Annotated in this window: 51 protein-coding genes, 1 tRNA gene and 1 pseudogene (1 of these 53 running past the window's edge); 18 read left to right on the plus strand and 35 right to left on the minus strand. The window is 63.7% G+C overall.

The genetic code is table 11. The features are described from left to right. The 13 genes and pseudogenes from B9N72_RS21370 to B9N72_RS03665 form a co-directional block, all read right to left on the minus strand. A pseudogene (locus B9N72_RS21370) lies at positions 1–3,380 on the minus strand (hypothetical protein); the annotation flags it as partial. A 62-nt stretch (positions 3,381–3,442) separates the two neighbouring features. Then, positions 3,443–5,503 (minus strand): calcium-binding protein, encoded by a 2,061-nt coding sequence (locus B9N72_RS03615; RefSeq protein WP_085275075.1) that lies wholly within the window; start codon positions 5,501–5,503, stop codon positions 3,443–3,445. Beyond that, positions 5,448–7,106: a hypothetical protein gene (locus tag B9N72_RS21375; protein WP_085275076.1), complete on the minus strand. Its 1,659-nt coding sequence runs from the start codon at positions 7,104–7,106 to the stop codon at positions 5,448–5,450. The genes B9N72_RS03615 and B9N72_RS21375 overlap by 56 nt, the downstream gene beginning before the upstream one ends. Continuing rightward, complete coding sequence (locus tag B9N72_RS03625) at positions 7,107–7,733, minus strand: hypothetical protein (protein ID WP_085275077.1); 627 nt, start codon at positions 7,731–7,733, stop codon at positions 7,107–7,109. Next, the gene (locus B9N72_RS03630; protein WP_085275078.1) at positions 7,730–8,146 is read right to left on the minus strand and encodes a hypothetical protein; all 417 of its coding nucleotides are present in this window, start codon (positions 8,144–8,146) and stop codon (positions 7,730–7,732) included. The genes B9N72_RS03625 and B9N72_RS03630 overlap by 4 nt, the downstream gene beginning before the upstream one ends. Further along, a complete protein-coding gene (locus B9N72_RS20595) occupies positions 8,143–8,796 on the minus strand; it encodes a hypothetical protein (protein ID WP_143477739.1) in 654 nt (217 codons plus the stop codon). Before B9N72_RS20595 ends, B9N72_RS03630 begins: the two co-directional genes overlap by 4 nt. Further along, a complete protein-coding gene (locus B9N72_RS03635) occupies positions 8,793–10,061 on the minus strand; it encodes a glycosyltransferase family 4 protein (protein ID WP_085275079.1) in 1,269 nt (422 codons plus the stop codon). The genes B9N72_RS20595 and B9N72_RS03635 overlap by 4 nt, the downstream gene beginning before the upstream one ends. An 8-nt stretch (positions 10,062–10,069) precedes the next feature. Beyond that, positions 10,070–11,491, minus strand: coding sequence for an HlyD family type I secretion periplasmic adaptor subunit (locus B9N72_RS03640; RefSeq protein WP_085275080.1), 1,422 nt, complete (start codon positions 11,489–11,491; stop codon positions 10,070–10,072). Between the two features lie 9 nt (positions 11,492–11,500). Next, on the minus strand, positions 11,501–13,648 hold the full coding sequence (locus B9N72_RS03645) for a type I secretion system permease/ATPase (RefSeq protein WP_085275081.1): 2,148 nt from the start codon (positions 13,646–13,648) through the stop codon (positions 11,501–11,503). Between the two features lie 408 nt (positions 13,649–14,056). Continuing rightward, positions 14,057–15,367 (minus strand): ATP-binding protein, encoded by a 1,311-nt coding sequence (locus B9N72_RS03650; protein ID WP_234985872.1) that lies wholly within the window; start codon positions 15,365–15,367, stop codon positions 14,057–14,059. Then, positions 15,367–16,026, minus strand: a complete 660-nt coding sequence (locus tag B9N72_RS03655) for a response regulator (RefSeq protein WP_085275082.1) — start codon at positions 16,024–16,026, stop codon at positions 15,367–15,369. The genes B9N72_RS03650 and B9N72_RS03655 overlap by 1 nt, the downstream gene beginning before the upstream one ends. Positions 16,027–16,062: 36 nt before the next feature. Beyond that, on the minus strand, positions 16,063–16,617 hold the full coding sequence (locus B9N72_RS03660; RefSeq protein ID WP_085275083.1) for a cytochrome b/b6 domain-containing protein: 555 nt from the start codon (positions 16,615–16,617) through the stop codon (positions 16,063–16,065). 62 nt (positions 16,618–16,679) lie between these two features. Continuing rightward, entirely contained in the window at positions 16,680–16,949 is a 270-nt protein-coding gene (locus B9N72_RS03665) for a PepSY domain-containing protein (protein WP_085275084.1), read from the minus strand. A 198-nt stretch (positions 16,950–17,147) separates the two neighbouring features. On the opposite strand from B9N72_RS03665, the gene B9N72_RS03670 reads away from it, so the two are divergent. Together B9N72_RS03670 and B9N72_RS03675 are read left to right on the plus strand one after the other, a co-directional pair. Continuing rightward, entirely contained in the window at positions 17,148–17,996 is an 849-nt protein-coding gene (locus tag B9N72_RS03670; RefSeq protein ID WP_085275085.1) for a UDP-2,3-diacylglucosamine diphosphatase, read from the plus strand. Next, positions 17,984–19,027 carry a glycosyltransferase family 4 protein gene (locus B9N72_RS03675; RefSeq protein ID WP_085275086.1) on the plus strand — a complete coding sequence of 348 codons (1,044 nt, stop codon included), beginning with the start codon at positions 17,984–17,986 and terminating at the stop codon, positions 19,025–19,027. The genes B9N72_RS03670 and B9N72_RS03675 overlap by 13 nt, the downstream gene beginning before the upstream one ends. A gap of 76 nt (positions 19,028–19,103) precedes the next feature. Here B9N72_RS03675 and B9N72_RS20600 read toward each other — a convergent pair whose 3' ends face one another. Then, complete coding sequence (locus B9N72_RS20600; RefSeq protein ID WP_143477740.1) at positions 19,104–19,331, minus strand: hypothetical protein; 228 nt, start codon at positions 19,329–19,331, stop codon at positions 19,104–19,106. A 394-nt stretch (positions 19,332–19,725) separates the two neighbouring features. Between B9N72_RS20600 and B9N72_RS03680 the strand changes: the two genes are divergently transcribed. Continuing rightward, positions 19,726–20,034: a hypothetical protein gene (locus tag B9N72_RS03680; protein WP_085275087.1), complete on the plus strand. Its 309-nt coding sequence runs from the start codon at positions 19,726–19,728 to the stop codon at positions 20,032–20,034. Positions 20,035–20,043: 9 nt separating this feature from the next. On the opposite strand, the gene B9N72_RS03685 is transcribed toward B9N72_RS03680, so the two are convergent. From B9N72_RS03685 to B9N72_RS03695, 3 genes are all read right to left on the minus strand, one after another. Next, positions 20,044–20,925: a pirin family protein gene (locus B9N72_RS03685; protein ID WP_085275088.1), complete on the minus strand. Its 882-nt coding sequence runs from the start codon at positions 20,923–20,925 to the stop codon at positions 20,044–20,046. 203 nt (positions 20,926–21,128) lie between these two features. Then, entirely contained in the window at positions 21,129–21,986 is an 858-nt protein-coding gene (locus B9N72_RS03690; protein ID WP_085275089.1) for a pirin family protein, read from the minus strand. 27 nt (positions 21,987–22,013) lie between these two features. Further along, on the minus strand, positions 22,014–22,382 hold the full coding sequence (locus B9N72_RS03695) for a DoxX family protein (protein WP_085275090.1): 369 nt from the start codon (positions 22,380–22,382) through the stop codon (positions 22,014–22,016). Between the two features lie 120 nt (positions 22,383–22,502). Between B9N72_RS03695 and B9N72_RS03700 the strand changes: the two genes are divergently transcribed. Both B9N72_RS03700 and B9N72_RS03705 read left to right on the plus strand, forming a co-directional pair. After that, entirely contained in the window at positions 22,503–23,447 is a 945-nt protein-coding gene (locus B9N72_RS03700) for a LysR family transcriptional regulator (RefSeq protein ID WP_085275091.1), read from the plus strand. A gap of 175 nt (positions 23,448–23,622) precedes the next feature. Beyond that, positions 23,623–24,402, plus strand: coding sequence for a ferredoxin--NADP reductase (locus B9N72_RS03705; protein WP_085275092.1), 780 nt, complete (start codon positions 23,623–23,625; stop codon positions 24,400–24,402). Between the two features lie 600 nt (positions 24,403–25,002). Here the strand turns inward: B9N72_RS03705 and fusA are convergent. Then, on the minus strand, positions 25,003–27,048 hold the full coding sequence (fusA, locus tag B9N72_RS03710; protein WP_085275093.1) for an elongation factor G: 2,046 nt from the start codon (positions 27,046–27,048) through the stop codon (positions 25,003–25,005). 316 nt (positions 27,049–27,364) lie between these two features. Here fusA and B9N72_RS03715 point away from each other — a divergent pair, with 316 nt between their 5' ends. The 3 genes from B9N72_RS03715 to B9N72_RS03725 all read left to right on the plus strand — a co-directional run bounded on the left by B9N72_RS03715 (position 27,365) and on the right by B9N72_RS03725 (position 28,968). Then, positions 27,365–28,054 carry a helix-turn-helix transcriptional regulator gene (locus B9N72_RS03715; RefSeq protein ID WP_085275094.1) on the plus strand — a complete coding sequence of 230 codons (690 nt, stop codon included), beginning with the start codon at positions 27,365–27,367 and terminating at the stop codon, positions 28,052–28,054. 117 nt (positions 28,055–28,171) lie between these two features. After that, the gene (locus B9N72_RS03720; RefSeq protein ID WP_085275095.1) at positions 28,172–28,543 is read left to right on the plus strand and encodes a VOC family protein; all 372 of its coding nucleotides are present in this window, start codon (positions 28,172–28,174) and stop codon (positions 28,541–28,543) included. Then, positions 28,540–28,968: an EVE domain-containing protein gene (locus tag B9N72_RS03725; RefSeq protein ID WP_085275096.1), complete on the plus strand. Its 429-nt coding sequence runs from the start codon at positions 28,540–28,542 to the stop codon at positions 28,966–28,968. The genes B9N72_RS03720 and B9N72_RS03725 overlap by 4 nt, the downstream gene beginning before the upstream one ends. A 50-nt stretch (positions 28,969–29,018) precedes the next feature. Here the strand turns inward: B9N72_RS03725 and B9N72_RS03730 are convergent, their stop codons facing one another. The 4 genes from B9N72_RS03730 to B9N72_RS03745 all read right to left on the minus strand — a co-directional run bounded on the left by B9N72_RS03730 (position 29,019) and on the right by B9N72_RS03745 (position 35,203). After that, positions 29,019–29,858: an isocitrate lyase/PEP mutase family protein gene (locus B9N72_RS03730; RefSeq protein ID WP_085275097.1), complete on the minus strand. Its 840-nt coding sequence runs from the start codon at positions 29,856–29,858 to the stop codon at positions 29,019–29,021. A gap of 433 nt (positions 29,859–30,291) precedes the next feature. After that, entirely contained in the window at positions 30,292–31,065 is a 774-nt protein-coding gene (xth, locus tag B9N72_RS03735; protein WP_085275098.1) for an exodeoxyribonuclease III, read from the minus strand. 83 nt (positions 31,066–31,148) lie between these two features. Then, positions 31,149–32,768 (minus strand): phosphoethanolamine transferase, encoded by a 1,620-nt coding sequence (locus B9N72_RS03740; protein WP_085275099.1) that lies wholly within the window; start codon positions 32,766–32,768, stop codon positions 31,149–31,151. Between the two features lie 395 nt (positions 32,769–33,163). Then, complete coding sequence (locus tag B9N72_RS03745; RefSeq protein ID WP_085275100.1) at positions 33,164–35,203, minus strand: M3 family metallopeptidase; 2,040 nt, start codon at positions 35,201–35,203, stop codon at positions 33,164–33,166. A gap of 211 nt (positions 35,204–35,414) precedes the next feature. Here B9N72_RS03745 and B9N72_RS03750 point away from each other — a divergent pair, with 211 nt between their 5' ends. Continuing rightward, a complete protein-coding gene (locus B9N72_RS03750; protein WP_085275101.1) occupies positions 35,415–35,978 on the plus strand; it encodes a gamma carbonic anhydrase family protein in 564 nt (187 codons plus the stop codon). 177 nt (positions 35,979–36,155) lie between these two features. Here B9N72_RS03750 and B9N72_RS03755 read toward each other — a convergent pair whose 3' ends face one another. From B9N72_RS03755 to B9N72_RS03765, 3 genes are all read right to left on the minus strand, one after another. Beyond that, positions 36,156–37,160 (minus strand): YVTN family beta-propeller repeat protein, encoded by a 1,005-nt coding sequence (locus B9N72_RS03755; protein WP_085275102.1) that lies wholly within the window; start codon positions 37,158–37,160, stop codon positions 36,156–36,158. A gap of 109 nt (positions 37,161–37,269) precedes the next feature. After that, positions 37,270–37,734 (minus strand): hypothetical protein, encoded by a 465-nt coding sequence (locus B9N72_RS03760; protein WP_085275103.1) that lies wholly within the window; start codon positions 37,732–37,734, stop codon positions 37,270–37,272. Positions 37,735–37,859: 125 nt separating this feature from the next. Next, positions 37,860–38,282, minus strand: coding sequence for a hypothetical protein (locus B9N72_RS03765; protein ID WP_085275104.1), 423 nt, complete (start codon positions 38,280–38,282; stop codon positions 37,860–37,862). 149 nt (positions 38,283–38,431) lie between these two features. On the opposite strand from B9N72_RS03765, the gene B9N72_RS03770 reads away from it, so the two are divergent. Beyond that, entirely contained in the window at positions 38,432–40,078 is a 1,647-nt protein-coding gene (locus B9N72_RS03770; RefSeq protein ID WP_085275105.1) for a methyl-accepting chemotaxis protein, read from the plus strand. 66 nt (positions 40,079–40,144) lie between these two features. On the opposite strand, the gene tpx is transcribed toward B9N72_RS03770, so the two are convergent. Then, positions 40,145–40,642: a thiol peroxidase gene (tpx, locus tag B9N72_RS03775; protein ID WP_085275106.1), complete on the minus strand. Its 498-nt coding sequence runs from the start codon at positions 40,640–40,642 to the stop codon at positions 40,145–40,147. A 355-nt stretch (positions 40,643–40,997) separates the two neighbouring features. Here tpx and B9N72_RS03780 point away from each other — a divergent pair, with 355 nt between their 5' ends. After that, a complete protein-coding gene (locus B9N72_RS03780) occupies positions 40,998–42,641 on the plus strand; it encodes an APC family permease (protein WP_200810869.1) in 1,644 nt (547 codons plus the stop codon). A gap of 63 nt (positions 42,642–42,704) precedes the next feature. Here B9N72_RS03780 and B9N72_RS03785 read toward each other — a convergent pair whose 3' ends face one another. The 9 genes from B9N72_RS03785 to rplU all read right to left on the minus strand — a co-directional run bounded on the left by B9N72_RS03785 (position 42,705) and on the right by rplU (position 52,229). Beyond that, positions 42,705–43,100 (minus strand): carboxymuconolactone decarboxylase family protein, encoded by a 396-nt coding sequence (locus B9N72_RS03785; protein ID WP_085275107.1) that lies wholly within the window; start codon positions 43,098–43,100, stop codon positions 42,705–42,707. A 41-nt stretch (positions 43,101–43,141) separates the two neighbouring features. After that, positions 43,142–44,041 (minus strand): DMT family transporter, encoded by a 900-nt coding sequence (locus tag B9N72_RS03790; protein WP_085275108.1) that lies wholly within the window; start codon positions 44,039–44,041, stop codon positions 43,142–43,144. A 52-nt stretch (positions 44,042–44,093) separates the two neighbouring features. Next, entirely contained in the window at positions 44,094–45,317 is a 1,224-nt protein-coding gene (locus B9N72_RS03795; protein WP_085275109.1) for a DUF2399 domain-containing protein, read from the minus strand. Positions 45,318–45,433: 116 nt separating this feature from the next. Beyond that, on the minus strand, positions 45,434–48,247 hold the full coding sequence (locus tag B9N72_RS03800; protein WP_085275110.1) for an ATP-binding protein: 2,814 nt from the start codon (positions 48,245–48,247) through the stop codon (positions 45,434–45,436). Then, positions 48,247–49,008, minus strand: coding sequence for a hypothetical protein (locus B9N72_RS03805; protein ID WP_085275111.1), 762 nt, complete (start codon positions 49,006–49,008; stop codon positions 48,247–48,249). Before B9N72_RS03805 ends, B9N72_RS03800 begins: the two co-directional genes overlap by 1 nt. Before the next feature lie 3 nt (positions 49,009–49,011). Next, on the minus strand, positions 49,012–50,289 hold the full coding sequence (locus B9N72_RS03810) for a hypothetical protein (RefSeq protein ID WP_234985873.1): 1,278 nt from the start codon (positions 50,287–50,289) through the stop codon (positions 49,012–49,014). Between the two features lie 45 nt (positions 50,290–50,334). Then, complete coding sequence (gene obgE, locus B9N72_RS03815) at positions 50,335–51,501, minus strand: GTPase ObgE (protein ID WP_085275113.1); 1,167 nt, start codon at positions 51,499–51,501, stop codon at positions 50,335–50,337. Positions 51,502–51,628: 127 nt separating this feature from the next. Continuing rightward, complete coding sequence (gene rpmA / locus B9N72_RS03820; protein WP_008952322.1) at positions 51,629–51,904, minus strand: 50S ribosomal protein L27; 276 nt, start codon at positions 51,902–51,904, stop codon at positions 51,629–51,631. 13 nt (positions 51,905–51,917) lie between these two features. Further along, complete coding sequence (gene rplU, locus B9N72_RS03825) at positions 51,918–52,229, minus strand: 50S ribosomal protein L21 (protein WP_024304220.1); 312 nt, start codon at positions 52,227–52,229, stop codon at positions 51,918–51,920. 346 nt (positions 52,230–52,575) lie between these two features. On the opposite strand from rplU, the gene ispB reads away from it, so the two are divergent. The 7 genes from ispB to B9N72_RS03860 all read left to right on the plus strand — a co-directional run. Next, positions 52,576–53,550, plus strand: a complete 975-nt coding sequence (ispB, locus tag B9N72_RS03830) for an octaprenyl diphosphate synthase (protein WP_085275273.1) — start codon at positions 52,576–52,578, stop codon at positions 53,548–53,550. 15 nt (positions 53,551–53,565) lie between these two features. Then, positions 53,566–53,640: transfer RNA gene (locus B9N72_RS03835), tRNA-Arg, on the plus strand. Positions 53,641–53,819: 179 nt separating this feature from the next. After that, the gene (locus B9N72_RS03840; RefSeq protein WP_085275114.1) at positions 53,820–54,170 is read left to right on the plus strand and encodes an Arm DNA-binding domain-containing protein; all 351 of its coding nucleotides are present in this window, start codon (positions 53,820–53,822) and stop codon (positions 54,168–54,170) included. Between the two features lie 144 nt (positions 54,171–54,314). Next, positions 54,315–54,548 carry a hypothetical protein gene (locus tag B9N72_RS03845; RefSeq protein WP_085275115.1) on the plus strand — a complete coding sequence of 78 codons (234 nt, stop codon included), beginning with the start codon at positions 54,315–54,317 and terminating at the stop codon, positions 54,546–54,548. A gap of 147 nt (positions 54,549–54,695) precedes the next feature. Next, the gene (locus tag B9N72_RS03850) at positions 54,696–55,481 is read left to right on the plus strand and encodes a hypothetical protein (RefSeq protein WP_085275116.1); all 786 of its coding nucleotides are present in this window, start codon (positions 54,696–54,698) and stop codon (positions 55,479–55,481) included. A 525-nt stretch (positions 55,482–56,006) separates the two neighbouring features. Further along, complete coding sequence (locus B9N72_RS03855) at positions 56,007–56,399, plus strand: hypothetical protein (RefSeq protein WP_085275117.1); 393 nt, start codon at positions 56,007–56,009, stop codon at positions 56,397–56,399. Positions 56,400–56,594: 195 nt separating this feature from the next. Then, positions 56,595–56,787: the 5' portion of a YkgJ family cysteine cluster protein gene (locus B9N72_RS03860; protein WP_085275118.1), read on the plus strand. Its footprint extends 191 nt past the window's final position; 193 of the gene's 384 nt are visible here — the first part of the coding sequence; its start codon is at positions 56,595–56,597; its stop codon lies off the right edge, out of view.

Raw genomic sequence — 56,787 nt, forward strand, 5'->3', positions numbered from 1 at the left:
TTACCCGTGCCAAGCAAGGCACTGCCTTTGAGGAGCAGGTGTTCCAGATTCTCACCCAGCGTGTAGTCGGTGGTGCTGGTGACGGTGTCTATGCCGGCAACCGCAAGCTCGACCACCATGTCACCGGCATTATCCACAAAGTAGCTGTCGTTGCCCTCCCCCCCAATCAGGGTGTCGGCGCCCGCGCCGCCGTCCAGGTGGTTATTAAGTGCATTACCGGTGAGACGGTTATTGAGTGCATTACCCGCGCCAAGCAAGGCACCGTCTTTGAGGACCAAGTGTTCCAGATTCGCACCCAGCGTGTAATCAGTGGTGCTGGTGACGGTGTCTATGCCGGCATCCACAAGCTCAACCACCATGTCGCCAGCGTTATCCACGAAGTAGCTGTCGTTGCCCTCCCCCCCAATCAGGGTGTCGGCACCCGCGCCACCGTTGAGGGTGTCGTTCCCCATCCCGCTGTCCAGATGGTTATTAAATGCATTACCGGTAAGACGGTTGTCGAATTCATTACCTACTCCATCACGTGCCGCCCCCACCAAGGTCATCTCATCAGCATCTCCCAAAGCCGCCTTTACTGCTTGACTGAATAGTACGTGGCGGCCTTCCAAGGCATAGTAGATAGAATATCCATCTTGCCCGCCTGAAAAGTCCGGCTCCGGGGTATCAAAACGAAGAGTAAAGGTTGTACTGATAGATGCACCAGATTGATCTGTAGCCGTGAGCTTAACCCCCAGCGACCCTCTACTCTCGGTCCCAGTCCATTCAAGTACATTATCGTTCCAGCTCCGGCTCCAGACAGGAAATACTACCTCTTTCCCGTCTCCTATACTGACAGATTCCGTTTGGATCTGATTAGCGTAATGAATCCACTCAGGCAGCTCCCCACCATCGGACAAGCTCATCCGGATTGAAAGCGGATCGTCAATATCTCTATCCTGGAAAACAACCTGCCCCAAGCGCTCCAGATCGAGACTGCCTGCACCTCCCACAAACACAGCATCGAACTGTCTAACCAATTCGGGTGTGTGGGTCAAACCCGGTCGTTGGGGTAAACGGGATAACATATCTTCCATGGATAGCACGCGGCCATCAGCAAACTTGAACTGTTCGATACCCACCCCTGTCCGACCATTCATGTCGAAAAGCTCTTGGTATTTAGCCAATACAGGATCACCCGAGGAAGGGGAATGAATACCCTTATATTGCCCCTTTTCCGGCATGACAAGACGTACTCCTTGACCATCCTCTCCCCAAGAAATATCGAGGGCAAGGTGTTTTCGTCCGCCCTTTTCGTTGTCATCAACCCACTCTCCCCATGACAGCAGAAGATCCTCCGGCGTGACTCCCTCGTCAAATACTATTGCATCGGTGGCCAAGATACCGGCTCGGTATAACGGTGCAAGAGCCTCAAAGTTCCATGAATCAATCGATTGAATTCCACTGTGCAGAACATCATACTCACCGCCCGCTCTATGTTCCTCCACATACCAAGCCATATAGATATTGCTTGCAAGCTGATCTCTTTCAAATGAAGACCAATCCACAGCAGAATTTTCGTCAAATATATTTATTGACCCAGAATCAAATATCACATCCACACCTCGATGGCTCTTGCCGATATAATAGACATCGGCACCAAGCCCGCCATCAAGAAAATCACTACCTTTTCCGCCTATCAATACATCATTTCCACTGGACCCAAAAATACTATCACGACCATCACCACCATCCAAAAAAGCACCTAACAGCCTCTGCTCTGATATATTAGTATTTTCAGAATATTGACTCGCATCCAGCAATATGTAATTGTTATAATCAAATCTATATGGTGTTCTCTGTGCAGAAATGATGTCATCCCCCTCACCTCCTTCTACCAGACCGGGCCCAATCATAACGACAACATCATCAGTAGCAAGGCCATGCACATCCATGGCAACAGTAGAATATTCCACCGTATATTCTACTATTTTCGTAGGAACATACTTGTAGTAGCTACGTTCTGTGACTATCGGTTCACGCCCGCCACCTCCAACAAAAGACAAAAGCACGTCACCTTCTGAAGTACGAACCCATTTAACCACTTGGGGGGAGGGGCGATATAAGTACGAGGTTTCCGTAATGTACCGATAATCCCATTCAAATTTATCCTTAGTTGTATTCCATTCTTTTTTATGCTGCAATTCAAAAACATGAGGGTTTTGCCCAAAATCAGATTCGACCTCGTCCCCAGCAGCAACCTCTGCATCCCTAACAACAAAACTGCCTGTGTAATTATATGTTGTACGGCTTCCACGCTGATCATAAGAATCCCAATACGTATGAGTAGTTGGCTCGCCATAGAAACCCCCTGGTCCATTTGGTTTTAACCCCATTTCTATGTAATCGCGCGTTACGATTCTATACAGCAAATCCAGATAGGCTTGCCGTGCTTCTCCTGGCAGCACTGACTTCTCATGAGAAGCCTGCGTCATCCAATCTGCCAGAGCCAATATATTGCCGTCAGCGGAACGCAACTTCCAACCTTCTAGCGTGTCGAAATATCCTTTGATCAAAACCCCATCCCGGCTATTCATCACAGAAAGACGTATATCCTGGCCATCACGTTGCCAGCGTAACATCTCCATTGACACGCCCTCACCAAGCTGCACTTCGTTGCCACCCGAAGTATCAACGATGACGTCCTGCCCCATACCCCAAGTCAGAAGGTAACGGTCAGTTCCGTCACCACCTTGCAGTTGATCGTTACCCCCTCCCCCCTCCAACATGTCATTACCAGCACCGCCCTGGATAGTGTCACTACCTCCTCCCCCTGCGAGAGTATCTTCCCCCGCAGACCCTACGATCAGATCATCCAAATATGAACCATCACTCCGGATTGGATTGCTACTATTGCCCAACAGCTCGGCGATGCTCAGAATTCTTCCATCAGCAAAACGAATCGAGCTGAGAGTACCCCGTTCTCCACCAGAAACAGCCACGCTGTCTTGTTCGGAATAACGAATGTCAAGATAATAAGACCCATCCTTACCAAGATGCTGGGAAAACTGCAAATCCTCTGGTCTGATACCTTCGTTGAGAAAGATGATCTGATTACCATAATCGGTATCCGTGATCACATCCACCCCATCACCAAAGGCAAAGAAGAATTGATCCTCTCCACCTCCACCCCATAGTGTGTCAGCTCCAGCTCCACCCTGTATTTGATCCCCATAGGAAGAACCACTAATAGAGTCATTTCCGGCTCCAGTATCTACCTGGGCCTGATATTTATCATCTAGTTGAACTAGATCGTTCCCTCTCCCAGTAAAGACACGCTGACCAGACGTCATATTTGACAAACGGATCGGGTCGATTAAGTATTGCTGGATCAATTCTTGCAAACAGAGGGATTCTCCATTGGAAAAAATGAATTTTTCTATCCCTCGGTCTAAGGCATTCTCGATTAGGACTGCATCAGTATTGGAGTACTCGATAAGTAAGGATCCACCATTTGCTTCTTGTATCCAACGCAAGCGGAGTGATGCCGGAGAAATTCCATCCCCGAAGATGATCTGGTCATCCCCCCCCCCTCATCGTAAATGGTATCAATCGCCCCATTGACTGAGTTCCTAAGACCATCCCCCAAATTGAAAACATAGCTATCACGACCCTCTCCCCCATCCAGATAATCACTGCCGCGCCCCCCAACTAGGATGTCGTCCCCACTCTCACCACTCAGTTGATCATTGCCATCGCCCCCATCCAGATAATCATGTCCTCCGTTCCCCCAAAGAATGTCATTTCCGTCCTCTCCAAGGAGGGTATCCGCACCATCTGCCTCCCCTTCGTCCTCATAATTATCGCCAAACAGAGAATCATTGCCTGACCCGCCAAGCAACATATCATCCTGTTTGCCACCAGAAAGGGTATCGTTACCATTGCCACCTTCCAGATAGTCAGCACCATGATCGGTTATATCTATCCAGTCACCATCTCCGATCAATACGTCATCTCCGTCACCGGCCTGTAAAACATCATGGCCAGCCTCGCCGGCCAGGTTGTCATTCCCCTGTCCACCGACCAGCATATCGTCCCCACCACTTCCCCTAAGCTGATCATCGCCCTCACCGCCATCCAGATAATCGTTGCCGTGATATGGAGTAGGCAACCACACAAGCAGATCATTGACAATATCGCCTATCAAATTGTCTGCCCCACTCCCCCCGATCAGAATATCATTACCACCATTCCCACGAATGGTGTCGGCACCATCCCCTCCGTCCAGATAATCCTGACCATGCTCACCTAAAGCAACCCAGAATGCATCACCCTCCAGCACATCATCATTCTCCCCACCAAGCACGACATCATCGCCCTCCTCTCCATGGACAGTGTCGTTACCGATCTCTCCTATGAGAAGATCATCCCCCCGGTTTCCCCAGATACGATCATCCCCCGCGCCACCATAGACCGTATCCGCACCACTGTTTTGCTCAGAAGGATTTCTGCTACCAATCGACGGCCGATACTGAATTTCACTCCAAGGCTTATCCGCCAAGGGAGAGAACGGGGAGGGACTCCACTCAAAGCTAAGGGCACGGGAGGTACTATCCCCCATAATGTGGTCATTCCCGGCCCCTCCGATGGCAAGGTCCGCCCCCCAACCACCCACCAAAGCCTCATCATTCAGGCCACCAACCAAAGTATCATCGCCTGCGTTACCATATAGCCAGTCACCCAGATGCCCACTACCCTGAGCCGTATTGGCATCAGCCAGGTAGGTGGCCAAATCATCGATTACTATATCGGCGTAAATCTGGTCATTTCCCGAGCCTCCCAAAGCAACGTCACGCCCGCCTCTTGTTTCAATCACTACGCCGTTATCAAGCCCCGTCAAGGAGGCTGTATCCCCCTGGCCATTGACCGCTTCAGTCACACTGGCACTATTGTCACTTCGCACATAAACATCGTTGCTGAGAAGCTCGTCTTTCTCCGAACCGATCAGGGTGGCAATCACGGGAGAGGCGATAGGAGCACCGCTGTTCCCTCCCAAGCTGATTCCCAATTCACCCTCGGTCCACCCTTCCACCCTTACGGTTTCCCCCTGCTTGCCAACCAACAGCGTTTTGCTGCCATCCGCCAGGGTTTGCAGCGTGTAGACGATGCGGTGCTCCTTGTCGAGCCAGACGGTATCGCCGAGCTTCTTCCACTTGTTCGGGTCAAGCCCCGCATCGCCCTTGATCGTCAGTCCGTCCCAGATGATCTGCCCCAGGCCATCGGTGTCGAGAATCACGTCCGCACCGTCGCCTTTTGCATGGACGTAGGTATCAAATCCCTGGCCGCCTTCGAGGCGATCATCACCTTTGCCTCCGGTCAGGGTGTCATTGCCGGCGCCGCCATAGAGGCGATCAGCCAGGGACTGGCCGGTGAGGGTATTGCTGGTGTTGTCGCCAAAGACAATCTGGTGGTTATCGGGGGTGGAGAGGTCGACGCCATCGATGGCGAGCTGCAGGGGGGGCACCATTGATGGCGGTAGTGTAGTCGATGAAGTCCCAGTCACCGGGAGTGTGGCTGTCCCAATCTTCGGCATAAGGTTTGTCACTGCGATCGCCGAAGAACAGGGCATCGTCGGCATCTTTGGCACCGATGTCGTATTTGAGCTTCCACGACAGCATGGCAGCGCGGTCGGCGATCCATTCTTTGCTCAACTCGCCGGTGCCGGTATTCACTTCGTAGAGGTCTACCTCTTTGCCATAGGCATAACCGGCAATCGCAAACGGGCTGAGTTCCTTCAATGCAAACCGTACCGCCTGACCTTGTGGCGTATCCTGATGAGCCAAGGCAGCGATGTCTCGGCTGGATAGTTCGCCCAAGCCGATGATGGAGAACGGGCTGGATTCGCCCAGCAGGTCAAGCCGGGTAGTGATTTGCACGAGGGCTGCATAGAAGGCTTCCCGTCCCGTATCAAGACTATCCAGCCCATCCGGAATACGCGCACTGCCAAATACTTTGGCTACGCTGTTCATGGCATCTTCCAATGACCGGGAGGAAGTGCCGCTGGACTCTTTCTGCAGCTGGTTGAGCTGGCTGACCGTGAGGGAACGATCCAGCCGCCATAGCATGCCCATCACCGCCAGGGTATCTGTCATCTGCCCGGCGCCGTGGCCCAGCGTGGTGTTCGGCGCAACGACCCCCGCTCCGAAACTTTCAGTTTCGATCTCGATTTTTTGCCCAGGCTGCTGAAGTCCTATCCACATGTCTTGCGATACAAAATCCCAACCCGCCGAACCGATGTAATTGGTGATTGTGCCGGCATTGAAGGCCGATTGACCGCCCAGAGCGGCAAACAGATTATCGATATTGCGGTCTTTGTTGAGCGCCTGCCCGTAGTTGAAACCCGCTCCGTTGATCATGGTGGCGTCGAGAGTCACGTCTGGGAACAGCCGCGAGAAGGCAGCGGCGAGGTGCCCGCCGAGCGAGTGGCCGGTGACATGCAGCGGGGTGGAGTCATTAATCAGGCCCAGCCCGTCGGTGCGGGTTTCGCTGAGCTCGATTTTCCAGACGGTGCCGCTGGGGTTGTCGTATACATAACCGTTCTTTGCGGCCCAGTGCTGGGTAGCCAGATCCACGCTCATCAAGGTATTGGGTGGCAACCACGGGTTGGCCACATTTTCGGCCTGCTCCATCTGAACAACGTTTAACGGTGGCTCTATCCGCACCTTGGTAGCAATAGTGTAACTGCCACCTTTGGCCGCACTCAGACGCTGCACATAGTTGTACAGATCGATGATCTGGTCGGTGGCGGCGCCGTCGAGGACGATATCCCCTCCATCCGCCTGCAGGTCATTGCCTCCCGCCGTGCCACGCAGCGCCAGGACGTAATCCTCCCCGCTCTTGGAGCGGAACAGCGTGGCGGAAAAATCGCTGCTCGGGGTGTCAGACAGGTGATCGAGCACCGACCACTTTTCTACAAACCCGGCGGCCTGGGTGGTGGAGAAGCTCATTCCATTAAATCCGGCGTCTTTAAGTGCTCTTACTACATCGGGATCTGAGTGCTTCTCCAAGTCTGCATACGATGCTTCAGCAAGTTCGGCCATATCGGCAACAAATTTAAAATCGATTCTCATTTATTTTCTCCCTTTACCCATTTCATAAAGCCTATCCAAGTACTCATGGAATGGTTTGTCATAGCCATTTTGCCGACCTGGTCCGCAAACGCGCTTTCCCTCCGCCAGCCAGAATTGATAACTGACCAGTCCTCCGCCTCCCAGAGCCAATCCTGTACTGCCACGATAAAACTCTATCTCCCTCGCTAATACCTCCCCTGTCCTTGCATCCACCAGCTTCTGCTCCTTTCGGTCAATGGCATAGAAAGGCTGAGCATTGATTACGTCCCAATACACACGACTTGAAAGCCATAACCTATCAATAGTTGGGCTGATATTTTCCTGGCGATGAAAAGAACCCCATGGTTCCCCTACAGTATCCGGGTTCTCCTTGATCCACTGCTCCGGGGTCTTGTACACCCAGAACCCCGCCTCGGTTTGGCAGTAGTGCTCATGCATCTGGTACACCTCTCTCGGGCTCCCCAATACATAGACGTAGGTAATCTGATAGATAGCCACGGTCGCCAGCACACCCATTAACCAGCCATGCCGCCATTTATGGCCCGCCCATCGCCAGATAGCGATCACGATCAGCAGCGAGACCAAAAGATAAAGGGCAAAGAAAATCAGAAATGCGATGAGGATCATCGGCCGGGCTCCAGTAAAAGCTCATCAGCATGGGGGAGACTCAGACGCCGCACATAGTTGTACAGATCGATGATTTGGTCGGTGGCGGCGCCGTCGAGGACGATATCCCCTCCATCCGCCTGCAGGTCATTGCCTCCCGCCGTGCCACGCAGCGCCAGAACGTAATCCGCACCACTCTTGGAGCGGAACAGCGTGGCAGAAAAATCGCTGCTCGGGGTGTTGGGCAGGTGATTGAGCACCGACCACTTTTCCACGAACTCGGCGGCCTGGGTGGCCGAAAAGGTCATTTTGAAATCTGAGTCTGAATCCTGTAGCGCAGCCTGAACAGCCTCATCTGTGTACTTTGCCAGGTTTGCATATGACGCCTCAGCCAGTTCAGCCATGTCAGCAATAAACGAGAAGTTTGTATTCATTGCACGTTACCTTTACTAAGTTTCAGAATTTTCCGTTCATATATTCCAAACATTCCGTCATAACCAGAGAAATGTTTTTCAGGATCATATGAGATGCCATCAAACGTACTTACTGGCCCACAGTTCCTCTTTCCCCATGTCAACCAAATTCGATACCCGTCTTTTCCAAACTCCCCACCAGGCCCTCGATAAAATTCCACTGATCGAGCGAGTAATTTTCTAGTGCGACCATCTACTAGACGTAATTCTTTTTTGTTAATTTCGTAAAAAGGATGCATACCAATCGATTCCGAATAAATATATGGCGTTATCCAATATCTATATTTTCTATCCATTTGATTAGTAACTCCTTCAGCAGGAGGTAAGGAATTTCCCCCTACATTTCCCTCGGCATTAGGGTTCTCTTTGATCCACTGCTCCGGGGTCTTGTACACCCAGAACCCCGCCTCGGTTTCGCAGTAGTGCTTATGCATCCAATACACCGGAATCCAGTCCCAGAACACTAGGTGGTACATCACCAGTAAGGCCACCCCGCCACCGATCCAGCCGCGTCGCCAGCGGCGCTGGGCAAAAGAGTAGGATTTGACGGTCGCCCACAGCGACAGCAGCAGATAAAGGAACAAAAACAGTAGGATACCGAGGGCCATCATAGGTAGTGCCCCGATGAAAGCACGCCATCTTGGGCTGCGGAATGCGAGGATGTGTGGCAGGCGGACGCCTGCTCGATCAGTCTCCGATAGGCAACCACCCCCTTGGCCACGCTATAGCGTGCCGCCGTGGCTCGTGCTGCCGCGCGCTGGTTTTGATAACAGCCTGGCTCATGCAGGGTGCCGAGCACTGTCTCGGCGAGGGCGGGCTGGTCGAAGAAGTCCACCAATAGCCCGTTCTCGCCATGCGAGATCACCTCCCGCACTGGCGCGGTGTCCGAGCCGACCACCAGACAACCGCTGGCCATCGCCTCCAACAGGCTCCACGACAACACGAACGGGTAGGTGAGGTAGACGTGGACGGCCGATACCTGCAGCACCTTGCGGTAAGTGTCATAGGGCAGCTTGCCGAGAAAGTGCACCCGATCCAGATCGACCGGGACCTCACGGAGCAGCTTCTCACGCCAACTGACCATGTCTTTCGGCCGGCTTCCATAGCTGACGTCATCACCGCCAACAATGAGTACTTGTACTTCTGGATGACCTCTGAGAATGATCGGCAAGGCGCGCATGAAGGAATGGAAGCCCCTGTACGGTTCCAGATTGCGCGCAACATAGGTGACGATCGGTTGGCCGGCGTGCAGAGTACGGCCGTTTGGAAGGGTGAGCGTGGCGTGCGGGTCGGCGTGGAGCCGTCCGGTATCGATGCCTTCGTGGATAATGGTGATCTTATCGCGATAGGCGGCCGGGTGCAGGCTATGCTGCCAACGGGTCGGCGTGATGCCAAGGTCGCAGTTTTCCAGGTTCAACAGGTGAAGCGCATTGCGCGCGCGCAGCCGTGCCGCACCGTCCAGGCTGAGCGGGAATTCCGGGTCGAAGCCGGCATCGGCGCCCCGGGCAGGGTAGTAATACTCGCAGAAGTGGATCAGCTGGCTGTCGGGAAATACATCCTTGGCAAACAGCGTCTCGCCCCAGCCGGGATGGGCCACGATCACGTCCGGCAGGAAACCCTGCTGGCACAGTTGCAGCAGCAGCCGCGATACCGCCTGGCCGTGCAGCACGGCATCTTCGTAGCGGCGCAGATAGGGATGGCCATCTTGCTTGGGGCTACGGTGGGGCGTATAGCGCAATAGCCGGACACCCGGCAGGCCGGGGGCAGTATCGCGACCGATGGCAAGCACCTGGTAGTTGGGGCTTTGGGCTAGCTCCTGGGCAACATGGCGGAACTGGCCGGGAAAATTCTGGTGAATGAACAGGATGTTTTTCATATGAGTTGTCAGCGCTCCCTCATCCCCTCCCCCGCATACTCCCGCAGCGGGCTCAGGAAATAATCGATCACCCGCCGTTTGCCGGTTTTCACCTCCGCGCTCACCGCCATGCCGGAGGTGAGATTCACTTTGGTGCCGTCGATGATCAGGTGGGTCTGGTTGAGCTTGATCCGCGCCTGGTAGACCAGCCCCTTTTTCTCATCCTGCATGGCGTCGTGGCTGACGGTGTCGACTTTGCCCTCCAGGTAGCCATAACGGGTGTAGGGGAAGCTTTCGATCTTGACGGTGGCGGGCTGGCCCGGTTTGACGAAGCCGATGTCCTTGTTTTCGATCTGCGCCTCGACTTCCAGCGTTTCGTTGTCGGGCACGATGGCCATCAGCGGCTGGGCTTCGGTGACGACGCCGCCAACGGTGTGCACGGCAAGTTGCTGCACGGTGCCGGCCACCGGGGTGGTGAGCGTCATCCAGGCTTGGCGCTGGCTGGATTTGCTGGCGTCGGCGCTGTATTGGGTGATCTGGTCGCGGGCCTGGCGCAGTTGGTCGAGCGCTTCGCGGCGGAAGTCGGCGGTCAGCGCCTGCAGTTCCTGGCGCTGGTTGGCGATGGCCGCCTGGATTTCCTGCAGCCGACTCTGTTGTGCCGCGAGATCGCTTTCCTGAGTGATGCGGTCTTGCTGTTTTTCCAGATAGGCGTGGCGGGAGATGAAGTTGCGCTCCAGCAGATTCTTGTAATCTTGCTCACGGCCTTGGGCGATCTGGGCGGTGCCTTCGAGCTTGGTGACCAGTTGACGGGTGGTGGTGAGTTCAGCTTCACGCTGGCGCAGCGTGGCACCGAGCGCGTCGCGCTTGGCGAGGTAGGCGCGCCATTGCCCGACAGCGAGGGTTTCCTCGGCCAGCCGATGGTTCTCGGTCACGCCATCTAGCGCGCCCAACCGGGGCAGCTGGCCGCTATCGAGCGCGTCCAGCAGCGCCTGGTAGCGCAAGGCGGCGAGGCGGGCGGTGTCCAGCGCCTCGCCGGCCTTGCGCACGTCGGTGCCGGCGCCGACGCCGTCGAGCTCCACCAGCAGTTGCCCGGCCTTGACGTGCTGGCCGTCCTTGACGTGGATGGTCTTGACGACGGCGGTTTCCAGCGGCTGGATGATCTTGGTGCGCCCGCCGGTGACGGTCTTGCCCCCGGCGACGGCGACGATGTCGAGCTGGCCGACGATGGCCCACAGCAAGGCGATACCGAACAGCCCGACGATGATCCGCATGCTCCAGCGCGGCAGCGGCGAGACCGGGGTGTCGGTCAGTTCGAGGTGGGCCGGCAGAAAGGCGAGCTCGTCGTCGCGCCGGGGCGGCGGGTCGAACGTGTCGCGGATGTCCCAACTGGCCTTGAAGGCCTGGCGGTAACGTTGGATGAAGTCGTTCAGCCCCAGCAGCAGATGTCTCATGGCGGCCCCTTATCCTTGCTGCAGGCTGTGCAGGTGGGCGTAGTAGCCGCCCTTGCGCTGTATGAGTTCGTCGTGCCGGCCGCTTTCGACGATGCGCCCCTTGTCCATGGCGATGATGCGGTGGGCGCCGCGCACGGTGGACAAGCGGTGGGCGATGATCAGCACGGTGCGGCCCTGGCAGATGGCGTGCATGTTCTGCATCACGGCGCGTTCCGATTCGTAGTCGAGCGCGCTGGTGGCTTCGTCGAAGATCAGGATGCGCGGGTTGGTGACCAGAGCGCGGGCAATGGCGATGCGCTGGCGCTGCCCGCCGGACAGGCTGGCGCCGTGCTCGCCGACCACGGTGTCGTAGCCTTCGGCCAGTTCCATGATGAAGTCGTGGGCGCCGGCCAGCTTGGCGGCTTGGATGACACGTTCCAGCGGCATGCCGGGGTCCGTCAGCGCGATGTTGTCGCGGATGCTCTGGTTGAACAGCAGATTCTCTTGCAGCACCACGCCGATCTGGCGGCGTAGCCAGGCGGGGTCGGCCAGCGCCAGGTCGTTGCCGTCGACCAGCACCCGGCCGCGTTCGGGTACGTAGAGCCGCTGCACCAGCTTGGTCAGCGTGCTCTTGCCGGAGCCGGAGCGGCCGACGATGCCGACCACTTCGCCGGGGCGGATGTCGAGGCTGAGGTTCCGGAGGATTTCCGGGCCATCCGAGCGGTAGCGGAACACCACATCGTCAAAGCTGATGCGCCCTTGGATCGGCGGCAGCGCCGCCCGGCTGGCGGGAAGTTCGGTGCGGGTGTTGAGGATGTCGCCGAGCCGTTCGACCGAGATGCCAACCTGCTGGAAATCTTGCCACAGTTGGGCGAGGCGGATCACCGGCGCGGCAACCTGCCCTGCCAGCATGTTGAACGCCACCAGTTGGCCGACCGACAGCTCGCCGCCGATCACCAGCCGCGCCCCCAGCCAGAGGGTGGCGACGGTGACCAGCTTCTGGATCAGTTGCACGCCATGCTGGCCGATATTGGCCAGCCGAGTGACGCGGAAGCCCGCCGCAACATAGGCGGCCAGTTGCTGGTCCCAGCGCCGAGTCAGGTGCGGTTCCACCGCCATGGCCTTGACGGTGCCGATACCGCCGACCGCTTCGACCAGAAAGGATTGGTTGTCGGCCCCACGGGCGAACTTCTCGTCCAGCCGCTTGCGCAGCATCGGCGTCAGCGAGGCCGACCACAGCGCGTAGCACGGCAGCGAGACCAGCACGATCAGCGTCAGCCAGCCGCTGTAATAGGCCATCACAGCCAGGAACACCACCGAGAACAGCAGGTCCAGCACGCTGGTCAGTGCTTGGCCGGTGAGGAAGTTGCGGATGTTCTCCAGCTCGCGCACCCGCGCCACGGTGTCACCGACGCGGCGGGCTTCGTAATAGGCCAGCGGCAACGCCAGCAGATGGCGGAACAACCGCGCCCCCAATTCCACGTCGATGCGGTTGGTGGTGTGCGAGAACACGTAGTTGCGCAATGCCGAGAGCGTAATGTCGAACAAGGATACGACCAACAGGCCGGCGGCGATCACGTCGAGCGTGGTGAAGCCACGATGGACCAGCACCTTGTCCATCACCACCTGGAAGAACAGCGGCGTGATCAGCGCGAACAGCTGCAGCACGAGCGATACGCCGAGCACTTCGAGCAGCAGCCGGCGGTATTTGACGACGGCGGGGATGAACCAAGTGAAATCGAAGCGGGCCAGCGCGCCGGCCACCGAGGCACGCGAGGCGACGACCAGCAGCCGGCCATCGTAACGCGCGGCGAACTCGGCTTGGGACAGCACCACAGGCCGGCCCGCCTTGAGGTCGTGGATCAGCAGCTTGTCGCCATCGCTACGGGCAACGATGAAGTGCTCGCCGGTGGGCGACAGCGCCAATGCAGGCAGGGCCGCCAGCGCGATGCGCTCTGCCGCTTGCCGGACGATTCTGGCCTTGAGTTCCAGCGACCTGGCGGCGAGCAGCAGATCGGTTTCGCTGAACGGCTCGGCATGGCGGCCAAACTGATGGGACAGCTGCGCCGGGTTGGCGGCAACGCCGTGGAACTGGGCAAGCAGCACCAAGCCGAGCAGGCCGTGGTCAGCAATGGTGTTATCGGGTGCTGATTCGGACGGAGGAGGAGAAACAGGCATCAAGCGGCAGTACAAGTAATGAGCAATGCCACATTTTTAACAACTTCCACCCGTCATTCAATATGACATTGGCAATAATATACTTATTATCATAATATGTTGTTTTCACAACTATTTCTGATAGGTGAAACTACGTATTAGTCTTGACACCAATAAACTTTTCATTCCATTGGAATGATATGATTGAGTATACCATCGCCCCCCATGTCATGATCCCCTTACAGAAGCATGCCCATCAGGATGGCGGCAAGGAGAATATGGCAGGAAAAGAAAAGGGCCCATGCAAAACATGGGCCCAAACACTTGGAGCGGGGTGGCGAACCCCGAGTACCGACAGCTTAGTACGCGCTGGCGAGGCGGGGAATGCGACCGATTGCCGCAGCCGCTCGCAACAGCTCGGCCGCAGCCTCAGGCACGCACCAGGCGCGCGACCAGCCCGCCTTCGGGATGGTTTTCCAGCTGCAGCGCCAGGCCATGCAATTCCGCCACGCGCTCGACGATGGAGAGCCCGAGACCGCTGCCAGGCTGGCTCTGCCCCGGCGGGCGGAAGAAGCGCTCGCGCACCCGCTCCAGCCATTCGGCGGAAATGCCCGGCCCGGTGTCGCGCACCGCGACGTGGTCGGCGGCCAGCACCAGCGTCACCGTGGCGCCGTCCGGCGAGTAGCGGATGGCGTTGTCGAGCAGGTTGCGCAGCAGCAGCCCGACCAGGGTTTCGTCGCCGGAAAGCGGCAGCACCTCGGCGTCGGGGACGCTCTGCTGCAGCTCGACACCAATGCCGTGCTCCGCGGCGACACGCCGGGCCTCCTCCAGCGCCCGCGCGGCGATCGCCTGCCAGCGCAGCGGGGCGAGGTGGGCCGGGGTCTGCAGCGGGTCGAGCCGCGACAGCGCCAGCAGTTGCTCGGTCAGCCGCGTGGCGCGGTCGATGCCGAGCGTGAGCTGCCCCAGGGCGTGCTGCCGCGCCTGGGTGGTGGTGCTCAACTGCGCCACCTCGGCCTGGACCCGCAACGCCGCCAGCGGGGTGCGCAATTCGTGCGCGGCGTCGGCGGTGAAACGGCGCTCGCGCGACAGCATCTCGGCGCCGCGCGCGATCAGCCCGTTCATGCCGTCGATCAGCGGCGTCAGTTCCGAGGGTACCGCGCGCGACAGCGGGGTCGGGTCGTCCGGGGTGCGGTGCTGCAGTTCCTCGCGCACCCTTTCCAGCGGCGCCAGCCCCCGCGCCACGCTGCGCCACAGCAGGATCAGCAATACCGGCACCATCAAGAGCCAGGGCAGCCATTGCGCCGCGAGCAGGCCGCGCACCACCTCCCAGCGCTCCTTGCGCTCCATCGCCACGGCCACGGTGCGGGCGTTGGCGCTGAGGTAATAGACGCGCCACTGCTTGCCTTCGGCCTCCAGCGTGAGGAAACCCGAAAAACCGGGGTGCGGGCTCAAGTTCAGCCCCTCGCCGTCGTGCAGCATCAGTTCGCCGTGCGCATCCCACAGCGCAAGCGCCATGCCGTCCACGGCATCGGAGCCTGGCCCTGGCGGCGCCACCGGCCGGGCGATAGCCGGGGTGGAATACAGCAGTTGGCGGGCGAACAGCCGCTGCTGGTTGTCATACAGTTCGTTGACCTCGTGCCAGGCGGCGTAGCCGGACAGGCCGGTGGCCACCAGCCACACCAGCGGTACCACCAGCATGATCATGCGCATCAACCTGCCACGCAGGCTCGGTACCGCCATCAGCTTCCTCCGAGGGTATAACCGATACCGCGCACGGTCTTGATGAAGGCCGTGCCCAGCTTCTTGCGCAGGTGGTGCACGTGCACTTCGACAGCGTTGCTGTCCAGCTCCTGCCCCCAGCCGTACAGCTTCTCCTCGATCAGTTCACGGGTCAGCACCCGGCCCTTGCTCACCAACAGCAATTCCAGTAGCGCCAGCTCGCGCGCGGTCAGCTCCAGCGGCTGGCCGGACAACGTCGCGCGCCGCGCCACCGGGTCGAAGCTGAGCGCGCCGTGCTGGTAGAGCGGCCCGCTCTGGCCGTGACGACGGCGGATCAGCGCGCGCAGCCGCGCCGCCACCTCGGCCAGCGCGAACGGCTTGACCAGGTAGTCGTCGGCACCGGCGTCGAGCCCCTTGAGCCGTTCCGGCAGCGCGTCGCGCGCGGTCAGGATCAGCACCGGTTCGCTGCGCCCGGCGCGGCGCCAGGCGGCCAGCACCTCCATGCCGTCGAGGCCGGGCAGGCCCAGGTCGAGGATCACGGCGTCGAAGGGGGCGCCGGAGAGCGCCGCCAGCCCCGACTTGCCGTCGCGGAACCAGTCCACCACGAAGCCCAGCTGGCCGAGCCCGGCCTTGAGGCCGTCGGCGATCATGTCGTCGTCTTCAATCAGCAGAATGCGCATGGCGAGTTCCGTCGCAAGAGGGGTCCATGAAGCACGTTAGCGTGCACTGTCGCGCACCGGGCGCACCTTGATCCCGGTCACCATGGCGCGCACCAGGTTGACGCGGGAGAGCCGGCTCATCAGCAGCGCCGCCAGCACGTGCAGGCCGACGCACGCGGCCAGCGTGTTGGCCAGCGCCTCGTGCAGGTTCTCCAGCCACTCCTCGCCCCAGTAGGCGTCGGTGCCCATCAGGTAGCCGGTCACGCCGAGCGCCAGCACCAGCGCCATCAACGCCAGCATCATCAACGCGCCCAACGGGTTGTGGCCGGGGTGGTGGTGGTCCCGTCCCTGGCGCAGCAGGCGCCAGTGTTCGGCCAACCTTGACGGGGTCGGGAAGAAGTCGGAAAAGCGCGCGTGGCGGCTGCCGATGAAGCCCCACACGATGCGCGCCAGCACCAGCGCGGCGGCGGCATAGCCGACCCAGCGGTGCGGCGGATCGCCCTCCTCCAGCAGCAAAAGATTGACCAGGATGCACCCGGCCAGGGCCCAGTGGAAAAAGCGCACGAAACGATCCCATACCCTGATGGTTTCGTACTGTACGGTGTGGTTCATGCTCGGCTCCCCGCAAACAAAAAGGCCGCAGGCGCGGCCGGGGTGTGATCCGTCCTGCGGACTCAATCCTGGATTTCGCTCTTCACCGGCTTGCCGGAGACGGTATCGTAGTAGATTTCCACTTTCTTGCCGTCCTTGTTCTTGCCGTAGAGCTCGTAGCAGTTGCCGTCCACCTTGAATTTCTTGATCTGGTAGCCCTCTTTCCCCAGCTTCTGCTTGAAATCGGCTTCCTTGATCCACTGCTCCTTGGGGTGCTGCTCGCACTTGGCGGCGGCAAAGGCGGCAGGCGCGGCGACGGCGGCGATCAGGGCGGTCAGAACCAGTTTTTTCATGACAGTTTCCTCGAGTTGACGGTGGGGGGTAACGACGTGATGGCAGCCATTTAATCCACCGCAACTTAACCGCACATTAATCGCGGCCATTATCCCGCCACTGTGGCGCGGCTGTCACATAGCCGTCACCGGACGCTCACCGCGGCGTCATGTTGGCGCGGCACCATCGAGCTGTCATCCGGACCGGGATACCGCCATATGTCGCCCACACTCCAGCAAACCGCCCCCCGCCGCTACCGCGCCATCTGGATTTCGGACGTGCACCTCGGCACCTCCGGCTGCCGCGCCGAACACCTGCTCGATTTCCTGCGCCACCACGACGCCGATTACCTCTACCTGGTCGGCGACATCGTCGACGGCTGGCAGCTGCGCAAATCCTGGTACTGGAAGCAAAGCCACAACGACGTGGTGCAGAAGATCCTGCGCAAGGCGCGCAAGGGTACCCGCGTGGTATACGTGCCGGGCAACCACGACGAGGCGGCACGCCAGTACGGCGGGCTCGACTTCGGCGGCATCGCCATCCGCCAGGAAGCCGAGCACCACACCGCCGACGGCAGGCGCCTCTTGATCATTCACGGCGACGAGTTCGACGGCGTGATCCAGTACGCCAAGTGGCTGGCCTATCTCGGCGACAACCTGTACACGCTGATTTTGCAGCTCAACCGCGGCTACAACTGGGTGCGCAGCCAGCTCGGCCTGCCCTACTGGTCGCTGTCGCAATACCTCAAGCACAAGGTCAAGAACGCGGTGAACTTCATCAGCGACTTCGAACAGCTGCTGGCCGGCGAGGCGCGGCGGCGCGGCTTCGACGGCGTGGTGTGCGGCCACATCCACAAGGCCGAGGTGAAGGACATCGACGGCGTGCTGTACGGCAACAGCGGCGACTGGGTGGAGAGCCTGTCGGCGCTGGTGGAGCACCCCGACGGCCGGCTCGAAGTGGTGTACTGGACCCAGCTGCTCGGCAAGCCCGCCCAGGCCGCCCACAGCGCCGAACCCGCGGCTTCGGCCAACCTTGAACCCGCCCCGGAGGCCACATGCGCATCCTGATCGTCACCGACGCCTGGCAGCCCCAGATCAACGGCGTGGTCCGCACGCTGACCGAGACCGTGCGCGAACTGCAAGGCTTCGGCCACGACGTGGAAATGATCACGCCGCTCGAGTTCCGCACCCTGCCCTGCCCGACCTACCCCGACATCCGCCTGTCGCTGCGCCCCTACCGCGGCGTCGCCGCGCGCATCGCCGGGTTCGCCCCGCACGCCATCCACATCGCCACTGAAGGCCCGCTCGGGCTGGCGGCACGGCGCTACTGCCTGCGCCACGGCCTGGCCTTCACCACCGCCTACCACACCCGCTTCCCCGAATACATCCAGGCACGCAGCCGGCTGCCGCTGGGCATCAGCTACGCCTGGATGCGCCGCTTCCACAACGCCGCGCGCGCCGTGATGGTGCCGACCCCGTCGATCGCCGCCGACCTCACTGCGCGCGGTTTCACCAACGTGGTGCTGTGGAGCCGCGGCGTCGACACCGCGCTGTTCACCCCGGGCGAGCGCGACCGGCTCGACGAATCGGCCCCACCGCGCTTCGTCTACATCGGCCGGGTGGCGGTGGAAAAGAACATCGAAGCCTTCCTCAAGCTCGACTTGCCGGGATCGAAATGGGTGGTGGGCGATGGCCCGCTGCTGCCGCGGCTGAAGAAGGACTACCCCGAGGTGTACTTCGCCGGGGTGTTCCCGCAGCACGAGTTGGCACGCTTCTACCGCGCCGGTGACGTGTTCGTGTTCCCCAGCCTCACCGACACCTTCGGTCTGGTACTGCTGGAAGCGATGGCGTGCGGCACCCCGGTGGCGGCCTACCCGGTGGCCGGGCCGCTCGACGTAGTCGGCAACAGCGGTGCCGGCGTACTCGACCGCGACTTGCGCCAGGCCTGCCTGCAGGCGCTGCAGATCGACCGCGCCCACGTGCGCCGGGTGGCGGAAGGCTACTCGTGGACGGCGGCGGCGCGCCAGTTCGAACGCCACCTGCACCCCAACCCCGAAGGCCTGGCTCAACTGCAGCAAGCGCTTAGCGAAAGCCGTTAAAAGAACTTGCCCCAGCCGTAACGAGAGCTATAGTGAGTACAGGACATCACAAGGAGGGCAGCGGATGCGTCATCGGCTAGAAATCGGTTGCTTTGCCTTGTTTCATCGCGCCCTGCAAAAAGCGGGCAGTGCCGGTCGGCACTAAAATCGGACCGGCTTCATTCTGCCCAAGGGCGTTACCAGCATCGCTTCCCGGTGCAGGAACCCAGAAACAACCGGTTATGCCCAGGCGTTTAATCGAGAGAAAGAACAGACGACTTAATCCAGCAGTCGAGGAATGAGGTTGCCGGTAAAGCAGCCGCATTTCGGGATGCCCGCAAGGGTTTGTCGAAACCGCTTCCAATATAGCCAGTTGTTCCGTTTGGAAGCATGGTAGTGTTGACCGTTCTTTATCCCTTTATACCGTTTTGGCAGGTAGACCTCGCTCACACTCCCCCCTCAGTGCATGAGGGCTTGGGTGTGAGGCAGTTAAGGTGTGAAGTAGCAGTAACATCATCGTTGACTGTTCATTGTGTATCCACTGATCTTTACGTCGTAGCAGAGGGCGCACCCACAGGGGCGCCCTCTTCCGTTTTCTCCCGCCCCTCGCCCGGCCCCATCGCGCCCGCTTGACCCAGCGCAAGCTCCGCCCCCTTTTGTCTTGCCCTCACTCCAGCGCGCGCTAAGGTGGTAAAGAGACAAACCGAGCGGAGAACACCATGCGACAAAAACACGGGTTGAGCGGCCTTTGCGCCCTGCTGCTGGCAGCGTCGGTCGGGGCGCAGCCCTGGCAGGCCGGCCCCGACAACACCCCGGGCTGGAAGATGATGACGCCCGAGGAGCGCAGCGAGCACATCAAGACCATGCACTCCTTCACCTCGCTGGAGTCCTGTCAGGCCTACCTCAAGCAGCACCGCGACCAGATGCAGCAGCGCGCCAAAAGCCGCCACATGCGCAGCCTGGGTCGGATGCGGCACGACCCGTGCCAGCAGATGAAGGCGATGGGGCAGTTCAAACCCGCCCCCTGACCCCGGCGCTCAGCGCCAGCGCGCCGACGGCGGCAGCGGAATGAACTCGGTCTCGCCCGGCACCGCCGGGAAGCGGCCCTGCTCCCAGTCGTCGCGCGCGGCGATGATGGCCTCGCGGCGGCTGGAGACAAAATTCCAGTGCAGGTAGCGCGGGCCGTCGAGCGGCTCGCCGCCCAACAGCATCAACCGCGTCTCCTCGCCGGCCTGCAACTGCACCGTCACCCCCGGCTCCAGCACCGCCAGCTGGCCGGCCTTGACGCTGGTGCCGTCCAGCGTCAGCCCGCCGGACACCACGTACACCGCGCGCTCCTTGGCCACGGCGTCCAGCGACCACGCCGCCCCGGCGGCCAGCCGCACCGCTGCAAACAGCGTGCCGGAATAGCAGTGCACCGGCGAACGCAGACCGAACGCCTCGCCCATCAGCAGATGCAGCCAGACGCCGTCGGCCTCCTGCTGCGGCAGTTGCTGCTCCGGGTAGTGGCGGAATTCCGGCGCCATGTCCTCCAGCGCCTTGGGCAGCGCCAGCCACATCTGCATGCCCTCGACCGCCACGCCGCCGGCCCGGATATCCTCCGGCACCCGCTCGGAATGGACAATGCCGCGCCCGGCCGCCATCAGGTTGACCGCGCCCGGCTCGATGCGCTGCACGCTGCCCAGGCTGTCGCGATGCATCATCGCCCCTGAAAACAGATAGGTCACCGTGGCCAACCCGATATGCGGGTGCGGCCGCACGTCGCCGGCGGTAGTGACCGCGGCAAAACGCGCCGGGCCCATGTGGTCGAGAAACACGAACGGCCCGACCGCCTGCGTCACGGGGGCCGGCAGCAGGCGCTGTACCGGAAAGCCGATATCGGCGACGGCGGGGTCGATCAGGTAACGAATGGCACTCATGGCATTCTTCCTTCCGTAGTACGAATCAATAGCCTGTTCCAGCAGGCGGGCGAGCCAAAGCAGCTTGAGTGTCGCCCGCACACGGGAACCGGAATGGCCACGCAGGGCATGGGGATTCCTTAGCGCCGGGCGAATCGGCAAGGGAGATTCGCACGCGCTCCTGCCGACACTCAAGCGGCGAAGGTGCCGCCTGATGGGACAGGCTAAAAGCGGCCGTGGCGGAAATCGTCGATGGCGGCCTCGACTTCCTCGCGGCTGTTCATCACGAACGGCCCCCACTGCGCGATCGGCTCGTGCAGCGGATGGCCGGCCACCACCAGCAGGCGGGCGCCAGCGGCGCTGGAAAGCGCCACCCCCTCGCGTCCCGGATGGTTGTCGAGGATCGCCATCTGCCGCTCGTGCACCTCGCGGCCGTGGCCGCCGACACCGGCGGTACCCTGGTAGACGTAGACGAAGGCATTGTGGCCGTCCGCGATCGCCACCTCGTGCGTGCAGCCGGCAGGCAAGTGGATGTCGAGGTAGAGCGGCAGCGTCACCGGCCGCTCCACCGCCCCGGCCACGCCGTCGGCGGCACCGGCGATCACCTGCACCTCGGCGCCGCTGGCGGCGGTATAGCGCGGGATCGCGTCGGCCGGAATGTCGCGGTAACCCGGCGTGGTCATTTTCTGCTGCGACGGCAGGTTCAGCCACAGCTGGAAGCCGTGCATCAGGCCGTCCTCCTGCTCCGGCAGCTCGGAGTGCACGATGCCGCGCCCGGCGGTCATCCACTGCACCCCGCCCGAGGCCAGCACCCCTTCCCCGCCGCCGCTGTCACGGTGGCGCATGCGCCCGGCCAGCATGTAGGTCACCGTCTCGAAGCCGCGGTGCGGGTGGTCCGGGAAACCGGCGATGTAGTCGTCCGGATCGTCCGAACGGAACTCGTCCAGCATCAGGAAGGGGTCGAGGCGGCGCTGCAGATCCTGCGTCAGCACGCGCAGCAGCTTGACGCCGGCGCCATCGGACACCGCCATCCCCTGCACCAGCCGCTCGACGTCGCGGCTGGCAAACGTGGTGGAAATCATCGATCTATACCTCAAGCAATAACGGGATCAACGTGCCGGCTTGCCGGCGCCCAGCGCCCCCGGGAAAGCCAGCAACAGCAGGCCACCGGTGATCGACAGGTTCTTCATGAACATGATCATCTGGATCTGATCGGCAAAATGGGTGTGGAAGATCAGCGCCGACACCAGGGTGAAGCCGGCCAGGGCCAGGGCCACCCAGCGCGTGAACAAGCCGGCCACCAAGAGCAGGCCACCACCCAGCTCCACCAGGATCACCAGCGGCAGCAACGCCCCCGGCACCCCCATCGCCTGCATGTAACCCTGGGTTCCGGCGTAGCCGGTAATCTTGCCGAAGCCGGAAATGATGAAGAGCTGCGCCAGCAGCACGCGGGAGGCGATCAGAGCCAGTTTATCCATGACATTCTCCTGTGGGGGTCAAGCACGGAGACATTCCGTGTTGGTGTGCTGCATTATTGGCATGATTTTTTTGATTAAAAAGCGCAAAATTAAGCTCAGAAACATCCATTTTTTCGATATATGAATTTTCCCCGTACCTCGCTGGAACAATGGCGCGTGCTGCAGGCCATCGTCGAGCACGGCGGTTTCGCCCAGGCCGCCAGCGCGCTGAACCGCAGCCAGTCGGCCGTCAGCTACAACGTGGCGCGGCTGCAGGAACAGCTCGGCGTCAGCCTGCTGGAGGCGGAAGGGCGACGCATGAAGCTGACCGCCGCCGGCGCCGCCCTGCTGCGGGAGGCGACGCCGCTGATCGAGGCCGCGCTGCGCCTGGAGGCGCGGGCCCGTGCCCTGGACGCCGGCTGGGAGGCCGAGGTCCGGCTGGCGGTGGACAGCCTGTTTCCCACCGACGCCCTGCTGCGCGCCCTGGCCGGTTTCGCCGGCCACTGTTCCGACACCCGGCTGCAGGTGCACGAGGTGGTGATGTCCGGCGCCGACGACGCGCTCTACGCCGGCGCGGTGGAGCTCGCCATCGTCACCCGCGTTCCCAGCGGTTTCATGGGCGACTGGCTGATGGATGCCACCTTCGTCGCCGTGGCCGCCCCCGGGCATCCCCTCCTGGCGGCGGGGCACCGGCTGAGCGACGACGACCTGCGCCGTTACCCGCAGGTGGTGGTGCGCGACTCCGGCACGCGCCAGCCGCGCGACGAAGGGTGGCTCGGCGCCAGCCAGCGCTGGACCGTGAGCAGCCCGCACACCGCGCTCGACGTGGTCAGCGCCGGTCTGGCCTATGGCTGGCTGCCGGAACACCGCATCCGCCAGCCGCTCGCCCACGGCCTGCTGCGCCCGCTACCGCTGGCACAAGGGCAGCAGCGCAAGAGCTCGCTCTACCTGGTCAACGCCGCGGCCGAGGCGGCCGGGCCGGCCACGCGCTATCTTGCCGAGGGATTACGCCAGGCGGTGCAGCAGCACCTGCAACAACAACTACAACAGATTCCCTCCGCGCAACAAAACAGCGACATGGCATAAGCACCACGATTCGCCACTTTGTCGGCAATATCCCACCAGGAAATGGCAAAAATTCGTGGGAAAACTGACATATATCATTTTTCTATAAAAACATAAGATATCAGTACAAAACAGTTATAGCGCAAAGGTGTAGAATGCCGGTCATTCTTCTCTTCATGTTTTGACGGACTGGCACATGGCGACTCTGACTTCCGAAAAAGTCCTTAGCGTTCACCACTGGAACGACACCCTCTTCAGCTTCACCTGCACCCGCGATCCGGGCCTGCGCTTCATCAACGGTCAGTTCGTGATGATCGGCCTGGAAGTCAACGGCAAGCCGCTGATCCGTGCCTACTCCGTCGCCAGCGCCAACTGGGAAGAGCACCTCGAGTTCTACTCGATCAAGGTGCCGAACGGTCCGCTGACCTCGCGCCTGCAAGGCATCAAGCCGGGCGACAACGTGGTGATCTCCGGCAAGCCGACCGGCACCCTGGTGCAGGACAACCTGCTGCCGAACGCCAAGAACCTGTACCTGTTGTCCACCGGTACCGGTCTGGCACCGTTCATGTCCATCATCAAGGACCCGGAAGTCTACGACCGCTACGAAAAGATCGTGCTGATCCACGGCGTGCGCTGGGTGAGCGAGCTGGGCTACTACGACTACATCACCAAGGAACTGCCGGAGCACGAATACCTGGGCGAGCTGGTCAAAGAAAAGCTGATCTACTACCCGACCGTGACGCGCGAGCCGTTCCACAACCAGGGCCGCCTGACCGACCTGATCCTGAACGGCAAGCTCGCCGCCGACATCGGCCTGCCGCAGCTCAACCCGCAGACCGACCGCGCCCTGCTGTGCGGCAGCCCGGCGATGCTGGAAGACACCTGCAAGCTCCTCGACAACCTGGGCTTCAAGGAATCGCCGCGCATGGGCGAACCGGGCGACTACGCCATCGAGCGTGCCTTCGTCGAGAAGTAAGCCAGGGCTCTCGAAGCCTACCGATAAAAACAGCCCAGCCGACGCAAATCGGCTGGGCTGTTTTCTTGGTACGATTGAAGTTGTATGTTGCAAGGATCGAGCTTCACGGTGTTGTGTCCGCCAGGCGGACCCGGTTTGGGTGCCGCTTCCGCGCGGCAAACGGGCAGGGGCCTGTCGCGCCAGCCCCCTTACATCCCCGGCGCCCCTGCAGCCTCGCGAAATCCCGCTAAAAACCCACTTGCCAAGGCGCCGCCGAAACTCGCCGTTTGCTAAGGTCAAACGGCTCAAACAGCCGGCGGCTTAACACCTTGGCAAGCGGGCTTTTACCGGCGCGAATCTGACGGGGTTTGTCCGCTACCGATATTGCCGGTTTCTCCGATCATGCCGACACAACGCATAGCTTGTTCCATCTTGACGAGCACATCACCCTGCCTGCCCAGAGCTTGTGAAAGAAATCGTCCCACAGGGATTCCCTGCGGTCATCGCCGCGCCACCAGGCCGGTGAGACCCAAGGAAGATCGAATGACTCAGCCGTACAAATGATACGGCGAGCATCGCAGGGCCGGGATGGGGGTGCGCAGCCGATTTATTCACAAGCTCTCAATCCTCCTCCTGCTCCGCCTTATACCCCGCCGCCAGCCGCTGCTGCACCTCCTGCGGCACCGTGTCGTAGTGACTCAGTTCCAGGGAATAGGCCCCCTGCCCGGCCGTGATCGACTTGAGGCGGCCGGCGTAGCCTTCCAGCTCGGCCAGCGGCACCTGGCCGCGGATCAGCGTCAGCCCCTGCGCCAGCGGCTCGGTCCCGCCCACCTGGCCACGCCGGCCGGTGAGATCGCCCGCGAGATCGCCGAGCCGGGCCTCGGGCGCGGTAATCTCGATCGCCACGATCGGCTCCAGCACGATCGCGCCCGCCGCCCGCAGCGCCGCCAGCATCGCCCGCCGCCCGGCGGCCTGGAAGGCGACGTCCTTGGAGTCGACCGAGTGGCTCTTGCCGTCGTACACCGTGACCTTCACGTCCTCCACCGGGAAACCCGCCAGCGGCCCCGCGGCCAGCACCGAGCGCACGCCTTTTTCCACCGAGGGGATGAATTGCCCCGGGATGACGCCGCCCTTCACCGCGTCGACGAATTCGAAGCCGGTACCGCGCGGCAACGGCTCGACGCGCAGGAACACCTCGCCGAACTGGCCGGCACCGCCGCTCTGCTTCTTGTGCCGGTGGTGACCCTCGGCGGCGCGGGTGATGGTTTCGCGGTAGGGCACGCGCGGCGGCCGGGTCGCCACCTCCAGCTTGAAGCCGCCGGCCATGCGATCGAGCAGGTAGCGCAGGTGCAGCTCACCCATGGCGCGCAGCACCGTCTCGTGGGTGGCCGGGTGGTAATCGACCTTGACGCACGGGTCCTCCGCCACCAGGCGTTGCAGCACCTCGGCGATGCGCTGCTCGTCGCCGCGCCGCTTGGGCTCGATCGCCAGGCCCTGCATCGGCACCGGGAACGCCAGCGGCCTGAGATGGATGTGATCTTCGTCGTGCGAGTCGTGCAGCACCGCGTCGAACTCGATCTCGTCGACCTTGGCCACCGCGCCGAAGTCGCCGGGGATCAGCCGGTCGACCTCGTCGTAGCGCTTGCCCTGCAGGCGCAGCAGGTGGCCGACCTTGAACGGCTTGCGGCCGTCGCCGACGAACAACTGGGTATCGCGCGTCACCGTGCCCTGGTGCACGCGGAATATGCCGAGCTTGCCGACAAAGGGGTCCATCACCACCTTGAAGACGTGAGCGAGCACGTGGCGCGCCGGATCGGGCTCGGAATGGAAGGCCAGCGCCGCCTCGCCCTCGCCCTTGTAGAACAGCGGCGGGTTGCCCTCGGTGGGATTCGGGGCCAGCCGCGCCAGCACATCGAGCAGCTCGGCCACGCCGGCCCCGGTCCTGGCCGAGACAAAGCAGAGCGGGATCAGGTGCCCCTCGCGCAGCGTGCGCTCCAGCGGCGCGTGCAGTTCTTCCGGGGTGACCTCGCCCTGCTCCAGGTAGCGCGCCATCAGTTCCTCGTCGACCTCGACCACCTGGTCGACCAGCGCCTGGTGCGCCTCGGCCACCGACGAGAAATCGGCCGCGCCGGCCGGGCTGAAGAAACAGTCGACCACGCGGCGGGCTCCCTCGGCGGGCAGGTTGAGCGGCAGCACCTCCCTGCCGAAGGCCTCGCGCAGTTGGGTCAGCAGGGCCGGCAGGTCGACGCGCTCGGCGTCGATCTTGTTGACCACCAGCATGCGGCACAGGCCACGCTCCTCGGCCCACGCCATCATGCGGCGCGTGGTGAGCTCGATACCGTTTTGCGCGTTGACCACCACCAGCGCCGTCTCCACCGCCGCCAGCGCCGGAATCGCCTGGCCGATGAAATCCGGGAAGCCGGGGGTGTCGAGCAGGCGGATCTCGGCCCCTCCGTGCTGGAAATGCACCAGCGCCGAACTCAGCGAGTGACGGTAGTCGCGCTCCAGCGGATCGAAATCGCACACCGTGTCCCCCCGTTCCACCGTCCCCGCCACAGTGATCGCGCCACTCTGGTACAGCAGCGCTTCGGCCAACGTCGTCTTGCCACTATCGCCATGCCCGACCAGGGCGACCGTGCGGATGGCTTCGACCGGGTAATTCGACATGTTCGTCTCCTCGCATACGAATGCTCGAAGTATAGACATGTCATGGGGCGGTGCAGGTGGCGGAGGGGGCGGCAAGGACAAGGGAGCGACCGGGTCCGGTATCGGGGTTAGCGAAGCCGTCTTCATGGTGACAGCCCCGCAAGTGACGTTACGTTTGACCGTCGCCATGCTGATCGATAGCGATAAATCTCCTGGACGTGATGCGTCCGAAATCGGCAGGCGTGCGACGGTGCAACGCCCGATGGGAACCGAACACCACACTACTTCCTGCCAATCCATGGCAGCATGGAGGGATTCACCATCCAGGGCTCTCATCGTGTCCCGTGCCGAACGCCTGCTGCAACTGATGCAAGTCTTGCGCCGCCACCGCTATCCGGTCAGTGGCGCCTCCCTCGCCGCCGAACTCGGCATCAGCCTGCGCACGCTGTATCGGGACATCGCCTCGCTACAGGCACAAGGCGCATGCATCGAGGGCGAGCCGGGGGTCGGCTACGTGCTGCGCCCCGGCTTCCTGCTGCCACCGCTGATGTTTTCCGAAGAAGAGATCGAAGCCCTGGTGCTGGGCTCGCGCTGGGTGGCGAAGCAGGCCGATACCCCGCTGGGCGAGGCGGCGCGCAACGTGATCGCCAAGATCGCTGCCGTGCTGCCGCCCGAGCTGCGTCACGAACTCGACACGTCGGCGCTGCTGGTAGGACCGGCCGAACCCGCACCGGCCGGCGAGGTGGATTTGGCCGCCATCCGCCTGGCCATCCGCAGCGAACGCAAGCTGGAAATCCGCTACCGCGACCTCCAGGGCCAGGAGTCGGCACGGATCGTCTGGCCTTTCGCACTCGGCTTCTTCGAACGCGTCCGCGTCGTCGCCGCCTGGTGCGAGCTGCGCGGGGCCATCCGGCATTTCCGCACGGACCGGATCGTGAGTCTGGAGGTGTCGGAGACGCGCTATCCCCGCCGCCGCCAGGCACTGCTGAAAGAATGGCGCCAGAGCGAAGGCATCGCCCCGTCCTAGCAGATTCACTACTGACAGAATCTGTCAGGGGTGGCGTCTACGATTCGTTGCAACAGACCCTTGCCGTGCGAATGGTTCGCCGGCGACGGCCTTGTCGCAGACCTTCGGAGAACCGCCATGATGCACCCCAACTTTGTGATCCTGTACGTCGATAACCCCGCCGTGAGCGCCGCGTTCTACGCCGAATTGTTCGACCGTCAGCCCGTCGAAGCCTCCCCCACATTCGCGCTGTTCGCCTTCGAATCCGGAGCCAAGTTCGGGCTGTGGTCGAAACACACCGTGGAGCCCACCGCCAGCACCGGCGGCGGCGGCACCGAGCTGGCCTTCTCGGTGAGCGGCGACGAGGCCGTCGATGCCTGCCATGCCGAGTGGAGCGGCCGTGGACTCGAGATTCGGCAAGCACCGGTCCGGATGGACTTCGGCTATACCTTCGTCGCCCTCGATCCCGACGGGCACCGGCTGCGCGTGTTCGCCCCGAGCGCATCATGAGCCGGAACTGGATCGCCGTCGCCTCGGCCGAGCATGTTCGCCATGGCCGCGCCGAGGGCTTCATGCAGGTGTGCCACGGCAAGGCCGCACCGTTGCGCCGCCTGCGCCCTGGAGATCGGGTGGTCTACTATTCGCCCACCGAACGCTTCGGCGGCAGCGCCCCGCTCAGGACGTTCACGGCGATCGGCACGGTGCGGGACGGCGGGCCTTACCAGGTGGACATGGGCGACGGCTTCCTGCCGTTCCGGCGCGATGTCCGCTGGTTGGACGCGCACGAGACGGCGATCGCCCCGCTGCTCGGGCTGCTGGCGCTGACCGCGGGGAAGAGCAACTGGGGCTACCCGTTCCGCTTCGGTCTCGTCGAGATCGCCGAGCCCGATCTGCGGCTTATTGCGACGGCGATGGGGGCGATGTTGCCGGAGTGAATCTCAGGGTGGGCGAGCGCGGCATGCCCACCCTGCTTGTGTTGACAGGGTCAGATGGGCGGGAACGAGGCGAAGAACCGGCACAGCTCCCCATCCGGGATTTGTCGATCCGCAAACGAGAAGCTTCCCTGCTCCTTCATCTCGACCGCCGCCTGCCGGATCAGGCCATACGTCGCTCGCGCCAGACTGCCGCCGATGGTGATTCTCCTGACACCCAACGCCGCCAACTGGCTGACGGAGAGCGTGGAACCGGACAAACCCATGACGACGGTAAGCGGACCGTCGATTGCCTTCACCAAGGCCGCGATCACGTTCGGATCGGAGACGCCGGGCACGAACAGACAGTCGGCTCCCGCTTCGCGGTAGCGGTTGGCGCGCTCCACCGCCGCGGCGAAGGGATTGCCGACCCCCGCCAGATAACAATCGGTCCGTGCCGTCAGCGTAAAGGGCAGGCCCGAAGCATCGGCCGCTTCACGGGCGGCCCGGATGCGCACGGCGGCTAGGGCGAGGTCGAACAGCGGCGCGCTCGGCTCGCCGGTAAAGTCCTCGATGTTCCCGCCAACGGCACCGGCGGCGATAGCCTGTCGGATGGTCTCACCAACCTGTTCCGGCTTGGCGCCGTAGCCGGCCTCGAGATCGGCGCTGACGGGAAGGTCGACGGCCGCGGCGATCTGGCCGACGCGTTCCAGCATCGCCTCCCGGCTGACCGCCCCTTCGTAGTCGGGCAGTCCCAGGGAAAACGCGATGCCGGCGCTGGTGGTGGCGATGGCGGGAAACCCGAGCGATGAAAGCAGGCGCGCACTGCCGGCATCCCAGGCGTTCGGCATCAGGAAGGTGCCGCTGCGGTGATGCAGCTCCTTAAAAAGCCGGGCCTTGTGGCGTTGATCCATGGGGCTTCTCCTCAGCGGGCGTCAGCCCGAACACGGTTGGGACAGGGCAAGAGGCGCATGCGGATAGTGCGGATGACGCGCTCTTCCCTGCGTCGCAGCATGCCACAGCACACTTCATGACAAAAGAATCCGGTGCAGTCTATCGACGAGAACAGACGCCACGTCAGGGTGCTTCAGAAACACCAAACGGCCCAGGCGGGCCGTTTCGGGTCTCGACGTTGGCCGAAGCCTCAGAACCTGTTCACGATCTGTCGCGAGCAGCCCTCAGCGGGGTGAAGAGCAGCGCAGGAACCGGAATGTACTGCAGTACATGAGGATTCCTGATCGCTGAGCGAATCACTGCGTGCCAATCTTCGATTGGCTCAGCGATAGATTCGCACGCAGAGCACATGAGCCCCGATCAGGGAGGCGCAGCAAGATCGGGAACAGGTTCTCACTCCGCCAGCGTCAGCACCACCGGGGTATGGTCGGACGGGCGTTCCCACTTGCGCGGGGCCTTGTCGATGACGCACTCGGTGGCGCGCGCCTTGAGCGCGTCGCTGATCAGGATGTGGTCGATGCGCAGGCCGAGGTTGCGGCGGAACATCATGGCGCGGTAATCCCACCAGCTGTACTGCTTCTCGTCCTGGTTGAACAGGCGGAACGAGTCGGTCAGGCCGAGGCCGATGAGGCGGCGGAAGGCATCGCGCTCGGGTACCGAGCACAGCACCTTGTCCTTCCACGCCTCCGGGTCGTACACGTCGCGGTCGTCCGGCGCGATGTTGTAGTCGCCGAGCAGGGCCAGCGCGGGGTGGCGCGCCAGCTCGTCGGCCACGTAGCGTTCCAGCTCGGCGAGCCAGGCCAGCTTGTACGGGTACTTGGGCGAATCGACCGCCTCGCCGTTGACGAAATAGGCGCAGATCACGCGCACGCCGCCGACGGTGGCAGCGATGACGCGACGCTGCTCGTCGTCGTAGCCAGGAATGCCCGGCACCACGTCGTCCAGGCTGTGGCCGTCGCGCACCAGGATGGCGACGCCGTTGTAGGTCTTCTGGCCCAGCCAGGCGGCGCGGTAGCCGGCGGCCTCGATGTCGGCCAGCGGGAAGGCGTCCTGGTCCATCTTCAGTTCCTGCAGGCACAGCACGTCGACCGGGGTCTCGGCCAGCCATTGCAGCACCTGCGGCAGGCGCACTTTGAGCGAGTTGACGTTCCAGGTGGCTAAACGCATCGGCAAGGTGTTCTCCAGTCAATCATCGGGAGGCCAAAGGTAACCGCTCGTGCGGGCTTCGGCCAACCTTTTTTGGCACGGCCCTAGCCCTTGCAGCTCTGGAACAGGTCCAGCTTGGCGTCGTAGACCTGGGTCTGCACCCCCAGTACCCCCAGCACCGAGTGGAACAGGTTGTCCTGCGACCAGGCCTGGTCCTTCTTCGCCGCCAGACAGCGGGCGTTGACGCCCAGTTCCTTCTGGAAGCCGTCGGAGAACCACATCACCGCCGGGATGTGCTTTTGCGCCTCGGGGGCGAACAGGTAAGGCATGCCGTGCAGGTAGACGTTGTTCTCGCCCAGCGATTCGCCGTGGTCGGAGAGGTAGATCATGCCGCTGTTGACCCCGGCGTTGGCGCGCAGCAGGTCGATCAGGCCGGATAGCATGTGATCGGTGTAGCGGATGGTGTTGTCGAAGCCGTTGACGATGTCCTGCTGACTGCACTGGCTCAGCTCGCTGGTGCGGCACACCGGGGTGAACTGCTCGAAGCTCTTGGGGTAGCGCTTGTAGTAGGCCGGGCCGTGGCTGCCCTTCTGGTGCAGCACGATCACGCTGTCGTGCGGCAGGTTCTGCAGGCGCTGTTTGAGACCGTCGAGCAACACGTCGTCGTAGCACTCGCCGTCGTCGCACAAGCCCGGCGTCTTGAGATTGGCCAGGTCTTCGTAGGCGACGCGGTTGCAGACGCCCTTGCAGCCGGAATTGTTGTCGCGCCACAGGATGTCGAAGCCGGCGTGCTTGAGCACGTCGAGCAGGTTCTCACGCTTCGACGCGGCGTCGCCGGAATACTGCTCTCGCCCCATGCCGGAGAACATGCACGGCACCGACACCGCGGTTTCGGTGCCGCAGGAACGCACATTGGTGAAATTCAGCAGCCCGGCCTGCTTGGCAAGCTGCGGGTTGGTATCGCGCGAGTAACCGTTGAGCGCGAAGTGGTCGGCGCGGGCGGTCTCGCCCACCACCACCACCAGCACCGTCTTGCGCTGATGCGCGGCCCAGGACGGCGCCTTCTTGGCGTCGGTGCCGAGCGGCGTCACCACCACCGGGCCGCTGTCGGCGACGTAGCGCAGGTAGCTGTTGGTGGCCTGGATGTAGTTGCTCGGCGTGACGATCAGACGCAGCTGGCGGTTGTTGCGGAACAGCGAGGCGAAATCCTGGTAGGCGAAGAACACCACCCCCAGCAGCACCGCCACGCTCACCAGCAGCGTCACCACCCGCACCCCCAGCTCGCGCAGCGGCGGGCGATAGGCGATCGGGGTCTTCCACAGCCACAGCGCCGGCAGCACGCCCAGTCCCAGCGCGAACAGGCCCATCTTGACGGTGAGCAGGTCGCGCGTTTCGGCCGGATCGGTCTGGAACACGTTCTGGACCATGTGCATGTCGACCATGATGCCGTACTGGTTCATGAAGTACGTGACGAAAGCCGTGCACACCAGCAGCAGCGTCATCACCGGCTTGAACACATAGGGCCAGGCCAGGAGCGCCAGCACCAGGTTGAAGAAGGCCAGCAGCAACACGAAGGCTTCCGCCAGCAGCACCGGGCCGTGGCTGCCGAGGCCGGCGGTGATGCGGCCCATCTCGCGCCAGAACGGCACGTTGTAGAACACGATCAGCGCCAGCGAAAGCAACAGCGTCATGCGCTCGGGGCGCAGGGGTCGAAACAGGGACATGCGATTTTTATTCAGCAAGTAGAGGAATCGTAGGGTGCCCAAGGCACCCGGAAAGCCGCCATACTAACGCAGCTCGGCCGTCTTGGTACAAATACTCCCTATTTATCAGAGGGATGGCGTGTACGATCGCCACAAAAAAGCCCCCGCCACGACGGGGGCCAACAGACACGCCAACCCTGTCCGCAGACAGGGCCAGGGTCTGGTCGCTTGCTGCTCCGGTTGCCCTGAGAGCCTTGATTAGAGTCGGCCGCGGCGCTGCGGTTCCGGCTGGACGCACGGAACCTGCGGCAGGAGCCGTGCCGGGCCCAGGGCAGCCGCCGCCGCGCGGCGGGCGAAACCAACGGGGACGCGCGCGCCCTCGCCTGATCGTCCCATCTGCGGGCGTCGGCGCATGGTCAGACCGGCGCGATCTCGACCATGCCGGAGTGGCGCAGCAGCGCGTCGATCTGCGGGTCGCGGCCGCGGAAGGCGCGGAACGACTCCAGCGCCGGGCGGGAGCCGCCGACGGCGAGGATTTCGTTCCAGAAGCGGCGGCCGGTCTCGGGGTTGGCTCCACCGGCTTCCTCGAAGGCGGCGTAGGCATCGGCCGACAGCACTTCCGCCCACTTGTAGCTGTAGTAGCCCGCCGAGTAGCCACCGGCGAAGATGTGACCGAAGCTGTTGGGGAAGCGGTTGTACTCCGGCGGGAAGTTCACCGCCACCTCCTCGCGCACCTTGCCGAGCAGTTCCAGCCAGTTGCCGTGTTCGGCATCGAAGGCGGTGTAGAGCAGCATGTCGAACAGCGCGAACTCGAGCTGGCGCACGGTCTGCATGCCGCTCTGGAAGTTCTTGGCGGCCAGCATCTTGTCGAACAGCTCACGCGGCAGCGGCGCGCCGGTCTCGACGTGGGCGGTCATGCCTTGCAGCACGTCCCATTCCCAGCAGAAGTTTTCCATGAACTGCGAAGGCAGCTCCACCGCGTCCCACTCCACGCCGTTGATGCCGGCCACGCCCAGTTCGTCCACCTGGGTCAGCATGTGATGCAGGCCATGGCCGAACTCGTGGAACAGCGTGGTGACCTCGTCGTGGGTGAACAGCGCCGGCTTGTCGCCGACCGGGCGGCTGAAGTTGCAGGTGAGGTAGGCCACCGGCGTCTGCAGCGTGCCGTGGCGCACGCGGCGGCCGCGCGCGTCGTCCATCCAGGCGCCAGAGCGCTTGCCCTCGCGCGCGTAGAGGTCGAAGTAGAAGCCGCCGATCACGGCGCCGTCCTTGACGATATCGAAGAAGCGCACGTCCTTGTGCCAGGTCGGCGCCTGGCTTTCCTGCACCGCCACCCCGTACAGCGTGTCGACCACACCGAACAGCCCGGCCAGCACCTTGGGCTCCGGGAAGTACTGCTTCACTTCCTGGTCGGAGAAGGCGTAACGCGCCACGCGCAGCTTTTCCGCGACGTAGGCGAGGTCCCACGCCTCCAGCGTCGCCATTCCCAGTTGATCGCGCGCGAAGGCCTCCAGCTCGGCGCGGTCGCGCAGCGCGAACGGCTTGGCGCGGCGCGCCAGGTCGCGCAGGAAGTCCACCACCTGTTCCGGGGTCTCGGCCATCTTGGTGGCCAGCGACAGCTCGCCGAAGCTGGCGAAGCCCAGCAGATGCGCTTCCTCGCGCGCCAATTGCAGCTTCTCGCGGATCACCGGGGTGTTGTCCAGCTCGGCCGGGCCGAACTCGGAAGCGCGCATCACGTAGGCGTCGTAGAGCTTGCGGCGCAGCTCGCGGTTGTCGGCGTACTGCATTACCGGCAGGTAGCAGGGGAACTGCAGGTTGAGCTTGTAGCCTTCCTCACCCTCGGCCTTGGCCATCTCGGCCAGCATCGCGATCACATCTTCCGGCAGGCCGGAGAGCTCGGCCTTGTCGGCCACCCGCAGGCTGAAAGCGTCGGTGGCGTCGAGCACGTGCTGCTCGAACTGCGCCGACAGCTCGGCAAGGCGGGTCTGGATCGCGGCAAAGCGGGTCTTCTCGGCCTCGGGCAGTTCGGCGCCGGAGAGACGGAAGTCGCGCAGGTCGTTGGCGATGATCTTCTTCTTGGCGGCGTTGTAGCCGGCGTACTCCGGCTGCTCGGCCAGGGCCTTGAAGCGCGCGAACAGCGCCAGGTTCTGCCCCAGTTCGGTCCAGAACGCCGACACCGCCGGGATGTTGGCGTTGTAGGCCTCGCGCAATTCCGGCGTGTTGACCACGGCGTTGAGGTGGCCGACCACGCCCCAGGCGCGCGACAGTTTCTCGGTGGCGTCGGTCAGCGGTTCGACGAAGTTGTCCCAGCTCGGCGCGGCGCTCTCCGCCGTAAGCCGCGCCACGGTGGCGCGCGCGTCGGCCAGCAATTGTTCGACGGCCGGGGTGATGTGGGCGGGGGTGATCTCGGCAAAGCGCGGCAGACCGGAGAGATCGAGCAGCGGATTCTGGCTCATGGGAATGGCATCCTTGGACGGTTCGGCTGATGGACTCCTCCACATCGCCTCCCCCGTGCCGGCCGGTAACGCCATCCACGGGCCGTTTCGCCTGTCCCATCAGGGACATGCCATGCCGAAACGGTCCATGCGCGCCGGATCGTGCACGAAAGCGGAGGTTTTGCGAGGAGCCCCTGTATCATAATGATGGTTTTTAGATGAGGACGTTCCGATGAATCGCAATATCCGCCGCTACGACGGCCACACTCCGCAAGTTCCCGATTCCTGCTTCGTCGACCCGTCCGCCGTGGTGATCGGCGAGGTGACGCTGGGCGAGCGCGCCTCGGTCTGGCCGTGCGCGGTGATCCGCGGCGACGTCAACAGCATCCATATCGGCGAAGGCAGCAACGTGCAGGACTTCGCCATGTTGCACGTCAGCCACAAGCGCGATGAGGACCCGCTGGGCGCGCCGCTGGTGATCGGCGACAACGTCACCATCGGCCACCACGTCACGCTGCACGGCTGCACCATCGGCGACGAGGTGCTGGTGGGCATCGGCAGCACCGTGCTCGACCGCGCGGTGATCCAGCACCAGGTGATGATCGGCGCCGGCAGCCTGGTGCCGCCGGGCAAGGTACTGGAGTCGGGCCATCTCTACCTGGGCAACCCGGTGAAGCAGGTGCGCCGCCTCACCGACAAGGAAATCGCCTTCTTCAAGTACTCGGCCGAACACTACCAGCGCCTGGCGGTGAAACACCAGCAGGCGCTGGACGAAGCCGACGGCGCCGCGGGCTAGAACCGGCTCACGATCTGTCGCGAGCGGCCCTCAGCGGGGCGAAGAGCCGCACAGCAACCGGAATGGACAGGGAGTCCATGAGGATCATGGCTGAGCGAATCTCCACCGGAGATTCGCACGCACAGAGCAGTGCCTGGGCCCCGATCAGGGATCGCGCAGCAAGATCATGAATAGGCTCTAACGTGCGCTGTAGCTGATGCCGTTCGGTCCGGCCCCGACGGGATGGGTGGCCACTACCTTCCGGCTGGCGGTATCGATCACCGAGAAGGTGCCGTCCTCGAGATGGCTGACGAAGGCGTAGCTGCCGTCCTGGCTCATGGCCACGCCGTGCGCCCCGCGCCCGACCGGAATGGTGGCGAGGAGCCGGCGCGTGGCCGGGTCGATCACCGAGACCCGGTTGTCCGGAGACTCCGTCGTGCCCTGGTTGGCGACGTAGAGCTGGCGCCCGTCGGGCGTGGCGAACAGCTGCACCGGCAGGCGGCCGACCGCGACCTTGCCCGTGAGCCGGCGCTGCGCCCGGTCGATCACCCCCACCTTGTTTTCCGCGCTGAGCGAGACGTAGACCTGCTTCCCATCCGGGGCAAAGCCGACCTGCACCGGGGCGCGTCCCACCGCGATGCGCGCCGTCTCTTCCTGCTTGGCAACGTCGATCACCGACACGCTATCGTCCTTCATGTTGGCGACGTACAGCTCCTTGCCGTCCGGGCTCAGGCGCAGACCGTGCGGGTAACGTCCGGTCGGGATCGCGCCGACCCGGGCGCGGCTGGCGAGGTCGAACACCAGCACGGCGTTGGCGCCGGAATCGCTGACGAAGGCGAGCCGGCCCGCCGCGTCGCTCACCACGTGCGCCGGGTGGCTGCCGGCCGGCAGCACGAAGGCCGGCCGCTCCAGATCGGCGATGTCGAACACCAGCAGCTGGCCGGCGTCGCCCGCCGCGGCGTGATGGCTGGCGTGGGCGCTCATGCCCACCGCGAGCAGCCATTGCCCGTCGGGCGTGACCTGCACGTTGTGCGGCGCGATGTCGAGCGCAACGGTACGGGTGGCGCCGTCGGCCAGGTGCACCGCGCTGATCGAGCCGCCGCGTTCGTTGGCGGTGAACACGGTGCCGCTCGGCGCGGCCTGGCTGATGACGCTGGCCAGCAGCAGCGCGCCGGCCAGCAGGGTGAATCGGGGGAAAAGCATGCTTGAGACTCCGGCAATACGGTACAAGGGACAGGGGACAGGGGACAGGCAGGGGCCTGCCACGGGAGACCTCTGCCTGGCTGCCGCAGCAGCGGCTACTTCGGGCGGATTACGGCCGCGGCGGCATGCGCGCGTTCTCGCGGTCCATCATCATCTGCATCATCATCTGCATCATGTCCATGCGCTTCATCATCATGTTGTTGCCCATCTGATCGCCCATCATGCCCATGCCGCCGCGCGGCCCCATCATGCCGCCCATGTCCTTCATCATGCCCATGCCCTCCTGCATCAGCTTGGCTTGCTCGTCCATCAGCTTCTGGCGTTCCTCGGGCGTCTTGGCGGCCAGCATGCGCTCGTGCATGTCCTGCATCCGCTTCATGTGCTCGTCCATCAGGCGGAACGACGGTCCCTGGGCCGCCGGGGGTTTGGGGGCGTCGGGAGCTTTGGCCGCCAGCAGGATACGCGGGCTCGCCGCCGGCGCGGCATCCGCCGGATGATGGGTTTCGTTCGCCCACGCGGCGCCGGCCACGAGCGGCAGGAGGGTCGAGACGGCAACGACAATGATCTTCTTCATGGTGTGACTCCTGAGTGATGTCGGGAAAACTGCAGGGCTTGCGCACCGTGGCCGGATCGACCCGGACGGATCGGACGGCCGTGCGCCCCCCGGCCCTGGAGCGGGAAGGAAGGTGAAACAGCAGGCTAGTTGTTGAAGCGGTGAAAACGGATGGTTGGCGGTGGATCGCCGACGATGGCGACCAGGGCATCGGCAAGGCGCCGGGCTGGCATCGCCAGCGGCAAGCCGGCGAGTCGCACCACGCTACACAGCACCAGGATCAGCATGCCGAGCTGGAAGAGATTGGATACCGGTGGCTTCAGCACACCGCCGAGGCTGTCCCCGCAGTGTTTGGCACAGGCCACGCGCTCGCCGGCGTCAGGGGCGGCGGGGGCGACAACCTGGACATGGTGCGGGTGCGCCGTTGCCAGCTGCGGCGTCGCCGTGTTGGCCGGCTGCGCCGGCGGCGGGGTGAAACACTCGCCCAGCATGCCCGCCGAGAGCGAAAACAGCCAGAGTGCGGCCAGCAGGCCGCACAGCAGAAGCAGGTGTTTTCGCAGGAAGGTCATGTCGTCGCCTTGGCGGAGGACTGTTTTCAGCCTAGCAGGCACGACGCCGATAATCATTGCGGCAGATCAAGGGGAGATCGTGGGGCGCCGTCATCGTCGTGTCATACGCGCACGCTAGACTCAGTCATCTATCATTGTGGCGCTCCCCCATGACCCTCGTGAAACGCTTGTGGCTGACGGTGCTGTTCAGCGTCGCCAGTCTGATCCTGGTGCTGGCACTGGCCGGCTACCAGTTGACCGCCCTGACCCGCCAGTTCGAGCACTACCGCGAACGGCAGGCGCTTTCGGCCAACCTCAACGAGCTCAAGGCCGCGGTGCTGTCGCTGGCACGCGCCGACCCGCTGCTGCCGGACACCCCGCAGCGCCTGGCGGGCATCGAGGCGAACGTATCCCGCTTGCGCCAGCACATCGTCCCCGCCCTGCCCGCCGCCCAGCGCCAGGCGGTCGGCGCGGCGCTCGACAGCCACTGGGGCGAATTCGCCAAGAACCTGAAGAACGCCATCACCATCGCCGAGACCGCGCCGCAGGACGCGCTGTCGATCCCCGAGCAGGCCTACCAGCTGCACATCGTGCCGCTGGTCGAGCTGATCGATGCCCGCCTGCAAGGCGAGCAGCAGGAGCTCAGCGGGGAAGAGGCGCGCATGCAGAATGCCCTGGGCGAACTGGCGATCATGGTGCTGGGGCCGATGGCGCTGGCGAGTGCCCTGGTGGTGCTGATCCAGCTCGCGCTGGCACGCCACCTCAAGCGCCAGCTCGCTGCCATGTCGCAGGCGGCCGACCGCCTCGGCGAAGGCGACCTCGGGGTGCGCCTGCCGGCGCACGGCAAGGACGAGCTGGCGCAGGCCTCGGCACGCATCAACCGTTTTCTCGACCAGTTGGGCAAACTGATCCGGGCAGTGCACGACAATGCCCAAAGCGGCGAGCGGCACAGCCGTCAGGTGCGGCTGCTGACCGCGCAGGTGGAAGAGGAAACCCGTCTGCAGGCCGCCAAGAGCGAGGACAGCCGGCTCGCGGTGGGGCTGATCGCCGAGGCTTCGGCCAACATCGCGCGCCACGTCAGCCACGCCGGCCTCGGCACCCAGGACGCCGCCAGCCGCACCGACGACGCGCGACGCGTCGGCGCCGCCAGCGCCAACGCGATGGCCCTCCTGGCCGAGCGCATCCAGCACGCACTGGCCGACATGCAGGCGCTGCGCCAGTCGATCGGCGACATTTCGCAGATCAGCACGCTGATCCGCGACATCGCCGAGCAGACCAATCTGCTGGCGCTCAACGCCGCCATCGAAGCGGCGCGCGCCGGCGAGGCCGGGCGCGGCTTCGCCGTGGTGGCGGACGAGGTGCGCAAGCTGTCGGAACGCACCTCGGACGCCACCACGCGCATCTTCACCACGCTGCAGCAGGTCGAGAAAGCCACCCACACCCTGCAGCAGACCATGGACGAGGCACGCGGCGCCAGCGTCGAGAACACCGCGGCGCAGCAGACGCTGGGCAGCGCCCTGCTTGCCGTCGACCAGGCGCTCGCCGAGGTCAACCGGCTGATGAACGACATCGGCCAGGCCACCGAGGAACAGGGCCAGACCAGCCAGCAGATTCGCCAGTCTGGCCAGGAAGTGGCCGAGCTCGCGGCCGGGATCAACCGCCAGATGCAGGAAATCACCCCGGCCATGGAACAACTCTCCAGCGCCGCTCGGGAACTCAATCAGAACCTGGCCTGGTTCCGCCTGGATGGACGGACGGGCACGCCCCAGCCGGACGCCGCCCTGGCGACGGCGCAACCGGCCTACCTGGCCGGCTGAGACGACGGCGGCAACAAAAAAAACGGGGCGAATCATCGCCCCGTTTTTATTGTGCGTCGAACCGGCTTACAGCACGGCCAGCGCCGCGTCGTAGTTCGGTTCGTTGCCGATCTCGGCCACCAGTTCGCTGTGCAGCACGGCGTTGTTCGCGTCCAGCACCACCACGGCGCGCGCGGTCAGGCCGGCGAGCGGGCCGCTGGCCAGCTTCACGCCCAGCGCCTCGGCGAATTCCGGGTGGCGGAAGGTGGACAGGGTGGTGACGTTGTCGATGCCTTCGGCGCCGCAGAAACGCTTCTGCGCGAACGGCAGGTCGGCCGAGATGCACAGTACCACGGTGTCGGCCAGGGCGGCGGCCTTCTCGTTGAACTTGCGCACCGAGGTGGCACAGGTCGGGGTGTCGATGCTCGGGAAGATGTTGAGGATCTTCTTCTTGCCGGCAAAGGAAGCCAGGCTGACTTCGGACAGGTCGGCCGCGGTCAGGGTAAAGTCGGCGGCGCTGGCGCCTTGGGCCGGGAGTTGGCCGGCGACGTCGACCGGGTTGCCGCGCAGGGTTACGGTTGCCATGGTGTGCATCCTCGAGAGTGGGTGGACGAATCCCGTAAGTGTGGGGGAACGCGCCAGGATTTCAACCCCGCCGGCAACAGGGTCGACACCGCGGCCCGACGTAAATAGCCTATTTGCCGGATGGAAAATCCCTGCTCAAGCTGGCATACTCCGGGCCCTTCCACTGGGTAAGGGGATGATTTCGATCATTTTCATGACACCCGGCTGTACATATCGTTACAGAACTCAGGACGGCACCGCACTACAGTGCCGGACTTTCATCCAAGGCAGACCTACAAGAAACCGGCCACGATCCGGGCGCATGACGGAGCCGTACCACGGCCCCTTCCCAACACACAGACAGGAGAGTCTTCCCTTGAATCACCAGCATTCCCGCCATATCGGCCCGATCGCCCTGATGCTGACGGGCCTCGGCTCCATCATCGGCTCCGGCTGGCTGTTCGGTGCCGCGCACGCGGCGCAGATCGCCGGGCCGGCCGCCATCGTGGCCTGGCTTGTCGGCATGGTCATCATTCTGTCGATCGCCCTGAGCTACGCCGAACTGGGGGCGATGTTCCCGGAGTCCGGCGGCATGGTGCGCTACGCGCGCTATTCGCACGGCTCGCTGCTTGGCTTCATCGCCGCCTGGGCCAACTGGATCGCCATCGTCGCGGTGATCCCGATCGAAGCCGAGGCCTCGGTTCAGTACATGAGCTCGTGGCCGTGGCCGTGGGCGCAGGCGCTGTACCAGCACGGCGAACTGAACCCGACCGGTCTGGCCATCGCTGCAGTGCTGGTGGTGGTGTACTTCCTGCTCAACTACTGGGGGGTGAAGCTGTTCGCCAAGGCCAACAGCGCCATCACTGTGTTCAAGCTGGTGGTGCCGGCGCTCACCGCGCTGGCGCTGATCGGCAGCGGCTTCCATAGCGGCAACCTGGGCAGCGCCACACCGGGCGGCTTCGCCCCGTTCGGCTGGGCCAGCGTGATGACGGCGGTGGCCACCAGCGGCATCGTGTTCAGCTTCAACGGCTTCCAGAGCCCGATCAACCTCGCCGGCGAGGCGCGCAACCCGGGCAAGAGCATCCCGTTCGGCGTGATCGGCTCGATCCTGCTGGCAGCGGTGATCTACATCCTGCTGCAGGTCGCCTTCCTCGGCGCGCTCTCCCCGGCCGACCTGGCGCACGGCTGGCAGGGCATCGACTTCAGCTCGCCGTTCGCGCAGCTGGCGCTGGCGTTCGGCCTGAACTGGCTGGTGATGACGCTCTACTTCGACGCCTTCGTCAGCCCGAGCGGCACCGGTGCCACCTACATGGCCACCACCTCGCGCATGATCTACGGCATGCAGAAGAACGGCACCATGCCGGCGCTGTTCGGCCACATCCACCCGCTCTACCGCATCCCGCGCGCGGCGATGTGGTTCAACCTGGCGGTGTCGTTCGTGTTCCTGTTCTTCTTCCGCGGCTGGGGCACGTTGGCGGCGGTGATCTCGGTGGCCACGGTGATCTCCTATCTGACCGGCCCGATCAGCGCGGCCGCGTTGCGCCGCGCCGCGCCGGACCTGCCGCGCCCGCTGCGCCTGGCCGGCCTCAAGCTGATCGCGCCGTTCGCTTTCGTCTGCGCCTCGCTGGTGCTGTACTGGGCGCGCTGGCCGCTGACCGGCCAGATCATCTTCCTGATCGTGGCGGCACTGCCGGTGTACTTCTGGTACCAGGCCAAGGCCGGCTGGCCGGATTTCGGCCGCGAGGTGAAGGGCGCGCTGTGGATGGTGCTGTACCTGCCGGTACTGGCGCTGCTGTCCTACGTCGGCAGCACCGACTTCGGCGGCATCGGCCTGCTGCCGTACGGCGTGGACATGGCGGTGGTGGCGCTGGTGGCGCTGGGCTTCTACGCCTGGGGCGTGAACAGCGGCTGGCGCACCCGCTACCTGGACCAGGAGCATGACGCCGCCGCGGTGGCAGCGATGCACGAGGAGTCGCAGCAAGGCAAAGCCACCGGTCGCCTGGCCGGGCAGCGTGCCTGATCGCCCCCTTCTCGAGCCATAACGCAACAACGGCCAGCTTCGCTGGCCGTTTTGTCGTCCGGGCTACTGGTCGTCGGGCAGCTCCAGCCCGAGCTCGGCCAGCACTTCGCGCGCCACGCGCACCGCCTCCAGCATGGCCGGAGCGCCGGCGTAGACGGCGGAATGCAGCAGCACCTCGCGCAGCTCCACCAGGCTGGCGCCGTTGTTGAGGGCGCCGCGCACGTGGCCTTTCAGCTCGTGGCTGCGCCCGAGCGCGGCCAACATGGCGCAGGTGACCAGGCTGCGCGTCTTGAGGTCGATGCCCTCGCGCTGCCAGGTACTGCCCCAGGCGTGCTCGTTGATCCAGTCCTGCACCGGGCGCGAAAAGCCGTCGAGGTTGTCCATCGCCCGCTCGACGAAGGCTTCGCCCATCACCCGGGTGCGCATCGCCCGGCCATTGTCGCGGTCTTGTTCGCTCATCGAGATGCTCTCCTTATCTTAATTTGGTGCAATGGTTCGGGTCAGCCCCTGGCGAAACGGGTGGACAGCAGCACCCCGGCCAGGATCGCCGCAATGCCCGCCACGTGGTAGACGCGGATCGTCTCGCCGAGAAACAGCAGCGACAGCAGCGCGCCGAACGCCGGCATCAGGTGGATGAAGGTGCCGGCCCGCGCCGCGCCGACCTGCGCCACGCCGTAGTTGTAGCAGTAGTACGCCGCCACCGAGGGCAAGGTACCGACGTAGAGGAAGGTGGCCAGGGTGGCAGCGTTGAGCGGGGTGGTGCGTCCCGAGGCCAGCTCAGCGGCGAACAGCGGCGCGATGCCGACGAGCCCCACCGCCACCAGCACGGTAAGGATGCCGATGCGGTCGAGCCCCGCCGGCAGGCCGCGCAACAGCAGGGTGTACAGCGCCCAGGCGACCATCGCGCTGAACACGATGGCGTCGCCGTGGTTGATGTCGAGCGCCAACAGCCGCGCCGGCTCGCCGTGCGCCACGATGGCCAGCACCCCGGCAAAGGACACTGCGATCGCCAGCGCCTGGCGCACGCTCAGCCTGAGGCCGAAGCCCAGCGCGCCGAAGATCACGATCAGGATGGGAATGAACGAGTTCATCAACACTGCGTTGGTGGCGGTGGTGCTCTGCACCCCGAGATAGACCAGCGAGTTGAAGCCGGTCACGCCCAACAGGCCAAGCAGCAGGATGCGCCGCCAGTGCGGCAGCCACAGTTCGCGCTGTTGCCAAGCAGGGCGTGCGCCGAACGGCAACAGCAACGCCAGCGCAATGCTCCAGCGGGCGAAGGACAAGGTAAGCGGCGCGACACTGGCGTGCATGGCGCGTGCCAACACAAAATTACCGGCCCAGAACAGCGTGGCCAGCGTCAGAAACAGATAGGCAAGCGAGGGAGAGGTGCGGGAAGTCATCGCATGACCATGCCATGGCCCCCCGCGGCTGGCAAGCCCCGAGCCCCGGCACTCACGCCTCGGCGAGACGCTCGAGGAACAGTCCTTCCTGATCGACCTTGTGTTGCCGCTCCCGTATCGCTTCGGCCAACTTCGCCAACGGTGGCGGCAGCGTGCCGCCCTCCAGCCGCGCCAGCCGCACCGCGTCCTGCTCGGTCAGGGGCTGGGCGCCGTTGGCCAGCGTCAGCGCCTCGGCCTCCATCTTCCACGGCTGCCAGACGCAGCCGGCCTGCTCCGCCACGGCGCCGACCTGCAGCGCGATGGCGATGCCGGCCGGGTCGAGGTCGCACGCCACCTGCAGCGGCAGGCGCAGCAGCGCCAGCAGGTGGCCCACCGCCGCGCGCCAGCGCCGGTGCGGGTAGCCCGGCACCCACACCGTGAGGAAGGACTGCGCCGCACGCGTCAGCCCCTCGAACACGCTCAGGTTCTGCACCACACGCACCCCGCGCACGCTGCCCTGCAGCGCCGTCACCGCCAGCAGCGCCTCCGGCGCCAGCGCCACGCCCAGCCCGAGCAGGCGGGCCGACACCAGGGGCTCGGCGCCAACCAGCAGCGTCAGCGGCCCGGACAGGAACAGGTGCGGGGCATGCTCGGTGATGCCGCAGGCGTCGAGCTCGATGCCGTGGCTGGCGAGCCAGTCGCGGTCGCCGGCGTTGAACGCCTTGCTGCGGCCGAAGGCGTGCTGCGAGAACTGGCGCTCGCTGCCCCACTGCCCGGCGCCGAGCCAGCTGTCCAGCGCCTGCGCCAGCTTGAGGCGCCGCTCCAGCGTCGAGGTCGGCAGGCGGCTGCCGAGGCTGTCGGCGAGTCCCGCCAGCTCGGCGTTGCGCGGTTGCCAGCCGCGCCACAGCGCCACTGTCTCGGCCTGCTCGCGCGGATCGACCAGCCCGGTCAGGCTGCGCAGCCCGTACATGTCGCGCCAGCTCACCCAGAACGGTTGCAACGGCGACTGGCGCAGGCCGGCTTCGGCGTGCAGCTCGATCTCGCACCAGCCCGCCTCCAGCAGCCGGCGCAGCAGGTCTTCGGCCAACCCCGGGTTGGTCGTGGCGGCCAGCAGCGTGCTCCAGCGTACCCGGCTCGCGCGCGAGCCGAGCCAGGTGCCGATCAGCTGCGCCTCCTCGGCGCCAAGCAGCAGGGCGCGCGGCTCGCCGCGCGGCGTCAACAGCAGGTTGTGGCCGCGCACGCCGAGCGGGGTGCGGGCGACGTGGTCGGGGTCGATCAGGGCAAACCAGCGGGACATGGGCGACTCCGGAAACAGACGGGAGGAAAGGAATAGACCGGGTCGGCGACGGTGGTTTCCGCCACCCGGCAAAAAAAGGGGGCGCCCGGGAGCGGCCGGCACTCCCGGGCGGGCGCTCACGGCGCCTTGTCCGCGCCCTCGACGCGCCGCCGCGCCTGCAGGATCGGCGGCGCCCAGGTTTCCCCCGGACGCTTCTTGCGCGTGGCCAAGGTGAGTTCGGACGGCGCAAAGATGTTGACGTTGTGGGTGTTGGGCGTGGTGATCAGGTACTGCGCCTCGGTGGCCTTGAGGAAGCCGGCGACGCGGTCGATGTTGAAGATGTCGAGGTGCGCGAACGGCTCGTCGATGAACACGAAGCCGGACGGGTTGGCCTCGTCCATCATCAGCGCGATGAGCAGGATCAGCGACTTCATCACCTGCTGGCCGCCGGAGGCCTCGCCGTCGTTCATGCCCATCATGCCCTTCTGATCGAAGTTGAACTTGAGCACCAGGCCAGCCTGCGCCAGCACCGCATCGTCGTTGGCAAGCTGCGGCAGCTCGACCTCGACACCGATGCCGGCCAGTTCGCCCAGACGGCGCACATTCTGGCCGTAGGCACGCACCGTGGCGCGCAGCTTGCCGATGTAGGCGGCGCGCGCCTCGTCGGTGAGCTCGCGCGAGCGGTCGACCTCGGCCTGGCGGCGGCAGCGTTCACGGTCGATCTGCGAGAGGTCGTCGACCAGCTTGTCCTTGAGCTGCAGCACCGCGTCGTCGGTCTCCCACTCACCGTTCTGCAGCCGCTCCTCGAGGTAGTTGAGCTGATGGCGCACGTCGGCGGCGCTGTCGAACTCGTCTTCCAGCGCGGCGATGTGCTCCGGCGCCAGCGCGCCATCGGGCAGGTGTTCCGCGCCCTCGCGCAGCTCGGCCAACAGGCGGCGCAGCTGGCGACGCCCGCCATCCACTTCCTGGCGTTGCTGCTGGTAGGCAGCGAGGCTGTCCTGCTCGCGCTGGCACACCCGGTCGTGCGCCAGGCGGGCGTCGCCGTAGCGCGTGTCAGCGGCGTTCTTCTCGGCCGCAGCATCGGCCAACACGGCACCGAGGCGGGCGATTTCCGCCTCCAGCGAACCCTTGCGCGCCTCCAGCGCGGCGAATTCCTCGGCCCGGCCGTCGAGCTGGCGGATCGCATCCATGCCGGACAGGTAGTCGGCCAGCCCGGCTGCCTCGCGCGTGGCCGCCACCAGCTTCTCCTCGTCGGCGAGAATCTGCACGTTGAGCCGCTTGAGCTCGTCGCGCAGCGCCAACAGGCGCGACTGGCGCGCCGCCTCGCCGAAGGCGTAGTCGTGCGGGGCGACGCCGATGTGGCGCGCGCCGCGCCGTTCGCGGAAGTAGCCGTCGCGGGTGATCCAGTCGCCGTCAACATCCGCTCCCTCGCGAGCATCCTCGACGCGGGTGACGCTGTTCATCTGGCGGTAGAGCCAGTCCGGCGCCTTGGCCGAGAAACGCACCACCTCGAGCAGGCTGCCCTTCTTCGCCGGCGGCGGGCTGGCGCGCTCCGGCACCACGAAGTGGCGGTAGCGGTGGCGCTCGCCCAGCTGCCAGGCCGCGCGCCGGTCGTCGGAATCGTCCAGCAACACCACGTGACGGTATGGCCTGAGCAGCGCCTCGACCGCGCCCTGCCAGCGCGCATCGGTCACCTCGACCAGCTCGGACAGCATGGCGTGCCCGATACCGGCCTCGTCGAGCGCGGCGCGGAAGTTCCGTACCTCGTCCGGCGCGCGCGAGCGCCCCAGCTCCAGCGACTCGAGCTGCTGCGATTTCTCCTCGCGCTGCTGCTTGAGCGCACGCAAGCCGTCCTTCAACGTGTCGGCCCGATCGCGCAGGCCAGAGAGCTGCTCGGCCAACGCCGCAGCATCGGCACCGTACTCCTTGCCGGCCAGCGCCTGCAGCCGGTCACGCTCCTTGAGCTGGCCGGCCACGCCGGCGTGTTCCGACTTGGTCGTCATGAAGGCATCCTGCGCCGCCTGCCGGGCGCTTTCCGCCGCAACGCGCGCGGCGTCGGCGGCGACCTCGGCGGCCTTGAGCCGGGCCACCAGTTCCAGCGTCTCTGCATGCTCGGCGCTCGCCCGGTTCAGCGCGTGGTAGCCGCTGCGGTAACCGCGCCATACCCCGGCGAACGAGGCCTTGCCGTCAAGGTAACCCAACACCGGCAGTGCCTCGTCGCGCAAGCGGGCGATGTTGTGCTGCAACTGGCGCCACTCGAGGTGACGGTTGGCCCGCGTCTTCATGGTTTCGACGCGCCCTTCCAGCACCTCCTCCTGGCGCGTCAGCACCTCCAGTTCCTGCTCGGTGGCGCGCTGTTCCTCGCGTGCGCGCTGGTAATTGTCGAGCACGTCCTTGTCGCCGAACACCTGGAACACGAGGTCGAGCAGCTGGCGCGGGCTGTACTCGGTGAGCTTGTCGGTATCGCCCTGCTCCAGCGCCAGTACCTCGGCCACCGCCGGCGTCAGGCCGGCCATCTCGAGACGGCGGCGGTATTCCTGCACCCCGAGCCACTGCGCCTGGCCTTCGGCCAGCTCCAGCGGCACATCGCCATCGAGGATGGCGTAGTGGCGCACCCAGTCGCCACCCTGCTTCTTGATGCGGCACAACAGCGTCACGGCATCCCCGACGATGGGGAAGAACGGCGTCGGATAGAGCCCGCCGGAAGGCCGGCGCGGGTTGTCGACCACCCCGCGCAGGTAGGCGAAGGCCTCGCGGTTGTTGCGCACGTAGCGCTTGTAGTCGCGCTTGCCGGAGCACTTGATCGCCAACAGCGTGCGCATCGCGTCCAGCAAAGTCGTCTTGCCCGAGCCGTTGGGGCCGATGATGGTGACGATCTGGGCGTCGAGCGGCACGGTCAGCCGCTGCCAGAAATCCCAGTGCACCATTTCCACTGCTTTCATCTGGAACATCAGCGCACCTCCCCGGATTCGAACCCGGATTCGAATAAGGAACCGTCACCGGCCTCCGCCGGCTGTTCGGCCAACGTTTCAGTCTCAGAATGGGCAACGGCCTCCTGCGTCTTGTCGACCAGCGCCGTACGTCCTTCGCGCTGGCGCAGCACCTCGGCCAGCGCGCCGTCGATGATGCGCGGCGCAAGCTGGGCATAGTCGATCATCAGGTCCAGCATCGGCCCCTCATCCAGCCACTTGTTGCGACGGACCACGAAACCCAGGTTGACCAAGCGGCCGAGGTTGGCGTTGAAACGGGTGCGGCCGCCAAGCGCCTTGCCGAAATCGGCGTAGAGCGCCTCCTCCGACACACCGGTGGAAACCGACTCGCCGGTTTCCAGCGGCTTCTGCGCACCGAACATGTCATGCTGGCTCTCGCGCCCAGCCTCGACACGGGCGATCTGACGCTCGCGCTTGGGCAGCACGATCAGCGCCCACAAAATCACCAGCAAGGCCACGCCGTCGCGCGGCAGGCCGAGATTGTTGTTGAGCCAGGCCTCGCCCGAGCCGAACACCGGCTCGGTCATCTCCGGCAGCAACGCCACCGCGACATACTCAGCGTAGGGGTTTTCCACCAGGCGCAGGCCGACGTCGGCCAGGCGCTTGTCCAGCTCGCTGCGGAAGCTCTCATCGAGCAGGGCGCGGCGCGCCAGCGGGTCGGCGCGCGGCAGCACGCGCTGCGCCAACAAGCGCGCGGTGAGGGTCTTGAGTTCCAGTTCCATGGCTCAGTTCGGGGTATAGGGCCGCAGCCGCGCGTCGGACAGCGCGGCCACTTCCGGGTGATCGGGTTCGATGACGGACTCGCCGCCAGTCAACTGCAGCGGCAGCCGCGCCAAGTCGGCGACGATGCTGGCGTCGCCGCGGCTTTCCGGGTCGCCGAGCAGCGACAGCAGCGATAAGCGGTAGGCGGTCTCATCGTAGCTGTCGGCCAGTACCGCGCGCGCGATCGGCAGCTCGGCCGCCCCGCTCTCGCCCAGTTCCAGACCCAGTTGCAGTAGCTCGTCGTACATCGCCTCGGCGGCGAGCAGGCGCTCCACCTCCGGCGCGTCGGCCATGGGCGCGGCCTCGGCACCAGGCAGCGTGGCGTTGCCGGCCTTGGCGCGCTCACGCGCCAACAGCTCGAATTCGGCCACGTCGGCCAGCTCCGGTGTGGCGAGAAAGGCCGGCTCGGGGCAGATCGACAGGCAGCCCGCCAATTGGGTCGCGAGCTGACCGACCTGCTGACGGCGCAGCCAGTCGGCGATGTCGGTCGAGGTCAGCCCGGAGTTACCCAAGTGCACGCGCTGCGCCGCCAGCTGCGCCAGCCGCCGCTCGAAGGTGCCGGCCAACGCCAGCATGCGGCTTTGCGCCAGCGCGATGGCCTGCGCCTGGTTCAAGGTGGCCAGATCCAGCGTCTCGTCGGCGGTCAGACGCCGCACCACCTCGGTCGACTTGGCCACCCAGCGCCACACCGCGTCGAGGCGGTGCTGCGCGGCGCGGATGCGGAACTCCGACTGCGACTCCAGCGCCGCCTCGAACTCGGCGTACAGCTCGTTGAGCCGCGCCAACAGATGGCGAAGCGCGTCGTCCGACACCTGCCCCACCGCCTGCCCGGCCGCGACCTGGCTGGTCAGATAGCCCAGTTCCACGTCGTCGCCGGCGAAGTCGACCATGGTGGCCAGCGCCGCCAGCGCCACGCGCGCGCCCTCGGAGAGCTGGTAGCGCCCGCCGTCGGACTCCCACACCAACAGCTCGCCCTCGCGCAGGCGCTTCAGAATGGTGTCGAGCTTGGTCGGGTTGAGGTAGGCGAAGCGCTGGGCGATCTCGGCCGGGGTCCACAGCGGCGCGTCGGCGCGGTTGCCCAGCTCGCGCAGCACCAGGAGGCGCAGCAGCACTTCTTCGTCGCCGCCACGAAACAGCGTGATGAAGACGGACAGATAAGGCCAGGCAGCGGTCAGGCGATTGACTGAGGACAGGCCAGCCGGATCGATGCCGGGCTGGAAGAAATCGGAAAGCGAGTGCACGGACAATCCGGTCGGGATAAAAACCGGATTGTCCGAGTGGAGGGATTACTCGTCAACGCCCGCGGTACGGGTGATGACGTTCTGGCGCGCCGCCTTGGCCGCGGCCTTGGCTTCGGCGGCTTGGCGCTCGGCTAGCTCGACGGCGGCGCGCTCGGCCTGACGCACGCGCTCGATGTACTCCATCATGGCGTAGGTCACCGCCTGGGTGCCCTCGCCGGTCAGCGCCGACACCGTGAACATGCGCGGTGTCACCATGTCGAACTCGAACTCGTCATTCGGCTGCTGCTTCGGCCAACCGTAGGCCTCGAGGAAGGCATTCACCGTCAGCTCGCGCTCGTCCTCCGGCAGCATGTCGACCTTGTTCAGCACCAGCCAGCGCGGCTTGCCGTACAGCGTCTCGTCGTACTTCTTCAGCTCCTCGACGATGGCGCGCGCCTCGCGCACCGGGTCGACCTCGGGGTCGAACGGGGCGATGTCGACCACGTGCAGCAGCAGGCCGGTGCGGGACAGGTGCTTGAGGAAGCGATGGCCGAGGCCGGCGCCTTCCGCCGCGCCCTCGATCAGGCCGGGAATGTCGGCGATCACAAAGCTACGCGTGTCCTGCATGCGCACCACACCCAGATTGGGGTGCAGCGTGGTGAACGGGTAATCGGCCACCTTGGGCTTGGCGGCGGACACCGCGCGGATGAAGGTCGACTTGCCGGCGTTGGGCATGCCCAGCAGGCCGACGTCGGCCAGCACCTTCAGCTCCAGCCGCAGGTTGCGGCGCTCGCCCTCCTCACCCGGCGTGCACTGGCGCGGCGCACGGTTGGTGGACGACTTGAAGTGGATGTTGCCGAGCCCACCCTTGCCGCCGCGCGCCAGCATCACGCGCTCGCCATGGCGCGCCAGGTCGGCTACCACCTCCTCGGTGTCGCCGTCGATGATCACCGTGCCCACCGGCATCTTCAGCTCGATGTCGTCGCCGCCCTTGCCATAGCAATCGGCGCCGTGGCCCTTCTCGCCGTGCTGCGCCAGGTACTTCTTGACGAAGCGGTACTCCACCAGGGTGTTGACGTTCTCGTCCGCCACCGCATACACGCTGCCGCCCTTGCCGCCGTCGCCGCCGTCCGGGCCGCCGAACGGCACGAACTTCTCGCGGCGGAAACTGGCCGCGCCATTGCCGCCCTTGCCGGCGATCACTTCAATACGGGCTTCATCGATAAACTTCATGGGTCCTCCAGATAAGTCGGTGAGGAGTCAGGCGTGAGCGGCCGCTGCCAGCCGCTCACGCCTCACGCCTCGTGAAAAAACAAAAAGCCCTATCGCCAGGATAGGGCTTTTGACCGGTAGCGGACGATTACTCGCCGTCTACACCGGTGTACGGAACCACGTTCACGGTCTTGCGGCTCAGAGCACCCTTGGTGGTGAACTCTACATAGCCATCGACCTTGGCGAACAGGGTGTGGTCCTTGCCCATGCCGACGTTTTCGCCAGCGTGGAACTTGGTACCGCGCTGACGCACGATGATGGAACCGGCCGGAATCAGTTCGCTGCCGTAAACCTTAACGCCCAAGCGTTTGGCTTCGGAGTCACGACCGTTGCGGGAGCTACCGCCTGCTTTCTTGTGTGCCATGACTGTTTACTCCTTACTTGGAAATCTCGTCGATGCGGATTTCGGTGTAGTTCTGACGGTGACCCTGATGCTTCTGGTAGTGCTTACGGCGACGCATCTTGAAGATGCGGACCTTCTCGCCACGGCCATGAGCGACCACGGTCGCCTTCACGGTCGCGCCAGCAACGCGCGGGGTGCCCACAACAACCTGTTCACCGTCAGCAATCATCAGCACTTCTTCGAGTACGATTTGGCTGTCGACGTCTGCAGGTATCTGTTCTACTTTAAGTTTTTCGCCAACGGCAACTTTGTACTGCTTGCCGCCAGTTTTTACGACCGCATACATTCGCATAGCTCCTGAATAGGGAATCTAAATTCCTGCGCCAATACACAGGAAGCCGAGAATCATACTTAAGTCACTGAAACATGTCAATTTTTTTACCCGCACCACGCCATGCGAGTGATGCATGGCGGGAACAAGGGCTTTTCTGGTAACATCGGCCGGGATTTTCGGCCAAACGAGCCTTTGCCAGTAGGCGAGCGAGCCAAAGCAGGTTGAGTGCCGCCAGAGCACAGGAAGCGGAATGTACAGACCGTGCATGAGCATTCCAGGCACTGCCGGCGCTCACGATGCGAAGGCGTAGCTGCTTAATCGAATGGGCTCCAAGTACAACATAAACAACCGGTTTACCATCGTGTCCACCACCCCGCTCTTCCGCTCCCTGCTCGCCGACGACATGCAAACGGTCGACCGCGTCATCCGTGCCCGCCTGCACTCCGACGTCGTCCTGATCCGCCAGGTGGCGGAATACATCATCTCCGCCGGCGGCAAGCGCCTGCGCCCGGTGCTCACCCTGCTGGCCGGCAAGGCGCTGGACTATCGCGGCGAACACCTGCACGAACTGGCGGCGATGATCGAATTCATCCACACCGCCACGCTGCTGCACGACGACGTGGTGGACGAATCCGAACTGCGCCGCGGCCGCGAAACCGCCAACGCGCTGTTCGGCAACGCCGCCAGCGTGCTGGTCGGCGACTTCCTCTACACCCGCGCCTTCCAGATGATGGTCACCACGCGCAACATGGCCATTCTGGAAGTCATGGCCGAAGCCACCAACATCATCGCCGAAGGCGAAGTGCTACAGCTCCTCAACATCGGCAACACCGACGTCACCGAGGCGCAGTACCTGCAGGTGATCCAGTACAAGACCGCCAAGCTGTTCGAAGCCGCGAGCCGCGTCGGCGCGCTGATCGCTGCGGCCTCGCCGGAACAGGAAAAGGCACTGGCCGACTACGGCATGCACCTGGGCACCGCGTTCCAGATCATCGACGACGTGCTCGACTACTCCGGCGACGCCGAGACCATCGGCAAGAGCCTGGGCGACGACCTGGCCGAAGGCAAACCGACGCTGCCCCTGATCTACACCATGCGCCACGGCAGCCCGGAAGCCGCCACCACCGTGCGCGACGCCATCGAGAACGCCCGTGGCGACCGTTTCCACGAGGTACTGGCTGCGGTACAATCCTGCGGCGCGCTGGACTACGCCAAGAGCGAAGCGGTGCGTGCTGCCGAGCAGGCGGTCGCCGCCATCGCCGGCCTGCCGGACAGCCCCAGCAAACAGGCGCTGGTCGAACTGGCCCGGCTCTCGGTCGAACGCAACAGCTGACCCCGTTTTCAGGCCGTCCCTGTAGTTAAATGGATATAACAGCCCCCTCCTAAGGGGCAGTTCTGGGTTCGATTCCCGGTGGGGGCGCCAAACCACCTTCACAAGCAGTCCGAAACATATCGACAAACCCGCACAGCACAAGGCTCTGCGGGTTTTTTCATGTTAGAACCGTTCCGACCGATACCAACAGAGGCCGTCATTTTGTGTTGGTATATTTGTTGGTATCTGGCAAACATGACAATGTAGATACCAACGGGAGCGATACCAACATGCCGCTGACCGACGCCACTACCAAGAACACCAAGCCGCGCGAGAACGGGAAACCCGACAAGCTGGCCGATGGCGACAGCCTGTTCCTCTGGGTGATGCCCAACGGCGCCAAGTACTGGCGCATGGCCTACCGTTACGCCGGCAAGCAAAAGACTCTGGCCTATGGCGTATACCCAGAAACCTCTCTCAAGGAGGCCGGGGCCAAGCGCGATGCTGCCGCAAGCTGCTGGCCGATGGCACCGCCCCCCGAGAGCAGCGCAAGGTGGAGAAGATCAGCGCCCGCGTGGCCGCCGGCAAAACGCCCGCCCCACCAAAGCAGTAACGAGCGCCAACACCTGCGCGAATCATGACACCGCCACGCCCGACCGCGCCAAGCTGATTTCCGTAAGTGGGCAGGGAAGGACATCAGGGATTCAACCGAAGAGGAACAGGCAAGATTTCTCCATTATGGAATCACCCGGGGAACTGAGCGGAGAGCGGGCGAGCTTCTGAAAATGGCTAAGAACGCTATCGAGGCCGGTCAGATTGTCAGCCGTCACATTGAGCGGCCCAAGCTGGTTGAGTTGGAGGCGCGCAAGAGAGGTGAGCTGGCGGCACAGATTCACCAAACCACCCACATCACCGTGGACGGCGCCGCCGATCCGCGCGCAACGGCAAGCGCAATCAGTGACGCTCAGCGTGGCGTGAACAATGACATTGTACGGAACTACAAAACGACGGCCCGGTAGTAACGGCAGAGCCCATGCCGATCGCTTCAGGTAGTACCCGCCCGCCATGAGCGGGCTTTTTGTTGACTGAAATATGCGTCATATGCTTTTGTTGTATGCTTAAAACATAATTTAATTATGCTTTTTTAAACCCATAAGGGGAATTTCATGCTACAAAAACTCGAAAACGCCTACTTGGCGATCCTACGCTTCGTGGTACTCGCCGTTGCGGGGCTGCTGCTCATCAGTGTTGGCCTTCTCGGCATGAATGCTCTGAAATTGATGAAACAAGAGCCGCCCGTGGCCAAAGCGGAACCGAAAGTTACGTCTCAGGAAATCATCCACGTGGTGACTGCTCCGGCCACGCCTTCTGCCCCGGCCAGCCAGGGTGGCGACACACCCCAGCCGGTGAAGTCAGTTGACCCGTTGGCGGCCGACTATACGCGCGCCGCGAACGCCGTCATCAACTTTGGCGTCAAGGTTTCCAGTGGCGCGATCCATGTAGAACGCAAAGAGGTGATTCAGGTCTTGAAAAATCGTGGCAAAGACATCAAGGAGCTTGGTCACGAAGAAGCCTTTATCAAGGGGCTGGCGGATGTGTTTGAGAAGGCTCTGACCACGCCGAGTGTCATTCGCTCCGCTTCCGAGGCGGCGCCTTTCGATGTGGTTAACCGTATCATGGAAAACTACGTCACCAGCTTCAATCAACAAATCGATGCGGTAAATGCCAAAAATGCCCAAGCCCAGCAAAAGTACCTGGACGACAAGGCCGAAGGGATGCAGAGCCTGTACTACGCTGCGGGTGCCTTTGGTACGTTCCTGATGATCGTGTTCCTATCCATCATCATCCGGATCGAGCGCAATCTGAGAAATCTCGAACGGATTCCTGCTCAACCGAAGACAGTGCAAGGCGTTACTCAAGAACCGGAACTGGTTCATTCGACAGCTAGCTAATTTGTTCTACAAGCCTGGTTAGCTAGGCTTGAGCGCCTGCCAATTCTGTCATCTCGAACCGCCTCCAGGCGGTTCTTTGTTGAGAGTTTCGGCATGCATCGCGCGCGCTGGCGAGGCGCGGCCGGCGGCCAGAGTTTCGAGAGTCCATAAAAAGTAGCGGCCAAGGGCCCACGGGTTCGCATCGCCTTGGTTCGCACCGTAGTGCCCACTGTAGGGCAACACCAGCCATGCAGGTTTCCACCCACAAAAACCAACCCCATGGAGACCTTGGACAAGCGGGCCGACGACAGGTGTACTACCCCCTCCCGAGACCGCCCGAGATCTGGTAGGTGCCCCCCCCTCCCGTGAGGTCGGTCAATAGCGGTGCTCGCAGCCTCTCCATAACATGACAAAAGCCTGAAAAATAGCCTCACAACCATGTCGAATGAGCAATTTATCAATATCCCTTCAAAACGACGAACGTTTCAGAATCCTTTCACAATGAATGATGTAGCATCACTGGCTTTACCATTTTGGACCGCCATAATGCGACGCCTATTCGCTTGCGCTCTGATTGCCACCCTTTCCGCGCCAACCCTGGCCCAGGCGCTGTCAGAGAAGGAAGCCTCTGATCTGCTCACCGTCACGGACTACTTGAATGGCGAATGCCGCAACGGCATTGGCGACGATCAGAAAACGCTGAAGGCCTGCAATATGCGCGACGTGATGTTTACCCACGTCAAGAACAATGGCTGGTGCTACGGCGCCCCCACAAAACCGACCGCAAAAGGGAAGTGGCGACCCTGCAAGGCGCCCGAAAAAAAGATCGTCCAAGCCAAGGCGCCGTCACGGCAGGTTAAACCGTCATCACGTCAAGCCAAGACACCCCGTTTAGCTCGTCGTGGAGCGTCTCGACACACCACGTACAAGCACGCCTAACGACGGCTCACCAGGCAAAAAGCGGGGCAGCGCCGCGCGTTTGTTGGTATATTTGCCGGCAAATTTTGAACGGCGCGCACCAAGATCCTTGTCTGTCATGGCTTGCCGGCCACAGCTCGGCTCCTGGTGGGCTCCATTTCATTTCCTGCGTCCGCGCACGGCCCTTGCGCCGCCGCGGCTTCACCGCCTGACATCATGTACGCCGATATCGACCGCACCAGCACCTGGTTCAAGTACAAGGATTCGTTGTGCAGCGACTGCATGGCCAGCTGCTGCACCATGCCGGTCGAGGTGCGCCTGCCCGACCTGATCCGCATCGGCGTGGTGGATGAGTTCGAGACCGGCGAGCCGCCAAAAAACATCGCCAAGCGCCTGCTGAAGCAGGGCG

Source organism: Pseudogulbenkiania subflava DSM 22618, assembly GCF_900177275.1.
Taxonomy (GTDB): domain Bacteria; phylum Pseudomonadota; class Gammaproteobacteria; order Burkholderiales; family Chromobacteriaceae; genus Pseudogulbenkiania; species Pseudogulbenkiania subflava.

Coding starts and splice junctions, on each gene's coding strand:
- B9N72_RS03615 (WP_085275075.1), bottom strand. CDS start 5,503: ATGGTGCCCCCCCTGCAGCTCGCCATCGATGGCGTCGACCTCTCCACC.
- B9N72_RS21375 (WP_085275076.1), bottom strand. CDS start 7,106: ATGAGAATCGATTTTAAATTTGTTGCCGATATGGCCGAACTTGCTGAA.
- B9N72_RS03625 (WP_085275077.1), bottom strand. CDS start 7,733: ATGATCCTCATCGCATTTCTGATTTTCTTTGCCCTTTATCTTTTGGTC.
- B9N72_RS03630 (WP_085275078.1), bottom strand. CDS start 8,146: ATGAATACAAACTTCTCGTTTATTGCTGACATGGCTGAACTGGCTGAG.
- B9N72_RS20595 (WP_143477739.1), bottom strand. CDS start 8,796: ATGATGGCCCTCGGTATCCTACTGTTTTTGTTCCTTTATCTGCTGCTG.
- B9N72_RS03635 (WP_085275079.1), bottom strand. CDS start 10,061: ATGAAAAACATCCTGTTCATTCACCAGAATTTTCCCGGCCAGTTCCGC.
- B9N72_RS03640 (WP_085275080.1), bottom strand. CDS start 11,491: ATGAGACATCTGCTGCTGGGGCTGAACGACTTCATCCAACGTTACCGC.
- B9N72_RS03645 (WP_085275081.1), bottom strand. CDS start 13,648: ATGCCTGTTTCTCCTCCTCCGTCCGAATCAGCACCCGATAACACCATT.
- B9N72_RS03650 (WP_234985872.1), bottom strand. CDS start 15,367: ATGGCGGTACCGAGCCTGCGTGGCAGGTTGATGCGCATGATCATGCTG.
- B9N72_RS03655 (WP_085275082.1), bottom strand. CDS start 16,026: ATGCGCATTCTGCTGATTGAAGACGACGACATGATCGCCGACGGCCTC.
- B9N72_RS03660 (WP_085275083.1), bottom strand. CDS start 16,617: ATGAACCACACCGTACAGTACGAAACCATCAGGGTATGGGATCGTTTC.
- B9N72_RS03665 (WP_085275084.1), bottom strand. CDS start 16,949: ATGAAAAAACTGGTTCTGACCGCCCTGATCGCCGCCGTCGCCGCGCCT.
- B9N72_RS03670 (WP_085275085.1), top strand. CDS start 17,148: ATGTCGCCCACACTCCAGCAAACCGCCCCCCGCCGCTACCGCGCCATC.
- B9N72_RS03675 (WP_085275086.1), top strand. CDS start 17,984: ATGCGCATCCTGATCGTCACCGACGCCTGGCAGCCCCAGATCAACGGC.
- B9N72_RS20600 (WP_143477740.1), bottom strand. CDS start 19,331: ATGCGGCTGCTTTACCGGCAACCTCATTCCTCGACTGCTGGATTAAGT.
- B9N72_RS03680 (WP_085275087.1), top strand. CDS start 19,726: ATGCGACAAAAACACGGGTTGAGCGGCCTTTGCGCCCTGCTGCTGGCA.
- B9N72_RS03685 (WP_085275088.1), bottom strand. CDS start 20,925: ATGAGTGCCATTCGTTACCTGATCGACCCCGCCGTCGCCGATATCGGC.
- B9N72_RS03690 (WP_085275089.1), bottom strand. CDS start 21,986: ATGATTTCCACCACGTTTGCCAGCCGCGACGTCGAGCGGCTGGTGCAG.
- B9N72_RS03695 (WP_085275090.1), bottom strand. CDS start 22,382: ATGGATAAACTGGCTCTGATCGCCTCCCGCGTGCTGCTGGCGCAGCTC.
- B9N72_RS03700 (WP_085275091.1), top strand. CDS start 22,503: ATGAATTTTCCCCGTACCTCGCTGGAACAATGGCGCGTGCTGCAGGCC.
- B9N72_RS03705 (WP_085275092.1), top strand. CDS start 23,623: ATGGCGACTCTGACTTCCGAAAAAGTCCTTAGCGTTCACCACTGGAAC.
- fusA (WP_085275093.1), bottom strand. CDS start 27,048: ATGTCGAATTACCCGGTCGAAGCCATCCGCACGGTCGCCCTGGTCGGG.
- B9N72_RS03720 (WP_085275095.1), top strand. CDS start 28,172: ATGATGCACCCCAACTTTGTGATCCTGTACGTCGATAACCCCGCCGTG.
- B9N72_RS03725 (WP_085275096.1), top strand. CDS start 28,540: ATGAGCCGGAACTGGATCGCCGTCGCCTCGGCCGAGCATGTTCGCCAT.
- B9N72_RS03730 (WP_085275097.1), bottom strand. CDS start 29,858: ATGGATCAACGCCACAAGGCCCGGCTTTTTAAGGAGCTGCATCACCGC.
- xth (WP_085275098.1), bottom strand. CDS start 31,065: ATGCGTTTAGCCACCTGGAACGTCAACTCGCTCAAAGTGCGCCTGCCG.
- B9N72_RS03740 (WP_085275099.1), bottom strand. CDS start 32,768: ATGTCCCTGTTTCGACCCCTGCGCCCCGAGCGCATGACGCTGTTGCTT.
- B9N72_RS03745 (WP_085275100.1), bottom strand. CDS start 35,203: ATGAGCCAGAATCCGCTGCTCGATCTCTCCGGTCTGCCGCGCTTTGCC.
- B9N72_RS03750 (WP_085275101.1), top strand. CDS start 35,415: ATGAATCGCAATATCCGCCGCTACGACGGCCACACTCCGCAAGTTCCC.
- B9N72_RS03755 (WP_085275102.1), bottom strand. CDS start 37,160: ATGCTTTTCCCCCGATTCACCCTGCTGGCCGGCGCGCTGCTGCTGGCC.
- B9N72_RS03760 (WP_085275103.1), bottom strand. CDS start 37,734: ATGAAGAAGATCATTGTCGTTGCCGTCTCGACCCTCCTGCCGCTCGTG.
- B9N72_RS03765 (WP_085275104.1), bottom strand. CDS start 38,282: ATGACCTTCCTGCGAAAACACCTGCTTCTGCTGTGCGGCCTGCTGGCC.
- B9N72_RS03770 (WP_085275105.1), top strand. CDS start 38,432: ATGACCCTCGTGAAACGCTTGTGGCTGACGGTGCTGTTCAGCGTCGCC.
- tpx (WP_085275106.1), bottom strand. CDS start 40,642: ATGGCAACCGTAACCCTGCGCGGCAACCCGGTCGACGTCGCCGGCCAA.
- B9N72_RS03785 (WP_085275107.1), bottom strand. CDS start 43,100: ATGAGCGAACAAGACCGCGACAATGGCCGGGCGATGCGCACCCGGGTG.
- B9N72_RS03790 (WP_085275108.1), bottom strand. CDS start 44,041: ATGACTTCCCGCACCTCTCCCTCGCTTGCCTATCTGTTTCTGACGCTG.
- B9N72_RS03795 (WP_085275109.1), bottom strand. CDS start 45,317: ATGTCCCGCTGGTTTGCCCTGATCGACCCCGACCACGTCGCCCGCACC.
- B9N72_RS03800 (WP_085275110.1), bottom strand. CDS start 48,247: ATGTTCCAGATGAAAGCAGTGGAAATGGTGCACTGGGATTTCTGGCAG.
- B9N72_RS03805 (WP_085275111.1), bottom strand. CDS start 49,008: ATGGAACTGGAACTCAAGACCCTCACCGCGCGCTTGTTGGCGCAGCGC.
- obgE (WP_085275113.1), bottom strand. CDS start 51,501: ATGAAGTTTATCGATGAAGCCCGTATTGAAGTGATCGCCGGCAAGGGC.
- rpmA (WP_008952322.1), bottom strand. CDS start 51,904: ATGGCACACAAGAAAGCAGGCGGTAGCTCCCGCAACGGTCGTGACTCC.
- rplU (WP_024304220.1), bottom strand. CDS start 52,229: ATGTATGCGGTCGTAAAAACTGGCGGCAAGCAGTACAAAGTTGCCGTT.
- B9N72_RS03840 (WP_085275114.1), top strand. CDS start 53,820: ATGCCGCTGACCGACGCCACTACCAAGAACACCAAGCCGCGCGAGAAC.
- B9N72_RS03845 (WP_085275115.1), top strand. CDS start 54,315: ATGGCTAAGAACGCTATCGAGGCCGGTCAGATTGTCAGCCGTCACATT.
- B9N72_RS03850 (WP_085275116.1), top strand. CDS start 54,696: ATGCTACAAAAACTCGAAAACGCCTACTTGGCGATCCTACGCTTCGTG.
- B9N72_RS03855 (WP_085275117.1), top strand. CDS start 56,007: ATGCGACGCCTATTCGCTTGCGCTCTGATTGCCACCCTTTCCGCGCCA.